Annotated in this window: 51 protein-coding genes and 1 riboswitch (1 of these 52 running past the window's edge); of the genes, 31 read left to right on the top strand and 20 right to left on the bottom strand. The window is 42.7% G+C overall.

Annotated elements, in window-relative coordinates; all coding sequences use genetic code 11:
• A protein-coding gene (locus ACN0V2_RS04285) for an EAL domain-containing protein (RefSeq protein ID WP_417549555.1) crosses the window boundary here: on the top strand, nt 1-554 show its 3' end. The gene continues 2,773 nt to the left of window position 1, outside the view; the window shows 554 of its 3,327 coding nt (coding positions 2,774-3,327); the start codon falls outside the window, past its left edge; it ends in the stop codon at nt 552-554.
• 62 nt (nt 555-616) lie between these two features.
• On the opposite strand, the gene ACN0V2_RS04280 is transcribed toward ACN0V2_RS04285, so the two are convergent.
• Nucleotides 617-835, bottom strand: coding sequence for a YgdI/YgdR family lipoprotein (locus ACN0V2_RS04280; protein WP_417549554.1), 219 nt, complete (start codon nt 833-835; stop codon nt 617-619).
• Between the two features lie 198 nt (nt 836-1,033).
• Here ACN0V2_RS04280 and ACN0V2_RS04275 point away from each other — a divergent pair, with 198 nt between their 5' ends.
• Entirely contained in the window at nt 1,034-2,317 is a 1,284-nt protein-coding gene (locus ACN0V2_RS04275; protein ID WP_417549553.1) for a diguanylate cyclase domain-containing protein, read from the top strand.
• Here ACN0V2_RS04275 and ACN0V2_RS04270 read toward each other — a convergent pair.
• Both ACN0V2_RS04270 and ACN0V2_RS04265 read right to left on the bottom strand, forming a co-directional pair.
• Nucleotides 2,314-5,088: an EAL domain-containing protein gene (locus ACN0V2_RS04270; RefSeq protein WP_417549617.1), complete on the bottom strand. Its 2,775-nt coding sequence runs from the start codon at nt 5,086-5,088 to the stop codon at nt 2,314-2,316. The genes ACN0V2_RS04275 and ACN0V2_RS04270 overlap by 4 nt on opposite strands.
• A gap of 462 nt (nt 5,089-5,550) precedes the next feature.
• On the bottom strand, nt 5,551-6,003 hold the full coding sequence (locus tag ACN0V2_RS04265) for an SRPBCC family protein (protein ID WP_417549552.1): 453 nt from the start codon (nt 6,001-6,003) through the stop codon (nt 5,551-5,553).
• 361 nt (nt 6,004-6,364) lie between these two features.
• On the opposite strand from ACN0V2_RS04265, the gene ACN0V2_RS04260 reads away from it, so the two are divergent.
• The 4 genes from ACN0V2_RS04260 to ACN0V2_RS04245 all read left to right on the top strand — a co-directional run bounded on the left by ACN0V2_RS04260 (nt 6,365) and on the right by ACN0V2_RS04245 (nt 13,461).
• Complete coding sequence (locus ACN0V2_RS04260; RefSeq protein ID WP_417549551.1) at nt 6,365-8,473, top strand: TonB-dependent receptor; 2,109 nt, start codon at nt 6,365-6,367, stop codon at nt 8,471-8,473.
• Between the two features lie 279 nt (nt 8,474-8,752).
• Nucleotides 8,753-11,998, top strand: a complete 3,246-nt coding sequence (locus tag ACN0V2_RS04255; protein WP_417549550.1) for a PAS domain S-box protein — start codon at nt 8,753-8,755, stop codon at nt 11,996-11,998.
• 210 nt (nt 11,999-12,208) lie between these two features.
• A complete protein-coding gene (locus ACN0V2_RS04250) occupies nt 12,209-12,544 on the top strand; it encodes a YegP family protein (protein WP_417549549.1) in 336 nt (111 codons plus the stop codon).
• A 332-nt stretch (nt 12,545-12,876) separates the two neighbouring features.
• Complete coding sequence (locus tag ACN0V2_RS04245) at nt 12,877-13,461, top strand: type 1 glutamine amidotransferase domain-containing protein (RefSeq protein WP_417549548.1); 585 nt, start codon at nt 12,877-12,879, stop codon at nt 13,459-13,461.
• Nucleotides 13,462-13,624: 163 nt separating this feature from the next.
• Here ACN0V2_RS04245 and ACN0V2_RS04240 read toward each other — a convergent pair whose 3' ends face one another.
• From ACN0V2_RS04240 to ACN0V2_RS04225, 4 genes are all read right to left on the bottom strand, one after another.
• Nucleotides 13,625-14,323, bottom strand: coding sequence for a class I SAM-dependent methyltransferase (locus tag ACN0V2_RS04240; RefSeq protein WP_417549547.1), 699 nt, complete (start codon nt 14,321-14,323; stop codon nt 13,625-13,627).
• Between the two features lie 152 nt (nt 14,324-14,475).
• Nucleotides 14,476-15,027, bottom strand: a complete 552-nt coding sequence (locus ACN0V2_RS04235; RefSeq protein WP_417549546.1) for a sugar O-acetyltransferase — start codon at nt 15,025-15,027, stop codon at nt 14,476-14,478.
• 176 nt (nt 15,028-15,203) lie between these two features.
• Complete coding sequence (locus ACN0V2_RS04230; protein ID WP_417549545.1) at nt 15,204-15,590, bottom strand: nuclear transport factor 2 family protein; 387 nt, start codon at nt 15,588-15,590, stop codon at nt 15,204-15,206.
• Nucleotides 15,591-15,931: 341 nt separating this feature from the next.
• Complete coding sequence (locus tag ACN0V2_RS04225) at nt 15,932-16,372, bottom strand: YqaA family protein (protein WP_417549544.1); 441 nt, start codon at nt 16,370-16,372, stop codon at nt 15,932-15,934.
• 251 nt (nt 16,373-16,623) lie between these two features.
• Here ACN0V2_RS04225 and ACN0V2_RS04220 point away from each other — a divergent pair, with 251 nt between their 5' ends.
• Both ACN0V2_RS04220 and ACN0V2_RS04215 read left to right on the top strand, forming a co-directional pair.
• On the top strand, nt 16,624-16,854 hold the full coding sequence (locus ACN0V2_RS04220) for a TA system antitoxin ParD family protein (protein WP_417549543.1): 231 nt from the start codon (nt 16,624-16,626) through the stop codon (nt 16,852-16,854).
• A complete protein-coding gene (locus ACN0V2_RS04215) occupies nt 16,829-17,119 on the top strand; it encodes a type II toxin-antitoxin system RelE/ParE family toxin (RefSeq protein WP_417549542.1) in 291 nt (96 codons plus the stop codon). The genes ACN0V2_RS04220 and ACN0V2_RS04215 overlap by 26 nt, the downstream gene beginning before the upstream one ends.
• Before the next feature lie 410 nt (nt 17,120-17,529).
• On the opposite strand, the gene ACN0V2_RS04210 is transcribed toward ACN0V2_RS04215, so the two are convergent.
• From ACN0V2_RS04210 to ACN0V2_RS04190, 5 genes are all read right to left on the bottom strand, one after another.
• Nucleotides 17,530-18,105, bottom strand: a complete 576-nt coding sequence (locus tag ACN0V2_RS04210; protein WP_417549541.1) for a DUF1415 domain-containing protein — start codon at nt 18,103-18,105, stop codon at nt 17,530-17,532.
• An 82-nt stretch (nt 18,106-18,187) separates the two neighbouring features.
• A complete protein-coding gene (gene hutG / locus ACN0V2_RS04205) occupies nt 18,188-18,991 on the bottom strand; it encodes an N-formylglutamate deformylase (RefSeq protein ID WP_417549540.1) in 804 nt (267 codons plus the stop codon).
• 180 nt (nt 18,992-19,171) lie between these two features.
• Nucleotides 19,172-21,298 (bottom strand): UvrD-helicase domain-containing protein, encoded by a 2,127-nt coding sequence (locus ACN0V2_RS04200; RefSeq protein WP_417549539.1) that lies wholly within the window; start codon nt 21,296-21,298, stop codon nt 19,172-19,174.
• Nucleotides 21,285-23,600, bottom strand: coding sequence for an AAA family ATPase (locus ACN0V2_RS04195; RefSeq protein ID WP_417549538.1), 2,316 nt, complete (start codon nt 23,598-23,600; stop codon nt 21,285-21,287). The genes ACN0V2_RS04200 and ACN0V2_RS04195 overlap by 14 nt, the downstream gene beginning before the upstream one ends.
• Nucleotides 23,601-23,798: 198 nt before the next feature.
• Nucleotides 23,799-24,353 (bottom strand): Smr/MutS family protein, encoded by a 555-nt coding sequence (locus ACN0V2_RS04190; protein WP_417549537.1) that lies wholly within the window; start codon nt 24,351-24,353, stop codon nt 23,799-23,801.
• 89 nt (nt 24,354-24,442) lie between these two features.
• A riboswitch (TPP riboswitch) is annotated at nt 24,443-24,547 on the top strand.
• Nucleotides 24,548-24,653: 106 nt separating this feature from the next.
• Between ACN0V2_RS04190 and thiC the strand changes: the two genes are divergently transcribed.
• The 5 genes from thiC to thiE are packed head-to-tail and all read left to right on the top strand — an operon-like array spanning nt 24,654 to nt 30,026.
• A complete protein-coding gene (gene thiC, locus ACN0V2_RS04185; protein WP_417549536.1) occupies nt 24,654-26,465 on the top strand; it encodes a phosphomethylpyrimidine synthase ThiC in 1,812 nt (603 codons plus the stop codon).
• A 21-nt stretch (nt 26,466-26,486) separates the two neighbouring features.
• Nucleotides 26,487-27,557, top strand: coding sequence for an NAD(P)/FAD-dependent oxidoreductase (locus ACN0V2_RS04180; RefSeq protein ID WP_417549535.1), 1,071 nt, complete (start codon nt 26,487-26,489; stop codon nt 27,555-27,557).
• Nucleotides 27,547-27,768, top strand: a complete 222-nt coding sequence (gene thiS, locus ACN0V2_RS04175) for a sulfur carrier protein ThiS (RefSeq protein ID WP_417549534.1) — start codon at nt 27,547-27,549, stop codon at nt 27,766-27,768. Before ACN0V2_RS04180 ends, thiS begins: the two co-directional genes overlap by 11 nt.
• 1 nt (nt 27,769) lies before the next feature.
• Nucleotides 27,770-28,567, top strand: a complete 798-nt coding sequence (locus ACN0V2_RS04170; RefSeq protein ID WP_417549533.1) for a thiazole synthase — start codon at nt 27,770-27,772, stop codon at nt 28,565-28,567.
• Nucleotides 28,560-30,026 (top strand): thiamine phosphate synthase, encoded by a 1,467-nt coding sequence (gene thiE, locus ACN0V2_RS04165; protein ID WP_417549532.1) that lies wholly within the window; start codon nt 28,560-28,562, stop codon nt 30,024-30,026. The genes ACN0V2_RS04170 and thiE overlap by 8 nt, the downstream gene beginning before the upstream one ends.
• On the opposite strand, the gene ACN0V2_RS04160 is transcribed toward thiE, so the two are convergent.
• Nucleotides 30,015-30,857, bottom strand: coding sequence for an OmpA family protein (locus ACN0V2_RS04160; RefSeq protein ID WP_417549531.1), 843 nt, complete (start codon nt 30,855-30,857; stop codon nt 30,015-30,017). The two genes, thiE and ACN0V2_RS04160, sit on opposite strands and share 12 nt — an antisense overlap.
• Entirely contained in the window at nt 30,857-31,372 is a 516-nt protein-coding gene (locus ACN0V2_RS04155) for an adenine phosphoribosyltransferase (protein ID WP_417549530.1), read from the bottom strand. Before ACN0V2_RS04155 ends, ACN0V2_RS04160 begins: the two co-directional genes overlap by 1 nt.
• 109 nt (nt 31,373-31,481) lie before the next feature.
• On the opposite strand from ACN0V2_RS04155, the gene ACN0V2_RS04150 reads away from it, so the two are divergent.
• The 8 genes from ACN0V2_RS04150 (at nt 31,482) to ACN0V2_RS04115 (ending at nt 41,669) form a co-directional block, all read left to right on the top strand.
• Entirely contained in the window at nt 31,482-32,123 is a 642-nt protein-coding gene (locus tag ACN0V2_RS04150; RefSeq protein WP_417549529.1) for an ABC-type transport auxiliary lipoprotein family protein, read from the top strand.
• Between the two features lie 150 nt (nt 32,124-32,273).
• Complete coding sequence (gene gyrA, locus ACN0V2_RS04145) at nt 32,274-34,859, top strand: DNA gyrase subunit A (protein ID WP_417549528.1); 2,586 nt, start codon at nt 32,274-32,276, stop codon at nt 34,857-34,859.
• 5 nt (nt 34,860-34,864) lie between these two features.
• On the top strand, nt 34,865-35,944 hold the full coding sequence (gene serC, locus ACN0V2_RS04140) for a 3-phosphoserine/phosphohydroxythreonine transaminase (RefSeq protein WP_417549527.1): 1,080 nt from the start codon (nt 34,865-34,867) through the stop codon (nt 35,942-35,944).
• Between the two features lie 2 nt (nt 35,945-35,946).
• The gene (gene pheA, locus ACN0V2_RS04135) at nt 35,947-37,035 is read left to right on the top strand and encodes a prephenate dehydratase (protein ID WP_417549526.1); all 1,089 of its coding nucleotides are present in this window, start codon (nt 35,947-35,949) and stop codon (nt 37,033-37,035) included.
• Complete coding sequence (gene ispH, locus ACN0V2_RS04130) at nt 37,036-37,998, top strand: 4-hydroxy-3-methylbut-2-enyl diphosphate reductase (protein ID WP_417549525.1); 963 nt, start codon at nt 37,036-37,038, stop codon at nt 37,996-37,998. It begins immediately after the preceding gene.
• 8 nt (nt 37,999-38,006) lie between these two features.
• Nucleotides 38,007-39,416, top strand: a complete 1,410-nt coding sequence (locus ACN0V2_RS04125; RefSeq protein ID WP_417549524.1) for an ABC transporter permease — start codon at nt 38,007-38,009, stop codon at nt 39,414-39,416.
• Entirely contained in the window at nt 39,413-41,452 is a 2,040-nt protein-coding gene (locus tag ACN0V2_RS04120) for a dipeptide ABC transporter ATP-binding protein (protein ID WP_417549523.1), read from the top strand. The genes ACN0V2_RS04125 and ACN0V2_RS04120 overlap by 4 nt, the downstream gene beginning before the upstream one ends.
• Nucleotides 41,424-41,669 carry a DUF1244 domain-containing protein gene (locus ACN0V2_RS04115; RefSeq protein WP_417549522.1) on the top strand — a complete coding sequence of 82 codons (246 nt, stop codon included), beginning with the start codon at nt 41,424-41,426 and terminating at the stop codon, nt 41,667-41,669. The genes ACN0V2_RS04120 and ACN0V2_RS04115 overlap by 29 nt, the downstream gene beginning before the upstream one ends.
• Nucleotides 41,670-41,691: 22 nt before the next feature.
• Here ACN0V2_RS04115 and ACN0V2_RS04110 read toward each other — a convergent pair whose 3' ends face one another.
• Nucleotides 41,692-41,931 carry a zf-HC2 domain-containing protein gene (locus tag ACN0V2_RS04110; RefSeq protein ID WP_417549521.1) on the bottom strand — a complete coding sequence of 80 codons (240 nt, stop codon included), beginning with the start codon at nt 41,929-41,931 and terminating at the stop codon, nt 41,692-41,694.
• 1 nt (nt 41,932) lies between these two features.
• Nucleotides 41,933-42,553, bottom strand: coding sequence for an RNA polymerase sigma factor (locus ACN0V2_RS04105; RefSeq protein ID WP_417549520.1), 621 nt, complete (start codon nt 42,551-42,553; stop codon nt 41,933-41,935).
• Between the two features lie 248 nt (nt 42,554-42,801).
• Between ACN0V2_RS04105 and ACN0V2_RS04100 the strand changes: the two genes are divergently transcribed.
• The 10 genes from ACN0V2_RS04100 (at nt 42,802) to ACN0V2_RS04055 (ending at nt 54,534) form a co-directional block, all read left to right on the top strand.
• On the top strand, nt 42,802-43,113 hold the full coding sequence (locus ACN0V2_RS04100) for a low-complexity protein (RefSeq protein ID WP_417549519.1): 312 nt from the start codon (nt 42,802-42,804) through the stop codon (nt 43,111-43,113).
• Nucleotides 43,114-43,187: 74 nt separating this feature from the next.
• Entirely contained in the window at nt 43,188-43,823 is a 636-nt protein-coding gene (locus ACN0V2_RS04095; protein ID WP_417549518.1) for a DoxX family protein, read from the top strand.
• A complete protein-coding gene (msrP, locus tag ACN0V2_RS04090; RefSeq protein ID WP_417549517.1) occupies nt 43,810-44,766 on the top strand; it encodes a protein-methionine-sulfoxide reductase catalytic subunit MsrP in 957 nt (318 codons plus the stop codon). Before ACN0V2_RS04095 ends, msrP begins: the two co-directional genes overlap by 14 nt.
• Nucleotides 44,767-44,774: 8 nt before the next feature.
• Nucleotides 44,775-45,368: a sulfite oxidase heme-binding subunit YedZ gene (locus ACN0V2_RS04085; RefSeq protein WP_417549516.1), complete on the top strand. Its 594-nt coding sequence runs from the start codon at nt 44,775-44,777 to the stop codon at nt 45,366-45,368.
• A 179-nt stretch (nt 45,369-45,547) separates the two neighbouring features.
• Nucleotides 45,548-48,202, top strand: a complete 2,655-nt coding sequence (aceE, locus tag ACN0V2_RS04080) for a pyruvate dehydrogenase (acetyl-transferring), homodimeric type (protein WP_417549515.1) — start codon at nt 45,548-45,550, stop codon at nt 48,200-48,202.
• 3 nt (nt 48,203-48,205) lie between these two features.
• Complete coding sequence (aceF, locus tag ACN0V2_RS04075) at nt 48,206-49,528, top strand: dihydrolipoyllysine-residue acetyltransferase (RefSeq protein WP_417549514.1); 1,323 nt, start codon at nt 48,206-48,208, stop codon at nt 49,526-49,528.
• The gene (gene lpdA, locus ACN0V2_RS04070) at nt 49,525-51,318 is read left to right on the top strand and encodes a dihydrolipoyl dehydrogenase (RefSeq protein ID WP_417549513.1); all 1,794 of its coding nucleotides are present in this window, start codon (nt 49,525-49,527) and stop codon (nt 51,316-51,318) included. Before aceF ends, lpdA begins: the two co-directional genes overlap by 4 nt.
• Before the next feature lie 106 nt (nt 51,319-51,424).
• A complete protein-coding gene (locus ACN0V2_RS04065; RefSeq protein WP_417549511.1) occupies nt 51,425-52,210 on the top strand; it encodes a DNA adenine methylase in 786 nt (261 codons plus the stop codon).
• A 50-nt stretch (nt 52,211-52,260) separates the two neighbouring features.
• Complete coding sequence (locus ACN0V2_RS04060; RefSeq protein WP_417549509.1) at nt 52,261-53,472, top strand: argininosuccinate synthase; 1,212 nt, start codon at nt 52,261-52,263, stop codon at nt 53,470-53,472.
• A 24-nt stretch (nt 53,473-53,496) separates the two neighbouring features.
• On the top strand, nt 53,497-54,534 hold the full coding sequence (locus tag ACN0V2_RS04055) for a GGDEF domain-containing protein (RefSeq protein ID WP_417549508.1): 1,038 nt from the start codon (nt 53,497-53,499) through the stop codon (nt 54,532-54,534).
• A 4-nt stretch (nt 54,535-54,538) separates the two neighbouring features.
• Here ACN0V2_RS04055 and ACN0V2_RS04050 read toward each other — a convergent pair whose 3' ends face one another.
• The 4 genes from ACN0V2_RS04050 to purB all read right to left on the bottom strand — a co-directional run.
• Nucleotides 54,539-55,141, bottom strand: coding sequence for a nitroreductase family protein (locus ACN0V2_RS04050; protein ID WP_417549507.1), 603 nt, complete (start codon nt 55,139-55,141; stop codon nt 54,539-54,541).
• A 16-nt stretch (nt 55,142-55,157) separates the two neighbouring features.
• Complete coding sequence (locus tag ACN0V2_RS04045) at nt 55,158-55,940, bottom strand: secretin N-terminal domain-containing protein (protein WP_417549506.1); 783 nt, start codon at nt 55,938-55,940, stop codon at nt 55,158-55,160.
• The gene (locus ACN0V2_RS04040) at nt 55,937-56,443 is read right to left on the bottom strand and encodes a hypothetical protein (protein WP_417549505.1); all 507 of its coding nucleotides are present in this window, start codon (nt 56,441-56,443) and stop codon (nt 55,937-55,939) included. The genes ACN0V2_RS04045 and ACN0V2_RS04040 overlap by 4 nt, the downstream gene beginning before the upstream one ends.
• A partial coding sequence (gene purB, locus ACN0V2_RS04035; RefSeq protein ID WP_417549504.1) for an adenylosuccinate lyase occupies nt 56,444-57,671 on the bottom strand: 1,228 nt, incomplete at its 5' end.

Raw genomic sequence — 57,671 nt, 5'->3', positions numbered from 1 at the left:
GTATTCAAGCAAAAAAATGGTTTGATGCTGGTAAAACGAATTTTAGAATGGCTGTCAATTTGTCACGTAGGCAATTGGACTATGCCGGTCTAGCCAACGATGTCAGACGGATCCTTGATGAAACACAATGCCCAGCTCATTTGCTTGAACTGGAAGTCACTGAATCTAGCGCCATGCAAAACCCCGAACAGGCGATTGTTATATTGAATTCTCTACATGAAATGGGAATTTGCCTTGCACTGGATGATTACGGAACAGGTTACTCAAGCCTGGCCTATTTAAAACGCTTCCCGTTTGATCGACTTAAGATTGATCGCTCATTTATTGATGGTATCCCAGCGGATGCTGATGATATGAGCATCGTACAGACAACCATCATTTTGTCTCGGCAATTGAGGCTTGGTGTTATCGCTGAAGGTGTGGAAACGCAAGCGCAATGCGATTTTCTTAAACAAAATGGGTGCGATGAAATCCAGGGTTATCTATTTGCCAAACCGATGTCGAGTGAAGATGTTGAAACACGTTTTGGTTTTAACGAATCCTCACCCGACTGAGTTAGTTTGATGTGAAATAATTTTATCTTAATTCGCAGAAGACGCCTTCCGCCAAACTGTTTTTAACGCTCTTTAATTTCACTTACATCATCAACCGGGATTTGATTCTTCCGGCCTTCTTCATCCTCATACTCAATCATGCCAGTTTCTTCATTAATTTCAGGCGTAGTCTCACTATCAATCAAACGACCATCATTCGTTGCGATGATGTGATCACTGGCGCACCCGGCCAAGCCGATAAATAAAATGCCAAATAAAATAGTAATAAATGATTGCTTCATGGGGACCTCATAGATATAAAAATAGGAAGTGCACAAATAAGACGATTAGAATTCTTTATGGTTGCATGGTTTTTTTCCTGACTTTCAGGTGAAAAAAAGGATCTCGATATGGATAAATTCCTAAATGAATTATGAAATTCACTCATATAGCCTTGCGTTAAAGCTTGTCAGATGCACGTGAACACGTAAGAATGTGTCATGGATAAACCTCTTCTAGACTCATTTAGCGAATATGTAGACTTGTTGCTCGATGCAATTTGTGCCGTCGATGAAGATAGCAAGATCATCTATGTTAGCAACGGGTCTCATCGCGTTTTTGGCTATCCCCCCGAAGAGTTAATCGGCAAAAGAATGCTGGAATTTCTGCATCCAGAAGATCACGATAAAACTCAGCAAAGTATCAATACCGTCATGCAAGACAAGCATGTATTGGATTTTGAGAACCGTTATATTCGTAAAGACGGACAAGTGGTACATCTGCTTTGGTCTACCAGTTGGTCAGACACTCATAAAATGCGTCTTGGCGTTGCCCGCGATATCACTCGCATTAAAGCCGCCGAGGCGATGCAAAATTCGCTGATTGCCATTTCAGATACCGCACATCGAACCAACGGTATCAAACAGATCTGCCAGCAAATTTTATTTCATCTCGATGCACATCTTGCGATTGCCACCTTCGGTATTGCCGTCTCCGCCCCCCATGATGAGCGATGGCAAACGGTTTTTGAAAGCGTTGGCGGTTGTATGACGATCCTGAAAAAAGAGTTGTTGTTTCGCATTGTTGGCGATGATGATATTGCGTTGGAAATGGTCGACGGTAAATTGATGCTGATGGTGCCTTTGATCTTTGAAGATGAGTCTGAGGGAATCATGGCGCTGGCGCTTATGGACGAAGACTATTCGCTGAATGAAAATGATCGAGCGTTATTAACGTTTACAGCTTTACAGTTCGCTACTGCGATTGAACGACATCAACGATTTGACCGGCTGCAACATTTAGCTTTGTATGATGCTTTGACTGGCCTACCCAATCGCGAACTGTTTCAGGATCGGGTTCAACGCTCATTATTAAGAGCCAAGCGTGAACAAAGCCACTTTGCTCTTATGTATTTGGATTTAGATAAATTCAAAGCGGCTAACGATACCTTTGGTCATGCAGCAGGCGATCATTTATTAAAAGAATCAGCACAGCGTATTACTAGTTGCGTGCGTGAAACCGACACAGTTGTTCGTTTTGGTGGCGATGAGTTTGTGGTGTTGCTGGATAGCATTGAAAGTCGGCAAGATGCATTTAATGTCGCCGAAAAAATCCGCTTGGAGTTGTGTGAGCCATATCAATGGCAAGAACATCTAATTGATCTGTCAGTAAGTATTGGTATTTCAATGTTTCCAGAACAAGGCGAGCAGATAACCCAACTTATCGCAGCCGCCGATGAGGCGATGTATAAAGCTAAAAAGCGCGGAAAAAATTGTATTTTTTAGCTCTTTAAACCGCTTTGAGAATGATGCTGTTGTTTAATCCATTTTTCTTCAAATTCGCTGATAGTAAGCGGGTATGAATAAAAGTAACCCTGAGCATAATCACAACCTAATACTTTTAATGCATTAGCCGTTTCTACATCCTCAACACCTTCAGCCAATGTCTTCATACCAAAGATTTGCGCCGTTGAAATAATGGTTTTGACGATAGCCATATTTTTATTGTCATTGAGCATATTACGGATATAAAACATATCGATTTTTAAAATGTCAGCCTCAATGTTTCGCAGGTAACTCAGGGATGAGTGCCCCATACCAAAGTCATCTATTGCCAGCACAAACTTTTCCAATTTAAGTTTTTTAATGATTTCGATCGCTGTTTCGGGATCGTGCATAATCCCGGTTTCGGTGAGTTCCAATTCAAAATCTTCAGGAGTCAGGCCGAATTCTTTTATCTTTGCAATAAATTCATCAATAAAAACCAAATTATCTATGCTCTTGGCAGAGATATTGACTGCCATCCTGATCCCCCGATCGGCAAACAATGCATAACCTTGTTTTTTCCATGAGAGCAGGGCATTACTGGTGCACTGTACGACTAAATTAGTGAGTTCATTTATTAGCCCACGTTCTTCGGCAATTGGAATAAAAACACCGGGAGGAACACTGCCGAGAGAGCTATCATCCCAGCGTAACAGTATTTCGGCACCGGTAAGTTGATGTGACTGGGCATTAACTTGTGGCTGAATTCTGATAGAAAAGCTGTCGGGATCAAATTTCAGTGAATACTCAATGCGTTTGGCAATAAGTGAACGTCGTTGAATCTCTTCACCTAGACGCACATTGAAAAAGTAGTTGGCTTGCAATTTCTCTTTGGCCATATCCAGTGCGATAGCAGCGCCCCTGGTAAGGGTTTCAATGGTGTCGGCATCCTGAGGATACAAAGCAATGCCCGTCCTGGTATTCACCATCACTTTTGAGTCAGCAATAGTAAATGGTGCTTTTAATGTATCCTGCAACCGCGCCACCATCACTGCAGCCGCATCAACTGAATTCACTACTGCAGCCAAGGCAAACACTTCGCCGTTGATTCGGGCAAGCGAATCAAACTCGCGGTCTATGGAGCGTTGGTCGATATCGCAATGTTTGGGATCGTCATTAAAAACATAACGAGCCAATGTATCGGCGCTTCGGATGGTACTGGCAATCCGCCGACCAACTGCGTGCAACAAAGCATCGCCAGCAACATAGCCAAGTGTTTCTTTCACATCTTCATGATTGACCAAATCCAGGTAAACAACTGCAATGGTGTAGTTGAAGCGTTTCGAGAGATCGAGTAGGTGCTTAACACGATCAGTAAACAGATTTTTGTTGGCAAGTCCTGTTAATTCATCAAAATAGGCCAATTGTTTAATTCTATTTTCTTTTGCCTTGATTTCGGTCAAGTCGCGCCACACCACTTGAATACAAGCTTCCCCATGAAAGATAACCGGGGTCAGTGTCACCTCGGTAGGCGTATTTTCTCCATGAATGGTGTTCTGTAGCCATTCAAATCGTTGATAGCCTTCGGTCAATGCTTTGGAGATATAGTGTTTAGCTAGCTTTATACTGGAACCTTCAGGTTGGTTTGCAGAAGAAATTTTTAAAGGAGATAGTCCTATCAAATCCTCTCGCGAAGACGCGCCATAGAGTTTTACGGCTGCATCATTACATTCAGTGATAACCATCTCTTTATTAATGATGCCAATAGCATCAGCTGACCTTTGCAATAAAATCGCAATCTGTTTTTCGTTTTGCAGATGCAGTTGGTCGTTTTCAAGTAACGTTTCAGTTAATTGGTCGCGAATTTTTCTGGCCTCATACAGGCTCTCAAGGGTTGCAAGGATGGGATTGAGACGCTCGATGATATTCTCGTGATAACCACCGTCTGCATTGGCAAGACCTATCATGCCGACAATGTTGCCATTATGATAAAAGGGAAGACCTAAATAGGAGTTCAGTATGGGATGGCCATCTGGAACACCACCCGAACGACTATCAGTGTTAGGTGAATTGGCAATTACTGGCTTGCCGGTGGTCATTACGCTGCCAAGCAAGTTATGGTGGTTATGAAACTCCAGACCATTTGCTTGATTGGATTCATACAAGGCCCGGGTTTCATCATTCCAAGCTATATTGGTTAGCGCTCGAAGTTTGAGATAAGGTGCGTCATTCTCGTCATGCAATACATCGCCAATCAAACCAAAAGCACTATTGGTGAATTCTATTAACTCATTTAGCAGTAACTCTAAAGCACTGTCATACGATGGATTTAGAATAAAGGCCTTTTGAATACGATCAATGGTTTGTTGCAATCTTAATTGGTCATCATATTTATCCGAAACCTCTTGTCTTGCAGCCTGAATCGACTCATGACTGGCATACATATACGCATCAAACGCCAGGGTAATATCCAGTAAGGCAACCTTATATAGAGCGTGGATGGAGGGTTCGATTAAGGCAGGGGTTTGAGCAAGAATTTTGGCGATGTAATGACTGGTCAGTTCGAGATAAACGGCGTAAGAACCGATATACCACTGCGTTGTTAAACCAACCCGTTCATGCGCGATACCAACGCGAATACGATCTTTTGCATATTCCAGATTGTATTCACCAGCGGTAAGTTTGCGAAAGTAGATTTTTTGGGTGGATTGTAGTCTGGCTCTTACGTCAGGATCTGCCAACAAATCCTGGGCAAAATCGAAGGACATCAAGTGATCGTAAAACGCGTTTATTAATTCTGTTTCTTATATTTGTAGCGGCTGATGCAAGGCACTAAGCAACTCTATGTCTTCTTGTCGCAATCGGATTAAATCCTTACGACTCTGAAAACTTATTTCGTCTAGCGCTAAATGTTTAAATATGGCTTCCATCGCATGCATCATCCTAAGCATCCATATCTTTAAGAATTGTTCTGCAGATTATAAGTTTCATCTATCTGACCAATTGATGACTAATTTAGTCAACTATTCTGCGAAGTTTTCAAAATACACCTTTTCACAAAAAATGCATCAGCTTTTTTAGTTTAATTTCATTCTTGCATGCTATGTAAATAAAATTTATTGAGGCATTTTAACGGCAGATTATGCTGGGCCTCATGTTACAGAGCCAACCAAACATAAACGCTCGTTCCCACAATCGGCGTGAGAACGAGCGTAGTCAATAAAATTTCCAGATTTATTTAAGTCGTTAACTATCTACTCAGGAATATTCACCTCAACCAGCTTAGCAAGTTGCTCAAGGGACTCTTGCCATCCCAGGTAACACATATCTGTTGGGATGACCGATGGAATTCCTTCTTGAACAATACGGATATCGGTTCCACAAATCACTGGTTTCAGGTCGATTGTAACTAGCATTTCACCGACAAGGTTTCTATCATCAAAACGATCGGTATGACGAATACGTTCATTAGCCACCAGCTCTACAAATTCGACGGTGAAGGTATGACTGTGTCCATTACCGAAGTTAGTAAAAGACATCCTATAACCGCCACCAACACGAACGTCAATTTCGTGGACCGTCCCAATGAATCCATATGGAGGAAGCCAATACTCTAAAGCGCTTTTATCGGTAAACGCTTTATAAATTCGCTCTGCTGGAGCTCGTAAAACTCGGTGTAATCGAACCGTACCTGTTTCATTCGTCATAACAATTTCCTTAATCAGTACTCGAAGAAGAACAGAGTTTCCAGCAAGAAGTTTGAAATTCTCTGTCACTGCTAAATGGTCGAATGGGAGCTAACAAAATCGACACATTAGCCCTCCGAAACCTTAGCCGAGTTATACATTTAGATTATTCAGAAACTAATCAGCTTTGATTAATTTATTAGTTATTCACCATATTTCAAGGGTTCAGAGAGACTCATTAATTCCGCAAACATTCATCCATTAAAACTTTGAAAACCTATAAGGCTATACAAGTTTGGCTAGCATACCTGTCTATACGTAATTGATAATGATTTAGATTACGCTTAACATGAGGGCTTTTTAATTTTGAATGGAGAAATTGATGCCACTGAAAAAGCTCTCACAACAAATGTTATTTCTGTTACCAACGCTATCCTTATCGCTCGGGGTAATGGCCGATGAAGAGGTTGTTAAATTGGACGAACTGACCATCACTTCAACTCGCTCTGACACACTGTTAAAAGATTCTCCCCAAGTTGTTACCGTTATCACTCAAGAAGAAATTCAGCAGCAAATGGAATTCTCCAGTGATACCTCTCAGGTACTCAGCAGTTTGCTGCCTTCCTTTTCTCCCAGCCGACAAAAATTGAGCAGCGCGGGGGAAACCTTTCGTGGTCGTTCTCCACTGTTCCTGATAGATGGCGTTCCACAGTCGAACCCTTTAAGAGATTCACAACGTGATGGCCATACCATTGATTTATCCATGGTGGAGCGTATTGAGGTGATTCATGGTGCGAGTGCGATTCACGGTTTGGGTGCCACCGGTGGCATTATCAATTTTATTACCAAGCGACCTACTGCCAATAAACTCAAACAACGTATGTCGGTTTCGACCACCATGCCGACCAATAAAATCGATGCTGAAACCATGGGCTATCGGGCTGATTACAGCTTGCTGGGAAGCCAGAATAATTGGGAATATAGTCTGGGTTTGAGTTATGAAACGCAAGGCCTGTATCTGGATGACGATGAGGATCCTATCGGCGTCGATAACACGCAGGGTGATCTGATGGATTCACGCAGTTACGATGTTTTTGCCAAATTGGGTTATTGGTTTGATGATAACCAGAATTTGGAATTTTCGATTAACCGTTTCCAACTGGAAGGGGACAATAATTACACCAGTGTCGATGGCAATTTAGCCAACGGTACGCCCACATCCTCCATCAATCTGACGCCAATGGGTAATGCGCCGAGAAACCGCGTTTTAACTACCAGCCTGACCTATAAAAATTTTGATCTGGCAGGTATGGAATTCACCGCTCAGGCTTATCGTCAGGAGTTTGAAGCGTTATTTGGTGTGACTGATTCAACCAGTTTTGTCGATCCTATTCTGGCACCGAATGGTTTTGATCAATCACAAAATGAATCTGATAAAAATGGTGCAAAATTTACCTTAATGAAAGACGGTTTATTGGATGACAAGCTCAAACTCACCACCGGTATCGATATCCTTGAAGACACCACCGAACAGCGTTTAATGCTGACGGATAGAAGTTATGTACCAGAGACACAATTCAAAAACTACGCGCCCTTTATTCAGGCACAATTCAAGCCCATGGAATCTGTGGTATTTAATACCGGTTTGCGTTATGAAAAAGCCAAGTTAAATGTAGATACTTATCAAACAGTAGCGAGTCGAAATGGCGTGACAGTCAATGGTGGCAGCCCAGAATTCAGTGAAACCTTGTTTAATATTGGTACGGTAGTCAGCCCAACTTCCTGGTTGAGCCTTTTTGCTAGCTATTCTGAAGGATTCGGCATGCCAGATGTCGGTCGTGTTTTACGTGGAATCAATACACCCGGACTGGATGTTGATAATTTCCTCGATTTAAAACCGATAGTGACGGAGAACAGTGAAATCGGCTTTCGTATTGACTGGCAGCCATTAGACTTTGAAATCAGCTATTACCAATCCGATTCCGATTTGGGTTCAAGACTACAACAAGTTGGCGATGACTTTTTCATCCAACGTGAAGAAACTGAAATCAGTGGTGTAGAAACTAAGTTGGGGTATCAGGTAAATAAAGCCAACTATCTCCGACTCAGTTATTCACATATTAATGGTCGCTCGGATAGTGATGGCGATGGTCAAGTAGACAGAGATCTGACGGGTGCCGATATTCCGCCTAATCGTCTGATTGCCAGCTGGTCAGCAAACTGGACGCCTAAATTAAGCTCTTTTATCCAAGCCAGTCATAACTTTGATCGCCGGTTTGATGAAAATCCAGAACTTGATTTTGACAGTTACACACTGGTCGATGCCTCGGTCGGTTATAAACTACCAGCAGGTAAACTTAATTTGGCGTTTGCAAACTTGTTGAATAAAGATTATTTCACCTATTACTCACAATCTGCACTAGCTAATCCAACTCGTTATTTTAAAGGCCGTGGCCGGACGGTGACATTGGGTTATTCACTGGATTTTTAAAAGCAGACTATTTACTGAGCTGTTAGATCAAAGAGAAGAGGGCGACGCCGACTGAATAATGTTGAGCTTCGTCCCTCAGCGCCAACCTACCATAAACTCTCATTCCCATGCCGTTGCGTGGGAATGAGCTTATTAAATTCTAATTTTAAGAAGATTTTTTGAGTTACTGTTTGATACGTTTTACTGCGTAGTAATAAATATTTTTCTTTAAATAATAATTGTTAAATTGGATTAGTTCTGTAGCATTGAACGTAACTATATGAATATTTTTTGGTGCGCATGGAAATTCCTAAACTTCCGAAGAATGAGCTCGATCGGCTTAAAACTCTCGAGAGTTACCAAATTTTAGATACTTCTTATGAAGAAGAATTCGATAATCTTACTAAGCTGGCAGCTGAAATTTGCGATACCCCAATCTCGTTAATCACCTTTTTAGATGAATCACGTCAGTGGTTTAAAAGCGCCTATGGCTTATCAGAAAAACAAACGCCACGTGATATTTCATTTTGTGGGCATGCCATACTTGATTCAGAGTTATTCGAAATCGAAGATGCTTTGCTGGACAATCGATTCAAAGATAATCCCTTAGTTACTGCTGATCCCAATATTCGGTTTTACGCAGGCATCCCTTTAGAAACCAGTAATGGTAGTAATTTAGGTACCTTATGTGTCATTGATTCACAACCTCGAAAGCTAAATTTAACCCAACGAAAATCGCTCTATAGAATTGCTAAACAAGTTGTTTCTTTGTTGGAGCATCGAAAAGCACTAATTGAAATTGCAACCTTATCCAAAGCATTAGAAGAGTCACACATATTTCACGATACGCTTCTAAACAGTGCAGACGAAACGATTATTTCAACTACAACGGACGGCATCATTACCACGTTTAATCGTGGAGCTGAAGAGATGTTAGGTTATGCCGCTGAAGAAGTAATCGGCCGATTTACTCCAGCCATCTTTCATGATGCTGATGAAGTTGAAAGTTATGCAAAAGAATTAAGTTTGCAAATTGGAAAAACTGTTGAACCAAGTTTTGAGGTATTTGTATTAAAAGCAAGATCTGAAGGTGTAGATAGTAGACGCTGGACCTATATCCATAAAGATGGCAGCAGAGTAACCGTTAACCTCTCTGTAACACCGATATTAGATTATGAAAATAAATTGGTGGGTTATCTCGGTATAGCACGAGATATGACCACAGCTATTGAGACACAAAACGCTCTAGTAGAGATCTCATCCATTATGGAACGAACTGGTGAGATTGCAAAAGTAGGTGGTTGGGAACTTAATTTACTTGATAATCAAATTAAATGGACTAAACAAGTTTTTAAAATTCATGAAATTGAAGCCTCAACGCCACCTCCTTTAGAAGATGCTATTTCTTTTTACCCTCTTGAAGCTAGGGCTGAAATAAAAGAAACCATAAACAAATGCATAGAGACAGGATTGCCTTGGGATATGGAGCTTCCATTTATTACTGCCAAGGGCAACCGCATATGGGTGCGTTCTCAAGGTGCTTTAAATACAAATAACGGACAAGCAGTAAGTTTAGTAGGTACATTTCAAGATATTACTGAACGTAAAAAAGCCGACATAGATTTAGAATGGCTTAATCGTGCATTACACATGTTGAGCAAAACCAACCAAGCATTGGCTCAAGTTAGCGATGAAAAGACGTTGATCATTGAGATCTGCCGTATTGCGGTTGAGATCGGTGGATATCAAATGGCTTGGGTCGGTTATGCCGAAAATGATGAATATAAAAAGGTCAGTCCACAAGCTTGCTATGGACACTCAAGTGAAGGCTACATAGAAGAGTTAGGCTTGAGTTGGTCTGAGGATGTGAAGGTTGGCAATGGGCCTGTTGGTAAATCCATCAGAACAGGTAAAGCAATAGTTGTTGAAGACATCTTATTGGACTCTTCGTTTCCAGTACATGAACTAGCAGCAAAGTATGGATATCGGAGCATAGTGGCGATACCACTTAAAAATAATCAAAATGTTTTCGGCATGCTGGCACTTTATTCTAATGAAGCCAGGAATTTTGCAACACAAGAATTAGCGCTGCTTCAGGAGCTTGTCGATAATTTAAGTTCAGGCATTAACAATATACAAATTCAAAAAGATTCTTCCCGTTTAAACGAGGCTATTGTAAAAGTAGCTTCTAGCATCACCACTATTGATAGTTCAGATTTTTTCAAAAAAATACTATCAAGCATAATGGATACCCTCAGAGCGGATGCAGGATACATTGCAAAACTTCTTCCTGAGAAACCTCTGAAAGGAAGCATGCTCGCGATATCGCGTGATAATAATTATGAAGATAATTTTGAGTTTGTCATTCCCGATAAAACGTCAAAAGCACTGTTTGAAGAAAGTGATTTGATCCTGGTGAGTCAAAATGCTCACAGTAGATTCCCACAATTGAGCATGATGCGATTTCACCCTTTTCAAGCATTTGCTGGTTTGCATCTGAGCGATATAAACGGAAATAATATCGGTCTTGTTTTTGTGTTTTTTAAAGAGTCGCTTGACAATAAATATTCCAAAGTAATCGAATCCATATTAAAAATTTTTGCAGCACGAATCACGAGTGAGCTTGAACGTCTAAATAATGATTTAATTATTCAAGAGCAAGCATCGATGCTCGAAAAAACCAGAGATGCCATAGTTGTTCGAGATATTAATCAAAAAATTACTTTCTGGAACAAAGGCGCTGAAGAGTTATATGGTTGGACGTCAGAGGAAGTGTTGAACCAACCTATTCAAAAAATCTTGAAACAGGACAGTGAAGTATTAAATGATGCTTTAAAAATATTATTTGAGACAGGTGAGTGGGTAGGGGAAATTACTGAGTATCATAAAAATGGGACTAAATTAATTGTCGAAGGACGTTGGACCCTGCTAATGGATAAAGAGGGGAAACCGAAGTCAATTTTTGCACTAAAGACTGACGTCACTCAACGTAAACGAGAAGAAGAACGAACGCTTGCATTAGCGTTTTATGACCCACTAACTGCATTACCAAATAGAAGGTTGCTCGTTGACAGGTTAAAAAAAGCCATAACTTCCAAAAAAAGAGAAAATCAGTTTGGAGCTATATTTTTCCTCGATTTAGATAATTTCAAAACATTAAATGACACACTTGGTCATGATGCGGGTGATCAGTTATTAAAAGAAGTTTCTGAAAAACTTACCCAGAGTGTAAGAGCAGGTGATACGGTTTCAAGACTTGGTGGCGATGAGTTCGTCATCTTGGTTGATAGTTTAACAACCGAAATAGACTCTGCAAAAGCAATTGCTTGCCAAATTGGCGATAAAATCTTAAAGGCATTAAACCGCCCATTTATTTTTAATGGCCATCAACATTTATGCACTCCAAGTATCGGGATTTCATTTTTTAATCAAGATAGTCACACCCCCGATGAAATATTGAAAAATGCTGACATTGCCATGTATAAATCTAAAACCACAGGTCGAAATAAACTGACCTTTTTTGATAAAGATGACGCCGTCAATTAGATAACAAATTTTAGATACAAGCTTAGTTTCGTTTTTAACGCTCATAATCTTTTTTCATCTCTCATCATATTGATACCCAATTTAAATCGAGTCTGACCCTTTTGATCCCTAAATACCCCATTTATGTGTTGCAACTCATTGATAAAAAGACTATTTTGGTTTTAACGACTTAGAGGCAGTATATTTTTTACCTAAGGTGGAGGAAATATCATGGCAGCAAAGTTCGAAATTTATGTAGATAAAGCGGGCGAACATCGCTTCAGACTCAAAGCCGGTAACGGTGAAATCATTTTGAGTAGCGAAGGTTACTCATCCAAATCAGCTTGCAATAATGGCATTGAATCAGTCAAAACAAATGCACCAGATGACAGCCGTTATGAAAAGAAAGAATCAGCTAGCGGCAAATTCTCTTTTTCGCTCAAAGCGGCTAACCATCAAGTTATAGGGACCAGCCAAAGTTACCAATCAGCATCTGGTCGAGATAATGGTATTGCATCCGTGATGAAAAACGCACCAGATGCCAGGGTAGAAGATCAAACGCAGTAATGAGCACAGGGCTTAAATACCCTTTTTTTGTAATGGCAAACTTGTTCCCACGCTCCTGCGTGGGAACGGAGTTACTCAATCAAGTTGAATGAACCTGGAAGCTTCTCACCGTAAATTTGTTCAGCACAAAAGCTGTAATTCTTACTGACGAACTTGTAAAAAGTTCACTTACTCAGTTATCAAAAAGTTGAATGGGATTTCAACAAACACGCCCAGTAGCCATCACCACGGTGTATTTCACCTCTGGCATTGTCCTTGCGTTATCCAAGTAGATAGCTTCAGCGCTTAAACTTAAATTCAGTTAGCGCTCAACTCATCAGGAGGTCTAAATAATGCAAAATTCATCAACAGAAAATAGAAAATCCCTTCAAGGCAAAACCATTGCGTTTCTTGTGACCGATGGCTTTGAACAGGTGGAGTTAACGACACCTTGGGAGCAAATCAAACTCGCTGGTGCTGAAACAGTATTGATAGCGTTGGAAGAGGGCAAAGTTCAGGGATTTAATCATCTTGATAAAGGTGATGCTTTTCAGGTGGACAAAAGTGTCTCAGATGCATCAGCCGAAGATTATGATGGCTTGGTTTTACCTGGCGGTGTTGCCAACCCCGATGCATTACGCACCGACGATAATGCAGTCGAATTTGTCCGAGCTTTTTTCACTGAACATAAGCCTGTGGCGGCAATCTGTCATGCCCCATGGACGTTAGTCGAAGCGGACGTTATTCACGGAAGAAAACTCACATCCTGGCCAAGCCTTCGCACCGATATTCAGAATGCGGGTGGTAACTGGGTAGACCAGGAAGTTGTAGTTGATCAAGGACTGGTAACCAGCCGGAAACCAGATGATCTAGACGCTTTCTGCAGTAAAGCCATTGAAGAATTCGCCGAGGGTAAACATCAACGCCAACGTGCGTAATCATTAGTACCAAATCAAGGGGGTTAGAGACGATTGCGAGGTAGATTATTTCTACTTATTAAAATCAAACGTCTCTGCCCCCGTTCTCCTTTAATTTTTTTGGGCTTCGTACCTCAGCGCCAATCTACTACCAACCTACTATTGGGTGTTGATGCTGTTTAAATCAAACAGTCTTAATACCGTACCAACCGCTAATCATAAACGCCTGAAAAAATCGTATCGGCACGTCAATCCCGGTTTGTTTTAGTAGGTGTTCAGTTTCTGTTGGTGAGATAACGGAAAGCATTTCGCGAAGTTGCATGGGCAGGTTTGCCAGTGATTCCGGGGTGGCTCCCATCATCGATTGCACGGCTTCCCAGTTTTTTAACATCAATGGAAATTCGGCTGAGTCCAAATCAAAGCTGATTTCAGTATTAATCAACATGCCATTCGTGCGTAATCGATTGTACATCGCCTGATAAAAATTCAATCGGTCTTCACGCTTCACGAAGTGGGCAACCAGAATACTTAATACCGCATAAAAGTTTTCGCCTTCAGGAACGTCATCAACGTATCCATGAATCAGTTCGCAGCGATCCTGCACGCCAGCTTCGGTGAGTCTTTCACGGCAGACATCCAGCATCCCGATAGACGGATCGACGCCAACAAAGGTCCATTGAGGAAATGATTTGGAAAGTGAAATTATCTCGGCACCTGTGCCAACACCCACACACAGAATACGTGACTGCTCTGGAGCATCTTTTAAGATCAGACGAATCAGAAAATGCATATTATCGGCAATCGGAGCCAACTGCCGGTTTCGCTCGTCATAAACGTTTGCACCATTGGTGAAATGCTCGATGACTGGAGAATTGGTGTTCATTAAGAAAAGCTCCTGCTAGATTTTGCTGAGAGATTTGTTTTGATCAGTTTTGAACGAGTTCAGAGTAAATAGGGTAGGGGTTAAGGAATTTCAATGGTCTCAACCCACTTTACTCATTATCTTCAAGTTGGCTGACAGATTGAATGACAGTACTAGATTTCTTTAAGCACCCTTGCTGGATTGCCACCAATTACCACGTTGTCTCCAAAACTTCTTGTCACGACAGCACCCGAGGCAACCACAACATTATTACCTAGAGTCACACCTGGATTGATCGTTGCGTGACCACCAATCCAGCAGTTATGTCCTATGGATATGGGGTTACCATACTCTAAACCGTTGTTTCTTTTAATCGGCTCTATGGGATGTGTTGCGGTATAAATCCCCACCTGAGGTCCTAAGAAACAATTATCACCGATTCTAACTTCAGCAACGTCTAGGATAACGCAGCCAAAGTTAGCATAAAAATTTTCGCCAACGTGTAAATTCACGCCGTAATCGCAGTTGAAAGGTGACTCAATATGAATCGAGTTACCGGTACTTCCTAATAACGATTTTATTATTTCAACTCTTTCAGCCACTTCACTAACGCTGGTTTTATTGAGCTTTTCAGTGAGCAAGCGAGCCTGCAGACGTAACTTCAAAAGCTCAGCGTCATTCGGGTCATATAACTCACCGGAGATCATTTTTTCTTTTTCTGTCATATGTTCAATGGTGTCTTTCCATTTTCGATTTCTTTAACGGTTCGAATAGACCAGCATTTCAATTGTTTCGAACCTTATTGATTTTGTTTTCAAGTTGACTGACCTCTTGGTAGAAATTGAAGGGCGAGCAGATTAATTTTAATTAATTAAATAAACCTGCTCCCTTAATTCATTTCTCATAAAAACATGGAGTTGCCATTTTTAGAAAATTCTGGGACGAGTTGGATTGCATCCCAATGTTCAATAATTTTCCCATTCTCATCAAACCGGAAAAAATCCATAGTGACGTATTCTGCACCTTCAGGCCACTGCTGATGTGTATGTAGGGCAACGAGGTCATCTTCTGCCACAGCCCGGATGAATTCAATTTGTTTATTGGGATATTGGTCAACCATTTCAGTGAAGTAGTCAATAAAAGACTGTTTGCCATCGCCTACTAAAGGATTGTGCTGAATGTAATCTCTTCCCACATACCGCTCTATGGCTTTAATGGGAGCGCCTTCGAAAGCAGTACGATAAAAATCGATAGCATTCTTTTTATTCGCCTCTATATTTTGTGGCAAGTCATGCTCCTTGGTAATTCGTAAAGAATTATTATCAATCAGGATAAGGCAGAAATCGATAAATAAGTGAAGTTTAACTTCAAGGACTCTGACGCCTTTGATGCATCAGTCACTATTGAGGTGGGGTTAATTAGTTTTCAAGTTGACTGACCCCTTGAAACCTTCTTCTGTCATATATTTAATGGTGTGGCCGTTTTGATTACTTTTTTAAGTAAGTTGACCCTTGGATTTTGAAATAGGGTAGGTTGACTTGAGTTTACGAAACCCAACAATCTCATAAATAATGAAGCGTGGAAGTTTAATTGAGTCTGCCCCTTTTGATCGTTAAGCACGGTATCAGTTCAATTTACGTTCAACACCATGTAACTAATGACAACATACCGCAGAAATTTACCCGCAGTAACCAGTATAAGAAACCACCTTAAGCGAACCCGTAAAACACCTGCCATAACGGTTAATGGGTCACCGATTATGGGAACCCAGGCAAAACACAACGCAAACATGCCGTATTTAACAAAGCGCTGTTCTGCTCGCACGAAATCATCTTCCGACATCCTTAACCACTTTTTTACCACAACCAAGCTACCCCAGTAACCTAGGGCATAGTTTGTGAGTGAACCCAAAACATTTCCTGCTGTGGCAATGATGACTAGCGTAGTGGGTGATAAACTACTCAGCAACAAAGCACTCAAAACAATTTCTGAGCTTAGCGGCAAAATCGTCGCGGCTAAAAATGCAGAGATAAAAAGACCAATATGTCCGAGTTCTAATAAATATTCCATGATGCTCAATGTCTGTAGCAAGGGAAAAAATTGCAATTAATGGTGTCAGATACCATTGATTGTTGTGAAGCGAATTTCAATCGACTCTGACCCCTTTAATCAAGTTTGCTGTTCCGATAATACTGAGTTTCAATGTTGTTCACTAGAAATGTGTCTACATGTTGCGTAACGCGACAAATTGTCGCATACTCTTGCCATAAATTATTCATCGTATTGATGAACCCAAAACATAGAGATGAAAGGTATTAAATATGGCTACTAGCGTAAGACTGGATGATGAGTTTGTTACTGAGGCCAGAGTTCATGCAGAAGCAGAAATCCGCTCCTTACCAAAACAAATAGAGTATTGGGCAAAAATTGGCCAAATCATGATCGACAACCCGGACTTGTCGTATGAATTTGTGCGTGAATCTTTACTGGCGACTGAAGAAGTTAAACAAGGATTAGTTAAACCTTATGTCCGAAGAACAAAACGAAATTGATGTTTATGAATCGCGACGATTTGAGAAAGCTATTAAAAAGCTGACAGAAGCGCAACTCAAAGTGGTTGAAGATGAGATAGAAAAAATCATTGAAGACCCTGAAATAGGGGAGCAGAAAAAAGGCGATTTAGCTTTTTTGAGAGTGCACAAATTCCAACTTGATAAACAACTGGCTCTTTTAGGTTACTCGTGGTTCGAAGACAGGCTTGAGATATACCTGCTTCAAATAGGGCTTGTTTATCTTTCATCTCCGCCTCTGTTGTGAGCTGAAAAAGCGTCAATCAAGGCACGAGGAGCGCCTTTTAGTTATTCTAAATAAGTGACGAGCAACGCAGAGTGGCGCTTTTTCAGTCACAACCCGAAGGGCTGGGACTATTTTTGCGCCCGCCAGCGTTGTCAATCACTTATGTAGGAAGGCTACACTGCGTGCTTTCCGCCTTGTCGGACACAAAAATAGCCTCCAGCAGTGGTGGATATGAAAGATAAACAAGCCCTAGGTTCTCACGAAAACTTTTATAAAAAGATGAAAGGGCAACGCAAACTAGATCAGAAACTGATTCAATCCTAGTAAATAAATGCCGGTGAAAAAGTATGTTCAATAGGAACAATTGATTTAATAATTTTGCTCTTTTTTTAAGTTGGCTGACTGCTTTATCCCTAAAGAACTGCTCCTCCCTACAGCTTAAATAGGCTCTCAAATAATGCCTGCAGCTTATTGTGTCCCAGACTATTCATTAGCGCCACGTTTCGTATTGGAACTTGATCGACATCAGGATATTCCACAATAGCTCGCTCAAGACTCGCCTCCCGAATAAGATGCAACAAGGGATAAGGTGAGCGATTTGTATAATTCTCTGCATCGTCCGGATTTGTTCCACCAAATTGGTAATCTGGGTGAAAGCTGGCGACTTGATAGGTACCTTCCAATCCCATTTCCAAAAGGAGATTATCGGCATTACTCAAAAACTGATTGTAGTCATAAAAGTCCTGCAATACATTTGGGTGTATCAGCAGCGTAGTTTCAACTGACGGCTCACTATTGAGCAGTTCCAGCTCGTCTTGCAGTGATATCAATAATTGTTCTTCCGTTATCGCTCTTGTGGTAGCAAAGCGCACCCGATTGTTCAGCATCTCATACTTAGCAAATGGGCAAAGATTCATTTCTATCACAAAAGAGTCAACCCACTGCCGTACCGATAGAACAATTTCCTCGTCATTTCGGAGCTCACTTGTTCGTGATAATTTCTTCATTCGTCTTTCATATATCGTTACCTAAAATCAAATACTCTGACCCCATTGATTCTTCGAGGAATGAGCTGACGTTTAACTGGGCTCAGTCCTGAGCCCAGTTCACCAGCTTAACAAACAGACCTTTCAGTTCTGACTGCAATGCAGCAGCCCGGTCAGCAGAATACGGAGCAGGAGCGTCACCTTGAACTTCGTGCATGTAGCTTTGCTGAGCTATTTCTAACTGCAAACCGTGAACCTGACTGGAAGGCTTGCCAAAATGACGGGTTATCCAGCCACCTTTAAATCGACCGTTATGCACGAAAGAAAAATTACCATCGGATAAATGCTTTTCGACCAGAAGGGCAAGGTCTGGCGCGCAGCTTCGCCCACTATTCGTACCTAGGTTCAAGTCGGGCAAAGTGCCGTCGAACAGTCGTGGACATTGTGAACGAATCGAGTGGGCGTCAAACAGAATGACAATGTCGTGATCCAGCAACAACCGGTCCAACTGGCCCCGAATAGCGGCATGGTAGGGTTCAAAATACTGCTTTTTACGACGTTCAATCTCTGCGTCGTCAAGAGGCGCTGAATACAGCGGCTGACCATCAAAACGGGTTGTTGGGCAAAGCTCTGTGGTGGCCTGTCCAGGGTACAATGACTGACCGGAAGGGTCCCGGTTTACATCGACCACGCAGCGGGAAATAGCAGTACGAACGGTGGATATTCCCATTGAGCTGACAAAATCGTACAACTGGTGCACATACCAGTCGGTATCTGTCAGGGCTTGTTCGGTCGAACAGGCAAGCTGTGATTGGATAGAATCGGGTATTTGCGTTCCAGTATGCGGTAAGCTCATCAGTACGGGGGCGCTGCCCTGATTGATTTCCAGCCATTCGGTTGTCATCATTGAAACTCCAAAATAAAACTTTGTGTTTTGGCCTTTCTCAGACCGTTAACCAAAGGAGGGAGAAAACCGTGCAACCAAATCGTGCATCAATGGGGTCAGACACCATTGATTGTTGCTTGGAGCGACTAGATGTGAAGTGAATTTCAATCGACTCTGACCCCATTGATCTCCATTGATCTATTACACAGAGCTTTGAACTCCATCTATTGGCCATGGTTTGCAGTCGCCAAAAATAGCATTAATGCCTTTCTCTATTTCCGAGATATCATCTAAATACAGTACTCTAAGATTTTTTATCGCTCGTGAGCAGGCAACGTAAAGTAAATTTTGGGTATTAATATGCTTTTCTTTTTCTTTGAAGTCAGAAAACAAACGTTCTCTTTCCTCAGCATTTTGTTGAATAGCATTAAAGTATTTTTTAAACTTATCTCTATTCTTAGAACCAAAGTTATGCTCTAGAATGATCGCAACGTTCATGTACTCCTCACCCTTAGTACCATGATACGTGTGATAGCTAATTTCATTAGTTTCTTTACCATCAATAAAGTTAACCCAGTTTATTAAAGATATGATTGGCAACGCTAAAACGGTATCGACTTTTTCTTTAGCACTATCTTCATCCTCCGAACCTTCATTCATAAGAGTGTTAATGCTGTTCATGAATGTTAATTTAAATACATCAGCAGAAGTCACTTTATCTTTTTCATAATTAACCCTATTAATCAATAGGTTAACCAACTCTCTTTTAACCTGGCTATTTTCAAGTCGGTCAATGATTAAATCGACCCACTCTTTTAATGACGCAAGTTTTTCTTTTTTCAATTCAAGGATAACCAAGCTGGCCTTGGAAAAGGTCATATTTTGGCTAGATGGTCCAAAAATATCGTAGTAGGAAACTAAACTCTTTTGTATATCTTGGTAGAGCTTTACAAAGTGGTAAATAGTTAAAACCGTTGGATGCAACTTTTCTAATTGTTGAGATAAAACTTGGGTATTTAGGTTGTCGTAAAAAATAACTGATCTTTGATACACTTCATAAACATCACCAAACCCATTGAAACTTGCCATGAGTTTGTTTGTTAACACCAAACAATTAATTTTAGTATCTTCATCATCTGTATCTCCTGACTCTCCAATGTCTTTGATAAGATCATTTTTATATTCGTCTAGGAATTGTTGAGCTGTCGTTAGTTTGTTCTCTGAGCTATTGTAGAAAAAGCGCACTGAGCCATTTTTTCGTTCCTCAGAGATAGGCACTTGAACTATTTCGTCAGCACGAATTTTATTGGCAACATCAATGATTTTCTGGTGTGAACGTCTGTTAAATACCTTATCGACATTAACCAACCTATCATGAATATCTACAATCTTTCGACCAACGCCATCATCATAAATGCACTGCGCAGTATCACCAAAATAGCCCACCATCCATTGTTTATTGTTGTTAATCGCATAATCATGAATAGTTTTAACAAACTTAACTACATTGCTATGTGTATCCTGATACTCGTCAATAAAGAAGTAGGGGTATCTATCAATAATAATGCGGCAAAGAGTGGGGTAAGTTTCAACGAGCTTTAATCCGAACTCAAGCAGGGTGTCATGGCTGAATTTCATGTAGTGAAGCCTATCTGAATTTACCTTGCTGTCGTAATTGACACGTTTTTCTTTTCCTGCAGCAATTCTTTCCAAACACTCTTCAAGTCTTTGGGTTTTATACAATAGCCCAACGACATGCTGGAAGTTTTGTACATTTCTTAAACAGCTTTTCAGAAAGTCTGGTTTGTCAATTTCAGTGTTATCTACATAAGAACTTTTAAAGGACGAAGCGTTTAGATTTTTAGATTGGTAGAAAAGCTCTTTAGTCTGCTTAGCAAAATCAATAAATTCTTGTTGCTGCTCACCAAGTTCAATAAAAAATTTTGCTTTATCGGAATTGAGCAAGTCTTGTTTGATTTGCGCTATAACCTCTTCTATTTTCTCTTTATGGCATATCAAAAGTTGAGGTTGAAAACTTTTGATTATTTCCCACAATCTTTCATGAATAGTTGAAACGTGTACTGTTTCCGAATTACCTAGTCGATTCTTTACTTCATTCACTGCCACGTTTGTATAGGTAATACATGCTATGTTTTGCGGGCTTTTCGTGGCTGCTATTTTATTGATGGTGACATATTTTAGCGTTTCTATCAGTGCATAGGTTTTGCCTGCACCAGCCCCCGCATTAAAACGAAAGCTTTTGAAATCATCAATATGATTAATGATAATTTCATGAGCCTCTAACTCTTTAACCTCATTCGGAGTCATCAGCTGCTGTCTCCGTACTTTCAGTTTCTATATCAACCGCTACCTTGGCTTCACTTGATGGTGGTGTATTAATAGTTTGTAGTGTAAGCGCAAGCCACGCTAAACCATCTTGTAGGTAGTTTGGTAATTGAGGTATGACGTCACCATCTTTTGCTGAAAGTAAGCTAAATAGAAGCTTATTAGAGAAATCACTTTTACTGTCTGAGAGTTTTTTCTGTAACTTATATGAGTGACGGATTAAGTTTTCTCGTGACTCTCCACCATGTTCTCTTAATATTTCTTGATAGATTCTTGGCTTACATTCATTAAGCACTGCATTAATGGCATCATTTTGATAGTTGGTTAAGATTAATGCCTCTTCTAAGCTCGTGGCATGTTGCCCATTTATTGGGTCTTTTTGGAATACTACATAAAGGTTATCATCCTTAAAGAACTCAATATCATCAAGTTTATCCGCTTCATCTGGTATTTTACTTCTCAGATGTTGGTTAAACTCTTTGAGGGTTGTATTAGTTGTTCTACGCGCATCAAGCTTAGTAATTTGAGCAAAACTTGGCTCGACACCTGGTACATAATGTGCGACACCATCTTTAGCCCGCTGGCCACATACTTCACAAGATTCTCTTTCATCGTGCTTTTTGTTATTTTCACACTTTTCACGTTTGATATCTAAATCGGTCACAATCAAGCTAGGAACGCTGAGTTTTTTCGCTAATGGCAGATATAATTTTCCGTGAGCACCATTTATATTAAACACGGAGATATAATAATTACTGAGTTGTGGGTGGGTTTCCAAGTAGTAATTTAGCAAGGTCTCTTCTGTAATACCTTCAACAAAAATAATCGCATCAGAGAAGAATAATTCTGAGACTTTATATTTTATGTGCTTTTTTATGAAATTGAGCTTATTGCTAGCATCAGGATCTTCATTAGAAACTACAGCTTCATCTGTCAGATTTATGGCTTTAGTGCATTTGTTAATTGAGGTTAAGTAGTTAAGATTATTAAAAGTATTACTGCTGTGAATCTTACTATTAACGATATGAGAAGAGTGAGTTGTAATCGCTATTTGACACTGTAGTATTTTTGTACCTTTTGATGACGTATTTGCGATCTCTAGTGCCTTTGTTACTGCTTTGTCAATATGTTTAATGAAGAATTCCTGCATATGAGGATGCATAAACGTTTCAGGTTCTTCAATAAAGAGTAAATTAATCTGACTGTAATGGCTTTTGTCTTCATAGCTATCCACAAAATGAATAATTTCACCAATAATGTTTAGTAGATTAATATAGCCAAGGCCAAATTGGTCTCCGGGAATATAATCATCTCCATCCATGAAGTTATATTTGATCAGTCCTTTCATAATGGCGTCATAAGTAACATTGCCAGACAAATTCAGATCAATTTTTTCTGTACTTTCCATTTCACTCAAGACTTGAGAAATATCTGCGCTTTTAGCTCCCACATTGTCAAATATCAGATTATTAATCGACTCAATACTTTTTTCCAAACTCGAACGAGAGATATCGTCATTAGAAAATTGGTAAGCAACTATCTTGTTAAAAACATCCCGTAGCACACTCTCTTCAAGTTTACGATTAGCTTTGATTTCTTTAATGTTTATCAGTTTCTTGAGTGAGAATTTCTCTGTTGGATAGCCAAGATGATCCATGAATACAATTTGATAAATATTACCGTCCGTTTTACTTACACCAGATACTTTTGAAAGTAATGAGTAAAACTTTTCAAACTGCTGTTTATTTCCTAATTTATTTCCATTTGTATCAGTAGCGCTAAAAACCTCGTTAACTTTTTCTTTAAATTTAGGTTCTTCTGCTAGTACTACCTTAATCACGATGCGTACGTTAACTGGCTCCCCATTATCCACTTCACTAATCGACATAAAAGAAGCAAGATGAGTCATCAAATCTTCATCACTAAAGTTCACTTTAACCATCAAGTTGAATTCTAAATTAGGTGTCTCTAAACATTCAAAATTTGTACTGCTATCCGCTTCAAAAGCTTGTTTATACTGAACGAATAACTCATTTAAGTAAGAGAGGTTAAAGTCTGATGCTGATGGTTGTTCATTGTGACATAGCATCCTTAATGCATTGACGACTGTAGTCTTACCTGCATTATTCTTACCGATTATTAAAGTTGTTGAAGGAGCAATTACAGACTTTGTTTGCTTCTCTTCAGTACTTATAGCAATAACTTTAGGCTTTACGAAGCATACCGTATTGTCAGTAGAGCGAAATTTTCTATAATTTTTTATGGTTAGACTTTCTAAATGCACGGGTTGACTTCCTTTAATTGGTTAAAGCTTCCTGAAATCTAACAACACGTTAATGAGGCCCGTTGGCCGCATAAAAGTTTATGTCGAGCTGTCATCTAATAATGACTTCGGCAGACCCGGATTATCTAAATGGCTGAATAATCTATAAATAATAAAATTAGGTAAATTTAATTACAATTTAAAAGGCCATTTATAAACTCACCTTTCAAACTGCCGTTTCAACAAAACATATAAAGCTCCAGTCCCACCATCTTCAATCGTTGCACTGCAAAAGGCCAATACGGAATCACTTTGCCTGAGCCAGTGATTGAGTTTGCTTTTTAATACCGGTTTGTTATCGCGTGATCCCCAGCCTTTGCCATGAATGATTCGTACGCAGCGAATCTTTTCTTGCTGACATTGTTCGAGAAAATGGGAGAGGGTGGGTTCGGCTTTGGCTAGGGTGAGGCCGTGTAAATCGAGTTCGGCTTCCAGATGTACTTTGCCGTTTTTGAGTTTGGTGAATTGGCGGTTTTGAATGCCGTCACCGCGGTATTCGAGATATTCTTCGTTACCTACGGTTTCTGGAGCAAACAGGCTGGAAAACTCGCTGGTGTCATGGGTGAGTTCGGCTGCGGAGGGCTTCCTGACCTTTGGCGGCGGTGGTGGTTTTCGATGCACTAAACGGTCGTGTTTGATGGGCTCGGCGTCGCTCATTTCATTGCGAAACAAGGAAAACTCGTCGTCATCATTTTTATTTTTGTTATCTGCCATGGCCGATGTTGCCTGATTTGATGCCGTTTGATGTGACCCATTGTGCCAGATGATGCTTGTGTAAAAAATCATTTTTAGTTTAGGATGATTTCCACTTGTCGGGGTGCCACTCTGAATTTTCAGAAATGGCTGAGATGAAACCCGTTGAACCTGAAGAGGCTAGAACCTCCGTAGGAAACAAGCCGGAATGCCGGTACGTCTGATTGTCTGACTGTAGCCGCCGTGTATCTCCATCACCTTGTTCGCGAAAGCGCAACGTCTTCATTTCCCCGACTTTTTTATTCAAAAAGGGGAAATCAGATGTCAGCAGCCAATCCAAAAGTCATTGATATTAAAGACCGTAGTGGCATTACTACTCAGCCATTACCCGGTTCTGAAAAAATCTATTTAACCGGTAGCCGTGACGATATCCGGGTGCCATTTCGTCAAATCTCCCTGACCGATACACCTAACCGTGATCCCAAATTGCCGGGTGTGCCGAATGCGCCGGTGATGGTTTATGACACGTCCGGTATTTACACCGATCCCACTGAAACCATCGATCTGGAAAAAGGCTTAACGCCGATTCGTCAGCAATGGATTGAAGAGCGTGACGATACTGAAGTGTTACCGGCGTTCAGTTCAAACTTTACCCGTGATCAGGATGGTCTGGAATTTGATATTCCACTGTTCACCAATCGTCGTCTGCCACGCAAAGCCAAGCCGGGTAAAAACGTCAGCCAGATGCACTATGCACGTCAGGGCTTGATCACACCGGAAATGGAATATATTGCCATTCGTGAAAGCATGGGTCGTGCCGCGCTGCAAGCCAAAGGCGAATTGCCAGCCGATAAACCGAATCACATCACCCCGGAATTTGTGCGTAAAGAAGTCGCTGAAGGTCGGGCGATTATTCCAGCCAATATCAATCACCCTGAAGCCGAGCCGATGATTATTGGTCGTAACTTTCTGGTCAAAATCAACGCCAATATCGGTAACTCTGCCACCACGTCCTCGATTGAAGAAGAAGTCGAAAAAATGGTCTGGAGTACCCGTTGGGGTGGCGACACGGTAATGGATTTGTCGACTGGTAAACATATTCACCAGACCCGTGAATGGATTTTGCGTAATTCACCGGTGCCAATCGGCACCGTGCCGTTGTATCAGGCACTCGAAAAGGTCAACGGCGTAGCCGAAGATCTGACCTGGGAAGTGTTTCGTGACACGTTGATTGAACAGGCCGAGCAGGGCGTCAGCTATTTTACGATTCATGCCGGTATCCGTCTGGCACATATTCCACTGACCGTAAATCGTACTACCGGTATCGTGTCGCGTGGCGGTTCGATTATGGCGGCCTGGTGTCTGGCGCATCATGAAGAAAGCTTTTTGTATACGCACTTTGAAGATATCTGCGAAATCATGAAAGCCTATGATGTGTCATTCTCGCTGGGTGATGGTTTACGTCCGGGTTCACAGGCGGATGCCAACGATGAAGCCCAGTTTGCCGAACTGCGTACCTTGGGTGAATTAACCCATATTGCCTGGAAACATGATGTACAGGTAATGATTGAAGGGCCGGGTCATGTGCCGATGCACAAGATCAAAGAAAACATGGATCTGCAATTGGAAGTCTGCCATGAAGCGCCTTTCTATACCTTAGGGCCGTTGGTCACCGATATTGCACCAGGTTATGACCATATTACCTCGGGCATTGGTGCAGCGATGATTGGCTGGTTTGGTACGGCAATGCTGTGTTACGTAACGCCTAAAGAACATCTGGGGTTGCCGAATAAAGATGATGTTAAAGTCGGCATTATTACTTACAAAATCGCTGCCCATGCAGCTGATTTGGCCAAAGGTCATCCGGGTGCTCATGAACGTGATGATGCGATTTCCAAAGCACGTTTTGAATTCCGTTGGGAAGATCAATTCAATCTTGGTTTGGATCCTGATACCGCGCGAGCTTTCCATGATGAAACCCTGCCGAAACCGAGTGCCAAAGTGGCACATTTCTGTTCTATGTGTGGACCGAAATTCTGCTCAATGAAGATTTCACATGATGTGAAAGAAGCCTTTGCCGAGAAGTCGGAAGAGTTTAAGGCCGGTGGCAGCAAAATCTATCATCAGGTTTGATTGGACCGGATCTCGATCCCTATGAAGCATTATCTGATTATCGGCAGCGGACTGATTGGACGCCTGACAAGCTGGCGTCTGATTCAGACCGGTCATGCCGTGACGATCCTGTCATCAGACGATAAAGCCGGTACTGACAGTGCCGGTTTTATTGCGGCTTCGATGATCGCGCCGTTTACCGAAGCGGTGACAGCAGATCGATCAATTCGTGATCTGGGCATTCAAAGTCAGGCGCTGTGGGATAAATGGCTGGATGAATTTGATAAGCGAGTGTTTTATCCGAAAACCGGAACACTGGTGGTGGCACATGAAGGCGATAAAGCCGAACTGGCACGTTATCAGCGTCGTGCAGCACATATTCTGGATACGACTGATTACCAGCAGATTGATGCACAGCAGTTGCAAAACCTATCATCTGAACTGGCCGAAAACTTTCAGTCAGCATTGTATTTTCCGGAAGAGAGTTGTCTGGATAATCGCCAGTTTTATCAACAGGTCGGTGAGTTTCTAACCGAACACGCCAACTGGCAAACCATTGAACCGATTGAAACGTTAACTAACGCCACATTGGAACAGCTGTGCCAGCAAACGCTTGAGCATTCGCTGGATAAATTTACCTCGGTAATTGATTGTAGAGGCAATGGCAGCAAAGCGGATTTGAAAGAGCTGCGTGGGGTTCGCGGTGAAGTACTGCGTGTCTATGCACCGGAAGTGAATCTGCAACAGTGCGTAAGATTAATGCATCCCCGTTATCCGCTGTATCTGGCACCTCGACCGGACCAGCAATATGTGATTGGTGCAACGGTAATTGAATCCGAAGATCGGTCGCCGGTCAGTGTCCGAAGTGCAATGGAATTGCTATCCGCGCTTTACAGTATTCATAAAGGGTTTGCCGAAGCCCGGGTATTGGAAATGCGGGCGCATTGCCGACCAGCATTACATGATCATTTACCGACCATTCGGCAGCAGGAGTGGGGTTATCAAATCAACGGAATGTATCGGCATGGTTATTTGCTGGGTCCGGTGATGGTCGATCAATTACTGACAAAATTATCAGAACAAACAGATTCGGGAGTGCGTTATGCAAGCTGAGTCGATTCAACCTGTTTCACTTATTTTGAATGAACTGCCAATAGAAACTACAAACACAAATTTACAGGCTTTTCTGGCTGAACATGGTTGGACAGAAGGCCGGTTTGTGGTGGTGATTAACGACAATATTATCGCCAAATCGGCACATCCAACCTATCAATTATCAGCTGGCGATCGCATTGATGTGCTGTCGCCGATCAGTGGAGGCTGACATGCAGGCATCTGACTGGACCGTTTACGGGCAAACCCTTAGTAGTCGTTTATTTATCGGTACGGCGCTTTATCCTTCACCGCAGGTTATGTGTGATGCCATTAAAGCATCAGGTTCTCAGGTGATTACTGTATCTCTGCGTCGGCAAAGTGCCGGGCAGGCCAATAGCGGTCAGCAATTCTGGAATATGATTGAAGCGCTGGGTTGTCATTTATTACCCAATACCGCGGGTTGTTACAGTGCGGCTGAAGCAATTAAAACAGCCCATATGGCCCGTGAGTTATTTGAAACCGACTGGATCAAACTGGAAGTGTTGGGTGACAGTTTTAATCTGCAACCGGATCCGTTTGCTTTATTGGAAGCCACCAAAACCCTGATTGCCGAAGGTTTTAAAGTGTTCCCTTATTGCACCGATGATTTGGTGTTGTGCCAGAAACTGGCGGATGCCGGTTGTGAAGTTTTAATGCCCTGGGGTGCACCAATCGGCACTGGTCAGGGGTTACTGAATCCGTATGCGTTGAGAACATTACGAGAACGACTGCCGGAAATCACTTTATTAGTTGATGCGGGCATCGGCAAACCCTCTGATGCGGTGCAGGCCATGGAACTGGGTTATGACGGCATTCTGTTAAATACCGCTGTTGCCGAAGCGCTGGAACCGGCACTTATGGCCGAAGCCTTTAAACAATCCATCAATGCCGGACGTCTGGCGTTTGAAGCGGGCATTATGCCAAAACGTGATTCCGCCAAGCCCAGTACACCGACTTTAGATCAACCTATCTGGCAGCAACATGGCTGAACAAAACCAAACCGCAATATTATTAATAGGTGGACTGGATCCACAAGGCTGTGCAGGACTGACGGCGGATATTCAAACTGTCAGTCACCATGGTTTTCATCCGGTGCCATTGGTGACTTGTGTGACCGAGCAGACTCAAAATGGTATGCGGGCGCTGAATCCGTTAACTGCTGAGAAATTTCTTAAACAATACGAGAATTGCATTGCTGACTTTGAGATTAAGGCGATCAAAATTGGCCTGATCCCCAATTTGGAAATTGCCAAAGCGATTGAAAGAATTCTGACAATTCATGATGTGCCGGTGGTGATGGACCCGGTTATGGCTGCAACCAGTGGTGGGCAACAGGCAGCGCCGCAAGTACTTGAATTTGTTCGCAAGGCCTTATTTCCCAAAGTAACCTTGTTGACCCCGAATCTACCGGAAATTCAGTACATAACTGATAACCCTAATTGGTCAGCGGAAAAACAGGTTAGACATTTAATTGGGGAAGGTCTGTCAGCTTGTCTGGTGAAGGGCGGACATGGCGATCAAAGTTTTGTTTCGGATTATCTTGCTAATGCGTTTGGCCATTTCTATTGCTATCAACCACGGTTGAATAAAAATGTTCGCGGAACCGGCTGTGTGCTGGCATCGAGCTTGGCATGTTATCTGGCACAAGGTGAGGATATACGTGATGCGGTGATTTTATCGCGTAGTTACATCAATCGTGGTATTCGGGAATCACAGTCGCTAGGCCCTTATCAGTTGTTTTCTCACCAACGGAAACCCGTTGAACTTCGCGATATCCCACGGCTGAGTTACACGCCGGATCTGATTGGCAAAAGTTTTAGTTTTCCGGAATGTCCGGAACGCTTGGGAATCTACCCGGTGGTAGATAGTGCCGATTGGGTGAATCGTTTATTGACCATAGGTATCAAGACCATCCAGTTACGCTTAAAACAAACGGATAATGCTTTTCTCAAGGCAGAGATTGCCAGCGCGGTGGATATCTCTCATCAACATAGTGATATTCAGTTTTTTGTGAACGATCACTGGCGTATGGCGATTGATAGCGGCGCTTATGGAGTACATCTGGGGCAAGAAGATTTGCACGATGCCGATTTACTGGAAATCGAAAATGCCGGATTGCGATTGGGGATTTCAACCCATTCCTATTGGGAACTGGCCAGAGCCTTAGCGGTAAACCCTAGTTATATTGCATTAGGTCCCATTTTCGAAACAGACAGCAAACAGATGCCGTGGCAACCACAAGGGTTTGATCGGTTAGCTGAGTGGATACGCTTATTAGATGGGCATACGCCGCTGGTTGCCATTGGCGGGATTGATCTGCCACGAGCCAAAGAATTACATAAAACCGGTGTGGGTTCGGTGGCGATGATTTCTGCAATAACCAAGGCAACTGATTATCAACAAGTCACGCGTGAGTTACTAGCTCTATGGGGTTGTTCAGCGAATTAAACGTAATTCCGTACGACGATTTTTAGCGCGGCCATCAGGTGTTTTATTGCTCGCAATAGGCTTGTTATCACGGTAAGAATGGCTCTCGATAATGGCTTCATCGATTTCAGCTTGCTCTATCAAAAAGGTTTTGACCACTTGTGCTCGATTGTCTGATAGCTCGGTATTCAGTTCTCTGCGACCAAAGCTATCTGTGTGAGACTCAATGATAATACGCGAGATACTGTCATCCACTTTCAGGTATTCGGCCAAACGTTTCATCCGTTGTGAAGCGCTGTTATCGAGAATGGCTTTTTCCGATTCAAAATACACATTGAATTGCTGTAAATCGTTAAAGCTATCCGGGTGCATTTTGTCTGAACATTCCTGAAATTCGCGCATAGCTGGCAGGAACTGCACATTGGATAAAATCACGCTGACTGGTTGAATGCTGCTTTGCGAGGCATATTGCAATTGAACGAACTGACCTTGTTGCAATGCCGCTAAGGCTTTTCTTGCCGCATTGCCTTCCACCTTAAATTCTCGCTGACCATAGGTGACGGGTAGTGTCATTAATTTTTGGCTGAATTCATCGAATTGCCAAGGCGTATTAGTGATCATCAGTTCGGCGGTTTCTTGAGAAGCGGGATGATCTGTTGTTGAAATCAAAAGCTGCAGCGGCTCACCATTTTCACGATGAAAAATGGTTTCACCAAAATCAGTGACTTCATGACGTAACGTGCATGAAAGCGGGGAGTCTTCAGTTTGCCATTTTGCTTCGTGTACAGCAGATTGATAAACCGTGTCAGCGACAGCGGGGGAGGCAAATAATATAAACAGTAAAAACTTCATCAGTACTGGATCACGCTATGAACACTGGTGTTGGGGAGCATCGAACGACCATTCAAAGCGGTAATTTCAAGTAAAAACGCACAGGCAACAACATTTCCGCCCAATAACTGAATCAACTCACAACTCGCTTTAGCGGTTCCGCCAGTGGCGAGGACATCGTCAACAATAAGAATGTTGTCTTCTTCTGCTACGGCATCTGCATGAATTTCCAGACTGGTTTCACCGTATTCTAATTGGTATTCGACTTTGTGTGTGGTGTGAGGAAGTTTGCCTGGTTTGCGCAGGGGAATGAAACCAACCCCTAACATTGATGCCGCTAAAGAGCCAAAAATAAATCCTCGGGCTTCCATCCCAGCGACGGCAGTTATATTGCTATTTCGATAAGGGAAGATGAGTAATTCGACGGCTTGACGCAGTAAGACTGGGTCTTGCATTAATGGAGTGATGTCTTTGAATAAAATACCAGGTTCGGGAAAATCTGCGATATCGCGGATCTTGTTTTTTATCTCGTCCATCTGACGCCTAAATTATTTGAGAAGGGATGGTCACCACCAGTATTATAACGACACCAATTACAAGATCTGTAATGCAATTTTCCAGAAATCTTTAGGAGTACAACATTTCGTGATTCACAGATGGCAGAGAGCGTTAGTTTTTGTTCTGTTCAGTTTTTTGACCGGTTGTTTCGGTTTTGGCGGTGGGGATAAAGCGGCGGAAAATCTAGAGCCGCGTTTTTATATTGTTGATGTTGACCGGGGCAATGTCGCCGCGGAATTTGCCAGCAATCGCGTATTACGGATCAAACCAATCCGCATTGCACCGCATTATCGCACCGAGAATATTGTGTTTCGCATTGGTGAAAATGAGTATCAACCACAGACAGGCCATTTATTGCTAACGGATCCACAAGTGATGTTCACTTCTCAATTGCAACGCTGGCTATCTAAAAGTGGTTTATTCAGTGATGTTATTACCGATGAATCACAACCAGCCGATTTAGTACTGGAAGCTGCTGTGACCAAATTTTATGGTGATGACCGATCTGAGTATCCGCCGCAAGCTGTTCTAGAAATGCAGTTCTTTATGAGTCCAGGTGACGCAGACCGCAGCAAGATGTTGTTTCAAACTGGTTTCCGCGTCGATGCTTCCATTGATCAAACCACACCGCAAACCGTTGTAACCGGCTGGCAAAATGCACTCGAAGAAATTCTCGCGACTTTGGAGCAGGATTTAAGCGATTATTTTAATAAAGCTGGTACACCCTAGCAGTATCTTATAAACGTGCAGGAAATCGCTCAGAGTGGTAGCATTACTCCTTTGTTACGATTAGCTTCTGTTCGAGTTTTCTCAGCAATTTTTTTTGCCTGAAACTTCAACAAGCTAGGCTTGCTTTTGTTCATTTTGGAAGAATATTAAATGTCTGAGATTGCTCTGGAACTGGACTCGATCAGTATCGAAGATGAAATGAAACAGTCCTACCTCGATTACGCAATGAGCGTTATCGTAGGACGCGCCTTACCGGATGTCCGGGACGGCCTGAAACCTGTTCACCGTCGTGTTTTATATGCCATGCGTGAATTAGGCAATAGCTGGAACAGCCCATACAAAAAATCTGCTCGTATCGTCGGTGACGTTATCGGTAAATATCACCCACATGGTGATACTGCGGTATATGACACGATGGTACGTATGGCTCAGCCATTCTCAATGCGTTACATGCTGGTTGATGGTCAAGGTAACTTTGGTTCAGTTGATGGTGATCCGCCTGCCGCGATGCGTTACACCGAAGTGCGTATGGCAAAAATCGCTCATGAGATGCTTGCCGATCTGGACAAAGAAACAGTCGATTTCACAGCTAACTATGATGAATCCGAGTCAGAACCATCAGTTCTTCCAACGCGATTCCCAGCATTATTAGTAAATGGTTCATCCGGTATTGCCGTGGGTATGGCGACCAATATTCCACCGCATAATCTGACTGAAATTCTTAATGCCTGTATCGCAATTATCGATGATCCGAGTGTCACTACTCGTGATCTGATGGAATTTGTGCCGGGTCCTGACTTTCCAACTGCCGGTATTATCAATGGTGCTAACGGTATTGCTGAAGCATACGAAACCGGCCGTGGCCGTGTTTACATGCGTGCTCGCGCCGAAATCGAAACCAATGAAGCGACTGGACAGCAAAGTATCATCGTTCATGAATTGCCATATCAAGTAAACAAAGCCCGTTTGCTGGAAAAAATTGCCGAACTGGTTAAAGAGAAAAAAATCGAAGGTATTTCTGCTCTGCGTGATGAGTCGGATAAGGACGGTATGCGCATGGTAGTGGTCATCAAACGTGGTGACGTACCAGAAGTGATTCTGAATAACCTGTATCAGCAAACCCAGTTACAAACAGTGTTTGGTATCAATATGGTGGCGATCGTTGATGGTCAACCACGTACATTGGGCCTGAAACCAATCCTTGAAGCTTTTATTCGTCATCGCCGTGAAGTGGTTACCCGTCGTTCGATTTATGAACTACGTAAAGCGCGTGAACGTGCTCATATATTGGAAGGTTTGGCGACAGCCCTGGCCAACATCGATGAAGTTATTGAGCTAATTAAAGCGTCACCAAGCCCGTCTGAAGCCAGAGAAGCATTGTTGGCTCAAGGCTGGCGTAGTGAAATGATTCTGGAAATGCTCGGCGCGGCCGGTGCACAAGCTTCACGTCCAGAAGATTTAGCGGCCCAGTTCGGCCTGGTTGACGGTCAATATTATTTATCTCCAGTGCAAGCTCAAGCCATTTTGGATATGCGTCTGCATAGATTGACTGGCTTGGAACAAGACAAAATCCTGCAGGAATACCGCGAAGTTCTCGATGCAATCCGCGACTTGCTGGCTATCCTGAGTGACCCTGACAATCTGATGGCTGTTATCCGTGGTGAGTTGGTAGCGATTAATGATGAATACGGTGATAACCGTCGTACCGAAATTCTGGATACACATCTTGATTTAACCTTAGAAGATCTGATCACTGAAGAAGAAATGGTGGTTACGCTATCGCATGCGGGCTACGCCAAAACGCAACAGTTAGATACCTATCAAGCGCAACGTCGTGGTGGTAAGGGCAAAGCAGCAACCTCAATGAAAGATGAAGATTTCATTGAACATCTGTTTATAGCCAACACCCATGACACTTTATTGTGCTTCTCCAGCGCCGGTAAGGTTTACTGGAAGAAAGTCTATGAATTACCACAAGGCGGTCGTACTGCACGTGGTAAACCAATTGTGAACTTATTGCCGTTAGATGAAGGCGAACGCATTAATGCGGTATTGCCGATTCGTGAGTTTGAAGCTGATAAATTTATCTTTATGGCAACTGCTAGCGGTACTGTTAAGAAAACACCTTTAGTGGATTATTCACGTCCAAGAGCCAACGGTATTATTGCCGTCGATCTGAAAGACGATGACAAACTGGTTGGCGTAGCGTTAACCGATGGCGAATCTGATGTCATGTTGTTCAGCAGCAACGGTAAAGTTATTCGTTTCCCTGAAACTGATGTCCGTTCTATGGGCCGTGTTTCACGTGGTGTTCGTGGTATGCGTTTAGCGGATGGTGAACAGATTATTTCGTTGATCATTGCTCAACAGGAAGGTGCGATTTTGACGGCAACCGAATTTGGTTACGGCAAACGTACTAACCTCGAAGAATATCGTGTACAAGGTCGTGGCGGTCAGGGCATTATCTCGATTCAGACTTCAGCGCGTAACGGCCAAGTAGTTGGTGCGGTACAAGTGTGTGAAGAAGATCAAATCATGTTGATTACCAACGGCGGTACGCTGGTTCGTACACCAGTTAAACATGTCTCATTAGTAGGACGTAATACGCAGGGTGTGCGTCTGATTAATCTGAGTAATGATGAGAAACTGGTAGGTTTAGAACGCGTCATTGAAGACGAAAACGAAGAAGTTGATATTGACGACTTGCCACATACCGATGATTTAACAGAAGAATAAGCAATTTGAGAGCCTATAATTTTAGTGCCGGCCCAGCTATGCTGCCGGACGATGTAATGCTGACTGCACAACAGGAAATGTTGGATTGGCGTGGTACTGGTATGTCGGTGATGGAAATGAGTCACCGTGGTCCGGAATACACTTCAATTGCAGAGCAGGCTGAAGCCGATTTGCGTGATTTGATGGGTATTTCGGATGACTATGCCGTGCTGTTTTTGCAGGGCGGTGCGTCCAGCCAGTTTTCGATGATTCCTATGAATTTGCTGCATGGACACACCCATGCAGATTATTTGAATACCGGTGCCTGGTCTGAAAAAGCCATTACAGAAGCACAGCGTTATACGAATGTAAATGTTGTGGCGGATGCCAAGCCATCACATTACCGTACGATTCCTGATATAGCTGATTGGCAGTTATCCGATAATCCTGCTTATGTGCATTACACACCGAATGAAACGATTCATGGCTTGGAGTTTGCTGAAATTCCCGAAGTAGGGGATGCGACGTTAGTTGCCGATATGTCTTCTACCATTTTATCTCGCCCATGTGATGTCAATCGATTTGGGTTGATTTATGCTGGTGCACAGAAAAATATTGGGCCTGCAGGTTTATGTATTGTTATCGTTCGTAAAGATTTAATGGGTAAAACCTTGCCGGGTACACCGGTGATGTTTGATTACAAAATCCATGCAGATAACGGTTCAATGTATAACACGCCAGCCACTTATAGTTGGTACCTGGCTGGGCTGGTGTTTCAGTGGTTGAAACAACAGGGCGGTTTGCAGGGAATGGCGGAAATCAATCAACGCAAAGCAGCTAAACTGTATGCTGCGATTGATGGCAGTGATTTTTATGCTAACCCAGTGGATGTGCGTTACCGTTCATGGATGAATATTCCATTTACCTTAGCGAACAGCGACTTGGATAAACAGTTTCTCGCCGATGCCGCCAAAGAAGGCTTATTAACACTTAAAGGCCATCGGGATTTGGGTGGAATGCGAGCAAGCATATACAATGCAATGCCGGAAGCCGGTGTAGATAAATTGATCTGGTTTATGTCTGAATTTGAGCGCAGGTTTGGTTAAACATGTCCGAGAAACAAGCACTTCAAGCCGTTCGTGAACAGATTGATAAAGTCGACAAGCAATTACAGAATTTATTAAACGAACGGACTGCGCTTGCGCATCAGGTTGCTGAAATTAAACAGCAATCAGGCGAACAAGCCGATTTTTATCGGCCTGAACGTGAAGCAATGATTTTACGTCAGGTAATGGAGCGTAATACTGGCCCATTATCCGATAAAGAAATGGCAAGATTATTCCGGGAAATCATGTCTGCGTGTCTGGCAGCAGAAAAACCATTAACAATCGCTTATCTTGGACCGGAAGGCTCGTTTACTCAGGCTGCCGCTTTAAAACATTTCGGTGGTTCCGCCGAGCTTCATCCAGTGAGCACGATTGCCAACGTTTTCAGTGCCGTTGAAACGGAATATGCTTGTTACGGTGTGGTGCCGGTGGAAAATTCTACTGAAGGCATGGTCAATCATACGCTAGATAGATTTGTCAGTTCGCCGCTTAAAATTAACGGCGAAGTGACCTTGCCTATACATCACTATTTGTTGAGCAATGCGTCGCAATTGTCTGATGTTAAAAAGGTTTATGCGCATCCACAAGCACTTGCACAATGTCGTCAATGGTTAGGCGATCAATTATCACATGCAGAATTATTTCCATTAGACAGTAACTCGGAAGCCGCCAAACGAGTGGCCCAAATGGATGAAAGTTGTGCGGCGATTGCCGCTAGCACAGCAGCCGAAATTTATGGATTGAAAGTTCTGGCCAACAACATTGAAGATGAAGCGGGAAACACTACGCGGTTTCTGGTGATAGGCCGTCAGCATGTCGGTCCATCAGGTGTTGATAAGACGGCATTACTGGTTTCAACCAAAAATAAACCTGGTGCGTTACAAAACTTACTTAAACCTTTGGCTGACAAAGGCATTAGTATGAGTAGAATTGAATCAAGACCATCACGTAAAGGCATCTGGGAATACGTGTTTTTTATTGATATTGATGGTCATTGTCAGGATCCGACCGTTGCCAGCGCATTAAATGAACTGGAGTCGGAATCTTCCGTTTTCCGTGTTTTAGGTTCTTATCCAAAGGCTGTGTTGTAAATGACCAAATTGGTATTAGCCAATCCAAGAGGTTTTTGTGCCGGAGTAGACCGCGCTATTGAAATCGTTGAGCGTGCGTTGGAACTGTTCGGCGCGCCGATCTATGTTCGCCATGAAGTAGTTCACAATCGCACAGTGGTTGAAGATCTGCGTAATAAAGGTGCGATTTTCATAGAAGAATTATCAGATGTGCCAGATAACAGCACATTGATTTTCAGTGCGCACGGCGTTTCAAAAGCAGTACAAGAGGAAGGCAAATTACGTGGTCTGAAAGTGTTTGATGCAACGTGTCCGTTGGTGACCAAAGTTCACCTTGAAGTAGCCAAACATGAAAAAGTCGCTCGTGAATGTATTCTAATTGGACACGCTGGCCATCCAGAGGTGGAAGGCACAATGGGCCAATACACTTCTGATCCAACAGCAATGTATTTGGTTGAATCACCGGAAGATGTGGCTAAATTAACGGTGAATGATCCTGATAATTTGTCATTTGTGACCCAGACAACCTTATCGGTTGACGATACCAAACTGGTTATTGATGCATTGCGTGAACGTTTTCCAAACATCATCGGACCGGGCAAGGATGACATTTGTTATGCCACACAGAATCGCCAGGATGCGGTAAAAAAATTGGCTGAAAGTTGTGATTTAGTGTTGGTTGTGGGGTCAGTGAATAGCTCAAACTCTAATCGACTCAAAGAGTTAGCAACTAAACTTGGTACAGAAGCTTATCTTATCGATAATGCTGATGAAATTAATGCTGACTGGTTAAAAGACAAACAAAATATTGGCTTGACGGCGGGTGCTTCAGCGCCGGAAACACTAGTTCAAGCTGTGGTTGAAAAACTGAAAATATTGGGAGTTGATGCTGTCACTGAAGATAAAGGTCAGATTGAAAACATAGCTTTCTCTTTACCCAAAGCGCTTAAAGTGGATATCTCCAGCCTCAGAAAATCAACATAAGGACAGCCATGCCCTTTCTGCCGGTATTTTTGTGGACCGACATTCTGATTTTTCTACTGCTAGCTGTTATCACAGCAGGCATATTTTACCTTCGTAGCAAACCGCATTTACGCGCTCCTTGGATAATGGTGATGCAACGTAAACGTGGCGTTATCTCCGTTATTATTCTATTAACCTACGTCAGTATTGGCTTTTTAGATTCATTACATTTTCGAACAGCTATAGCGACACAAGATAATAAACAACAGCATTATTCAACTGAAGTGCTTAGCGTGCTTGATTGGCTAGTCACACCCATCCGCACTCAAGTAGAAAAAACTTATTCCGCACCGTTTGCTACCCATTTATTTGTCAAAGAAATGCAAGTTGTTCAGAGTGGGCAATTGGAATACAGCTACCCACCATTACGTTATTCAGGACAACATTTACAGAGTGAAAATGAAAAATGGGGTGATGTGGCTAATATTGTGGCAAACAGCACTATTACAGCAGTTTTGTTCACAGTATTGCTGATTGCTTTTTATATCTTTTATAGAAAAATTCGTTATCAATATAACGCTTTCGCTGAAGCAAAACGTTTGATGCGTGGTGAATCCGAATATCCCATTCGTACCTTTTATTTGATGATTTTTCTGCTTAGCTGGCTGGGCATCACGTTAGTGATGCTCAGTCAGTATTATCATGTGTTTGGTACCGATAAAGTTGGACAAAGCGTTTTGTATCAAGCGTTGAAAAGTATTCGAACCGGTCTGGCGATTGGCACATTGACTACATTAGTTATGTTGCCTATGGCTATTTTCTTGGGTATCAGTGCTGGCTATTTTAGAGGCTGGATTGATGATGTTATTCAGTACATTTACACCACCTTAAATTCTATTCCCGGTGTGTTGTTAATCGCGGCAGCGGTTTTAATGCTGCAGGTATATATGAACACACATCCAGAAAATTTTGCCACTATCGCTGAGCGGGCTGATATACGTTTACTCTTTTTATGTTTGATTCTTGGTGTGACCAGCTGGACAGGTTTATGTCGAATCCTGCGAGGTGAGACACTGAAATTACGTGAAGCTGAATATGTTCTGGCTGCCCGTTCGCTAGGGGTAAGCAGTTTTAGTATTCTGCATCGACATATCCTGCCAAATCTGATGCATATCGTGTTAATTACCGTCGTGCTTGATTTTAGTGGCTTGGTGTTAGCTGAAGCCGTGCTTTCTTATGTTGGGGTAGGAGTCGATCCTTCCATGATCAGCTGGGGCAATATGATCAATAGTGCCAGACTAGAGATGGCACGCGAGCCGGTGGTCTGGTGGTCATTAACTGCTGCCTTTATTTCGATGTTTATGTTGGTATTGGCGGCGAATTTATTTGCCGATGTGGTGCGTGATGCATTTGATCCAAGAATGCAGGCTGCACGATGAAAACACCGACATTATTGGAAGTTAATGGACTTAAAACCTGGTTTTCCAGCAAAGACCAGCCCTTTAGAGCGGTTGATGGTATCGACTTTTCTATTCGACAAGGCGAGACATTTGCCTTATTGGGAGAATCCGGCTGTGGTAAATCCATTAGCGCCTTGTCTTTATTACGCTTGAATCCTTACCCGGCCAGTAAAATTGTGGCAGGCGAAATCAAGCTAAATGGATTGGATTTACTGAAACTTTCTGAAGCCGAGATGGAACGAGTTCGAGGCAGACGCGTTGCCATGATTTTTCAAGAGCCTCAAAGCTCATTGAATCCGGTATTAACAATCGGTCAGCAAATTGGCGAAACCTTACGCTGGCATTTCAAATTATCAACACAAGATATTCAGCAACGTAGTGTGAGCTTATTAGATTCTGTTGGTATTCCAGACCCAGAAAGACGTTTGAAAGAATACCCACATCAAATGTCTGGCGGCATGAAGCAACGCGTGATGATCGCCATGGCATTGGCCGGTGAACCAGAATTATTGATTGCTGATGAACCCACCACCGCATTGGATGTGACCATTCAGGCCCAGATACTGGATTTACTCAAACAAATTCAGCGTGATACGGGCATGGCAATTTTACTGATTACCCATGATTTAGGTGTGGCAGCACAAATGGCTGATCAGGTTGCTGTAATGTATGCCGGGCAAATAGTTGAACAGGCTGATCGTGAAACCTTCTTTGCCAATCCTCAACATCCCTATGCCCAAAAGTTATTTGAAGCTTTACCCAGTGAGCAAAAAAGAGATCAGCGCTTAACTGTAATCAAAGGCAGTGTACCTCCGTTAAATCAGAACTTTATCGGTTGCAGATTTGCCGATCGTTGTGATTATGCATGGGACCACTGTCATCAACATGAACCGTTATGGATTGCTACTAATGATACTGGGGTGCGTTGTCATTTATACGATTCCTCAGTGCCATCATCGCAAACAAAAGCGGTTAAATCGCGCCATGCTTCACATTTGTCTGATGTGGTTCCCTCACAGATCCATGCACTTGATGTCAGAGGGTTAAAGGTTCATTTTCCCATTCGTAAGGGTATCTTTCAGCGACAAGTAGGACAGGTTAAAGCGGTAGATGGGGTAAACCTCACATTGCATAACGCTGAAACGCTAGCTTTAGTCGGAGAGTCAGGTTGTGGTAAAACCACCGTCGGTAAAGGTATTTTACAGCTGGTGAAGGTGACCGCAGGTGAAGTGCGTTTTCAGGGGAAAGTTTTAAATCGACTCTCTCAACATGAATTAAAACCTTATCGCGGTCAGTTACAGATCATTTTTCAGGATCCGTTTTCGTCGATGAATCCTCGGATGACGGTTGAGCAGATTATTGAAGAAGCGATAAGTGCAACCAAGTTTCGAAAAGATCCAGCGGCCATGTCTAAATACGTCGATTCATTACTTGAACGCGTTGGTCTGAGAGCCGATATTCGTCATCGTTATCCACATGAATTTTCCGGTGGACAACGCCAACGGATTTGTATTGCTCGCGCCTTAGCAACGGAACCTGAAGTTATTGTTTGTGATGAACCCACCAGTGCTTTAGACGTATCGGTTCAAGCGCAAATTCTTAACTTACTACGTGATATTCAGCACGAATTTGGCCTGTCATATTTATTTATTACCCATAATATCGGTGTAGTGGATTATTTGGCGCATCGTGTTGCTGTGATGTATCTGGGTAGAATAGTGGAGCAAGGAACCCGTCAGCAGGTATTAGACTCAGCTAAACATCCTTACACGCAGGCTTTACTTGCAGCCGTACCCGAGATTGGTAAGCAGCAGCTGCAAGTGGCTGTTAAAGGTGAATTGCCTTCGCCAGCCAATCCACCCAAAGGATGTCATTTTCATCAACGCTGTCCGCAGGTGATGCCAATCTGTCATGAGCATTATCCACCGACTACGTTATTGGAAAATGGCCATCAGGTTAATTGTTTTTTATATGAAGAGAATGACAATGGACAAACAAACACAAACAGAACTTGAAGCTGCCGCATTTCGCCGCTTAATCGCGCATCTGCAGGAACGTAAGGATGTGCAGAATATTGATTTGATGAATTTAGCTGGGTTTTGTCGTAACTGCCTGTCTAAATGGTATCTGGCTGCTGCAGAACAGCAGGGTGTTGAAATGGACTACGATGCTGCGCGTGAGCATGTCTACGGTATGTCTTATGATGAGTGGAAACAGAAGTATCAGAAATAAAAGTCTGTGAACGCTGGCGTGATTATTTGCTCGCGTTATCTCTCAATTGTGCTGCTAAATCCTTGACGGCTTGATCAATCATCACAGTATGTTTCCTTGGCATTAGTCGAAGACTGCTTATAGTGGTTCTGAGTTGCCTAATATAATGTCGACAATTGTGGCAAAGAAATAAATGTAGTTTAAAAGCCATGCGTTGCCGCATGGACAAGTTTTTGTCCAGGTAGTCACTTGCCATTGCTTCGATGTCACGGCATTTGAGCATGTTAATTATTTTCCTGATAGTGTTGAATTTGTTGATGGATCGCAGACCGTGCACGATGCAACAACACTCTAGCATTAGACGCAGAGATGCCCAGAATGTTACAAATTTCCGGCATTGTCTCGTCTTGCAAATCGTATAACGTCAATATAGCTTGTTGCTGTGGTGGCAGTTGTTCAAAGGCCTGATGAATAATTTCACTTAGCTGATGATTAGCAACGATGGCTTCAGGTGTATCAATATCCCATTGTGAAATATGCTCTCGCCAATGGCCGGTGTGATCAAAACGTTCATCTGACTCACTTTGTTGCCAATTTTCATCCAATGAAACCTGCCGTTTTTCTCTACGCAATCTAGTTTTGGCGGCATTGGCGGTGATCTGTATCAACCATGTTTGCAAGCTGCTGCGACCTGCAAATTCTCCCAATGAACGTATGGCTGATAGCCAGGCATCCTGCACAATTTCTTCAGCAAATGCTTCACCGATAATCGCTTTGGCAATGGTCAACATTCGTTGATGATGCAAGGCTACGGTCATTTCAAATGCAGAGGATTTGCCAGCAAGCATGCCTTCAATTAATTGTTCATCAGACAGTATTTTCTGCGGCTCCGCTAATTTGCTCATGCTGGTAAATAAATCCTGCATTTGGTGATATGAATTCCAAGATGAGTGCATCGCGCTCATTTTTTCAAACACATTAATAATGGATGTGACTTTGGCATACAAGAAAAAATATTGCTATGGCAAGCAAAATCGGTGGATCGAGACAATTTAACAATTGTTTGTAACAAATTAATGCCTCGTCAGTCTATCTTAGCAAGCTGGTTCTGATGGACTGGTTGACTACGAGACTAAATATAAGGATTTTCAACATGGCTATGAACAAAAAAACTTCAATTGCATTGGCTGCAAGCGCAGCAATGACCGCAGGTCTAGCTTTATCACCTATGGTTGCTGCCGATACCGCTAATCCATTCCAATCTTCTGAATTAACGAATGGTTATATGCAATTGGCAAAACATCACGAAGAAGGCAAATGTGGTGAAGCTAAGTGTGGCGACGAAATGAAAGATAAAGAAGCCAAATGCGGTGAAGATATGAAAGGTGCTGAAGGCAAATGTGGCGAAGAAAGCAAAAAAGAAGGTGAAGGTAAGTGTGGCGAAGCCAAATGTGGCAATAAATAAGTTATCAGCCATTTAGTAGGTATAACAAAAAAACAGGGGCTTATGCCCCTGTTTTTCCTCAAAGGGACATCGTTATGATTCAGTGGGTCATAAAATTACAGCGGATTTTGCACATTACACTTAACGTGGATTTTTTAGCCCCTTTGTTATTGAGAGCTTACTTGATACCGGTTTTCTGGGTAGCTGCCAATAACAAGTGGAATCCATTTAATTCTGAGAGTTCATTACAAAACACCATTGATTGGTTTGCCAATCCTGATTGGGGATTGGGTTTGCCATTTCCCGAATTACTGGCCTATATGGCTTGGGGTGCTGAATATTTCGGTGCCATTTTATTGTTAGTCGGGTTGGCAGTGCGTTGGATCAGTATTCCATTAATGGTCACCATGCTGGTTGCTGCGTTCAGTGTGCATTGGAAAAATGGCTGGCAGGCTATTCATGATCCGATGAGTGCGTTTGCTGCTGAAAATGCAGTTGAAGCAATAGAGCGACTGGATCGTGCCAAATCCATTTTGCAAGAACATGGAAATTATAGTTGGCTAACGGAACATGGCAGCTTTGTTGTACTCAATAATGGTATTGAGTTTGCCGCAACCTATTTTGTGATGTTGCTGGCATTGTTTTTTATTGGAGCGGGTCGATACATCAGTGTCGATTACTGGTTAGCTAAACGTTATATGCCAAATGAGGTGAATCATGTGGATTCGTAAAAAACATTCTTGGGACATTCCTGAATCCGAAGTCACTGATTATCAGGTCTATTTGAATCGTCGACAATTTATCAACGGTGCCGCTGGTTTGGCAGCAGCAACTGCGATGCCTTTGAGTTTTGCTGCTAAAGCACCGACCGGTGAAGCCTTTGCTGATTTAGCAAAAAGTGACTTTTCCACAGAAGAAAAGCTTACTACGTACGAATCTATCACTACCTACAATAATTTTTATGAATTTGGCACAAGCAAGGAATCACCTTCTGCTTTAGCGGCCGACTTCCCCGATCGCAGCGAACCTTGGATGGTCACCATTGATGGTGAGTGTGACAAACCTGGGCAGTATGACTATAACGAATTGATAAAAACCCAGAACCTTGAAGAGCGGATTTACCGTTTACGTTGTGTCGAAGGTTGGTCAATGGTCATCCCTTGGGTTGGTTTTCCTTTAGCTGATCTTTTAAAACAAGCTCAACCCAACTCCAAAGCCAAGTTTGTCGAATTCACAACGTTATTTGATCCCGAACAAATGCCGGGCCAGCGTCGTCAAGTGCTGCAGTGGCCTTATCTTGAAGGCCTGCGAATGGATGAAGCGATGCATCCATTAACGCTAATGGCTGTTGGGTTATATGGACGCGAGATGCCTGGGCAGAATGGCGCACCGATTCGTTTGGTTGTGCCTTGGAAATATGGTTTTAAAAGTATCAAATCGATTGTGCGAATTCGCTTTGTTGAAAAAATGCCGTTAACGGCTTGGGTACAAGCCAATGCCGGGGAATATGGTTTTTATTCTAATGTGAACCCTGACGTCAATCATCCACGCTGGAGCCAAAGTCGAGAAAGACGCATTGGCGAGTTCCTCAAACGTGAAACGCTCATGTTTAATGGCTATGGTGAAGAAGTGGCCGAGTTATATACCGGTATGGATTTGAAACGCTATTTTTGATGGCAAAAATGATTACAAAGTTAAAAGTGCTGGTCTTCGGTATTTGTTTATTACCGCTTATATGGCTTAGCTATGCCTTGCTAACCGATCAATTGGGTGCCAATCCAATTGAGGCCATAACCCGTGAGACTGGGGTATGGGCATTACGTTTTATCATCGTGACATTGTTGATATCACCATTACGCAAACTAACAGGAAGGAATGAATTTATCCGCTTCAGGCGGATGCTTGGCTTGTTTGCCTTTTTTTATGCCAGTGTGCACATGCTTTTGTATCTTGGACTGGATCAGTTTTTTGATGTGCAGGAAATCTGGTTGGATATTATCAAACGTCCCTTTATAACCATTGGTTTTATCAGCTTTATCCTGCTTATTCCGTTAACAATTACCTCCACCGATAAAATGATAAAACGCCTTGGCGGGCGTCGCTGGAAAAAACTGCACTACTTAATTTATCTGATTGTCGTGCTTTCTTGTTTGCATTTTTATATGCTGGTCAAGCAAGATAAAACAGAGCCGTTAATTTATCTGTTGATTGTTTTGCTGTTACTGGGATTTAGGGTGCTTGGCCAGCGTCGGCGTCATCAAGTAGCGGGTTCCTAAAGCCAAATTATTTGGCATTTACGGCTTTTTATCCGTAATAAATATTTCCACAAGGTTTTGATTTTCTTGCCAGAATGGCGCTGTATCAGGCTTTTGTCGTTGTGCCAGAGTGCCAATTAAACAAAAACTGTTACAATGTGCGGCTGTAATTTATCGCGTTGAGATTTAAGAAGGTATATATGACTGATTTTGTCGATCACGATCCACAAGAAACGCAAGAATGGTTGGACGCTCTCGAGTCTGTGCTTGAAGCGGCCGGTGACGAAAAAGCCCATTACATTATTGAAAAACTCATTGATAAGGCCCGCCGCAGCGGTGTAAACCTGCCTTACAGTGCTAATACCGCATACGTAAATACCATTCCGGTGGATCAACAGGAACGCATTCCTGGTGATCAGGCAATGGAGCAGAAGCTCAGATCGTATATCCGTTGGAACGCGATGGCGATGGTGGTCAAAGCCAATATGAAACCCGGCGCTGTCGGTGGACATATTGCCAGCTTCTCATCAGCGGCAACGCTTTATGATGTCGGTTTCAATCACTTCTATAGAGGTGATGATCATGAAGAAGGCGCCGATATGGTGTTTGTTCAAGGACACTCATCACCAGGTATTTATGCCCGCTCTTTTCTCGAAGGTCGACTGACCGAAGAACAATTAGATAACTTCCGTTTTGAAGTGGATGGAAAAGGTCTTTCATCTTACCCACATCCATGGTTGATGCCAGATTACTGGCAGTTCCCAACAGTTTCCATGGGCCTTGGTCCAATTCTGTCTATCTACCAAGCTCGTTTCATGAAGTACATGCATCATCGTGAAATTGCCAAAACAGCTGGTCGTCATGTATGGGCTTATCTTGGTGATGGGGAGATGGATGAACCAGAATCATTAGGCGCGATCAGCTTGGCCGGTCGTGAAAAACTCGACAACCTGATTTTTGTCGTGAACTGCAATCTACAACGACTTGATGGTCCGGTGCGTGGTAACGGCAAAATTATTCAAGAACTAGAAGCTTTGTTCCGTGGAGCTGGCTGGAATGTATTAAAAGTTATCTGGGGCAGCGGTTGGGATCAACTGTTGGCACGGGATACAGACGGCTGGTTGCTGAAACGCATGGAAGAGGTGGTTGACGGCGAATACCAGAATTACAAAGCCAAAGATGGCGCTTATGTGCGTAAGCATTTCTTTGGTAAATATCCAGAATTACTGGATATGGTTTCAGATATGACGGATGAAGATATCTGGCACTTGAGCCGTGGTGGCCATGATCCACGTAAGATTTATGCTGCTTATAAACAAGCAGTAGATCATGTCGGCCAACCTACGGTGATCCTGGCAAAAACAGTTAAAGGTTATGGACTGGGCCTGGCGGGTGAAGGTCAGAACACCACGCATCAACAGAAGAAAATGGAACTGGAGCATATGAAACGCTTCCGTGATCGTTTCAATATTCCTGTTCCAGACGATGAAATCGAAGAAATTCCTTACATCAAACTTGATGATGACAGTGCAGAGAAAAAATACCTGCTGGAACGTCGTAAGGAATTAGGCGGTTTTATTCCAAAACGTAATCACAATGCACCTGCACTGGAAATTCCTCCGCTCAGCATTTTTGATGCAGTACTTAAAGACAGTGGTGATCGTGAGTTATCCACCACAATGGCTTTTGTACGTGTATTAACGGCTTTAATCCGTGACAAAAAAATCGGCAAAAATATTGTGCCAATCGTACCGGATGAAGCACGTACCTTTGGGATGGAAGGCTTGTTCCGTTCTATCGGTATCTATTCTTCATCTGGTCAGAAGTACGAACCAGAAGATTCGGGCAAAGTCATGTGGTATCGCGAAGATACTAAAGGCCAGATCCTCGAAGAAGGCATTAATGAAGCTGGTGCTATGTCAGAGTGGATTTCTGCAGCCACGGCTTACTCCAATTACAACGTTAATATGGTGCCGTTCTACATCTATTACTCGATGTTCGGTTTCCAACGTGTAGGTGATTTGTGCTGGTTAGCTGGTGATATTCAGGCCAAAGGCTTCCTCCTTGGTGGTACCGCAGGTCGCACAACATTAAACGGTGAAGGTCTGCAACATCAGGATGGACACAGTCTGATTTTGGCCAACACTATTCCAAATTGCCTGAGCTACGATCCAACCTATGCCTATGAGATGGCGGTTATCGTGCATGAAGGTATGCACCGGATGTATGAGAGACAGGAAAGCGTGTTTTATTACATCACCGCGATGAATGAAAACTATACTCATCCGGCAATGCCTGAAGGTGTGGAAGAGGGCATCATTAAAGGTCTGTATCAGCTTAAAGCGGGTGGCAAACACAAAGTTAAAGCGCAACTAATCGGCAGTGGCACGATCCTGCGTGAAGTGGAAGCGGCTGCTGAAATGCTTGAGAAAGACTGGAATGTCTCTGCCAATGTGTGGAGTGCGACCAGTGTGAATGAGCTGGTGCGTGACGGTATGGATGTGGATCGTTTTAACCGTCTGCATCCAACTGCTGAGAAGAAAACCAGCTATATTTCACAATGCCTTGATGATCAAGATGGCGTTGTGGTTGCTTCAACAGATTATATGCGTCTGTATGCAGAACAATTACGTCCCTGGATCAAACAACGTTATGTTGTCCTTGGTACTGATGGTTTTGGTCGCAGTGATACCCGTGAGAGATTGCGTAGCTTCTTTGAAGTGGATCGTTATCATGTGGTTGTTGCGACGCTCAGTGCGCTGGCTGATGAAGGCAGTATTAAATACGATGTGGTCGCAAAAGCTATCAAGCAATACAACATTGATGCTGACGCAACAAATCCAGTGAAGGTTTAAAACATGGCAGATTTAATCGAATTAAAAGTCCCTGATATTGGTGATTTTGATAGCGTTGAAATCATCGAAGTTTTAGTTGCTGAAGGCGATTCAATCAGTGCTGATCAGGAAGTCATCACCATTGAGTCTGATAAAGCGATGATGGAAATTCCATCATCGTTAGCTGGCACTATCAAAGAAATGAAAGTTAAAGTTGGTGATAAAGTCCGTGAAGGCACTGTTATCGCGATGATTGAATCCAATGATTCAGCCGCAAGCACTGAAAAAGCTGAAAAACCAGCTGAAAAATCAAATGAAAGCAAACCGGCAGAGAAAGAAATACCGGCCGCAGAGAGTAAACCAGCACCGACTCCTACGGTTGCTAACCCAGAACCGGAAAGAACTGAAACATTGCCTTATGCACCGGATACCGGTTCAGCTAAGAAACCTTCTCATGCATCACCTTCAGTAAGACAGTTTGCTCGTGAATTAGGTGTTCCTTTGGCTGCGGTCGTCGGTAGTGGTCAAAAAGGCCGTATTACCAAAGAAGACGTTCAGAATTTTGTTAAACAAGTAATGAATGAACCGGCACCAAAAGCGGCGGAAGGCGCAGGAATCCCATCTGTTCCGGTCATTAATTTTGAGCAGTTTGGCGAAATCGAAAGCAAAGAATTATCTAGAATCAAGAAAATTTCCGGTAAACATTTACACGCTTGCTGGTTGAATATTCCACATGTGACGCAGTTTGATGAAGCTGATATCACCGAATTGGAGGAATTCCGCCAAGAAAACAAAGAAATGGCTGCCAAGAAAGGTGTCGGCTTGACACCGTTGGTATTTATCATGAAAGCCGTTGTCGCTTGTTTGAAACAGTATCCAGAATTTAATGCTTCGTTAAGCGAAGACAAACAAAGCCTGATTTACAAAAAGTATTACAACATCGGTGTGGCCGTTGATACGCCAAATGGTTTGATGGTGCCAGTGATTCGTGACGTTGATAAAAAAGGCTTTTTGGAACTGGCCGGTGAACTGGGTGAAATCAGTTCCCGAGCACGTGAAGGCACGTTAACAGCTAAAGATTTACAGGGTGGAACCTTCTCAATATCCAGCCTGGGTGGTATCGGTGGTCAATTCTTTACCCCGATTGTGAATGCTCCTGAAGTCGCAATTCTTGGCGTCAGCAAACACCAGATGAAACCTGTTTGGAACGGAAAAGAGTTTGAACCACGACTAATGTTGCCATTGTCGATTTCGTATGACCATCGAGTGATAGATGGTGCTGCCGGCGCACGCTTTACGGTGATGCTGAATAATATGTTGTCGGATATCAGAAAGGTATTGTTATGAGTTTGATTGAAGTCAAGGTACCGGATATCGGTGATTTTGATGCAGTTGAAATTATTGAAATCCTTGTTGCCGAAGGCGATTCAATTAGTGAAAATCAAGACATTATCACGCTTGAATCAGACAAAGCTGCTATGGAGATTCCTAGCTCCAATGCCGGGACTATCAAGTCTTTGAAAGTTAAAGTTGGTGATAAAGTCGCCCAAGGTGATGTGATTCTGACGTTGGAAAGTGAAGCTGGTTCTGCAGATGAAGAAAAACCAGCAGAAACCAAAACTGAAGCTGCTAAACCTGCAGAGACGCAACCAGAAAAACCTGCTGAAAAATCCTATGCAGCTCCCGTTGCTAAAAAAGACATCCCAACCGATGCTGATATGCATGCAGAAGTGGTCGTTTTAGGATCGGGCCCAGGTGGTTACACAGCTGCATTTCGTGCAGCGGATTTAGGTAAAGAAGTCATTCTTATTGAACGTCATCAGCGTATTGGTGGCGTATGTTTGAATGTCGGTTGTATCCCTTCAAAAGCTTTATTGCATACCGCCCACGTAATTAATGAAGCGAAACATATTGCTGATAACGGTGTGACATTTGGTGCACCAAAAATCGATATTCGTAAAGTCGCCGATTGGAAAGAGAGCATTGTTTCAAAACTGACCGGTGGTTTATCAGCATTAGCTAAGCAGCGTAAAGTCACAGTGGTTCATGGCGAAGCTCAATTTTCCAGTACTAATTTAATGCAGATCAAAACAGCGGATGGCGATAAAACCATCAGTTTTGAAAATTGTATTATTGCGGCGGGTTCGCGCGTAACCAAAATTCCGGTTTTCCCCAATGATGATCCACGAATGATGGATTCAACTGATGCATTGGAATTGGAAGATATTCCAAAAACACTGCTAGTCATTGGTGGCGGCATTATCGGCCTGGAAATGGCGACGGTATACAACGCGCTGGGTTCTGAAATCAGTGTGGTGGAATTGCAGGATAGTTTGATTCCAGGTGCTGATAAGGATCTGGTCAAACCATTACATAACCATATTCAGAAACAATACAAAGCGATTTACCTGAAAACCAAAGTCAGCAAAATCGAAGCATTAAAATCCGGTCTTAAAGTTACCTTTGAGGGTGATAATGCGCCGGAACCACAAACTTATGACAAGATCTTGGTTGCAGTAGGCCGTTCTCCAAATGGTAAATTGATTAATGCAGAAGCGGCGGGCGTAACCGTCAATGATTATGGCTTTATTGAAGTCAATCAGCAGATGCAGACCAATGTGCCGCATATCTATGCAATTGGTGACATTGTCGGCCAACCGATGTTGGCCCATAAAGCGACTCATGAAGGCAAAGTGGCTGCAGAGCATATTGCTGGTAAAAAAGTAGCCTTTGATCCGATGACAATTCCTTCGGTGGCTTATACCGATCCTGAAGTTGCCTGGATGGGACTTAGCGAAGATGAAGCGAAAAAGCAGGGGATTGAATACGTTAAAGGTGCTTTCCCTTGGGCTGCCAGTGGTCGCAGCTTAAGTGTTGATCGTGATGAAGGTTTGACCAAAGCTTTGTTTGATAAAGAAACTGGCCGTTTACTTGGTGCCGGTATTGTCGGACCCAATGCGGGTGAATTAATTGCTGAAGCGGTATTGGCACTTGAAATGGGCGCTGATGCTGAAGATATCGGCCTGAGCATTCATCCTCATCCAACATTATCAGAGACCTTTGCCTTCGCTGCAGAAATGGCTGAAGGAAATATCACGGATTTAATGCCGCCTCGTAAAACATTACACAGTAAATAAGTTAATGTCAGCTGTTCAGAGCAACCTTGTTGTTCTGGGCAGCTTTATCCCTAATCAGTGATGAACTGCCTTTCATGTCGCGGATCCAGCCAGTGATAACTCAGCCATGACCAGAGATAACTCTGTGCTTAAACCGCCTTTAAAATGGGCCGGTGGCAAACGCTGGTTAATTCCCAAGCTATTAACTTTATGGAAGAAATTTCCTGAACATCGTCTGGTAGAGCCATTTTGTGGAGGATTGTCAGTTGCTTTAGGATTAAATCCGCAACACGCCTTATTAAATGATTTAAATCCGGCACTAATTAATTTTTACCGACAATTACAACAAGGTTTGACCATCGATTTGCCATTGGCCAATGATGAACAACTTTATTATCAATACCGTAAACAATTCAATGAAATCGCTGCCCATAATGACGTCGAGCGTGCTCAATTATTTTATTATTTGAATCGTACTGGCTATAACGGCTTATGCCGATTCAATAAGAGTGGCGGTTATAACGTGCCATTCGGACGTTATAAAACCATCAATTACGTCAGTGACTTTGCGTCATACCAATCGGTTTTAAGCCAGTGGGAATTCAGTAACACCGATTTTGCTAATCTTACTCTTCAGCAGAATGATTTTATTTATGCTGATCCGCCTTATGATGTGCCGTTTCGACAATATTCCCAGCAAGGTTTTGATTGGGAAGATCAGGTAAGGTTGGCTGAATGGCTGACAAAACACGATGGTCCAGTTGTATTGTCTAACCAAGCTACGGATAACATTAAAACACTTTATCGAGATCTGGGCTTCCGTTTGAAATACCTTGATGCACCTCGCACCATTAGCTGCAAAGGTGATAAACGTCAATCGGCAAGAGAAGTGCTTGCTTTACGCGGATTTTGATACAATAACGCACCAATTTTTAATTTCTTCGATACAGGATTTCTTCCCCCATGTCTGACATCAAAAAAGTCGTATTAGCCTATTCAGGTGGCCTTGATACATCAGTTATTCTCAAATGGCTGCAAGACAAATATCAATGTGAAGTTGTCACTTTTACAGCTGATTTAGGCCAGGGTGAAGAGGTTGAACCAGCACGTGCTAAAGCTCAATCTTTAGGTATTAAAGAAATTTATATTGAAGATTTGCGTGAAGAATTCGCTCGCGATTATGTGTTTCCAATGTTCCGTGCCAATGCCATTTACGAAGGTGAATACCTGTTAGGTACCTCAATTGCACGTCCATTAATTGCTAAACGTCTTGTCGAAATCGCGGCTCAAACTGGTGCTGAAGCGGTATCGCATGGCGCAACTGGTAAGGGTAATGATCAGGTTCGTTTTGAACTGGGTGCTTATGGTTTAAATCCAAACATTAAAGTGATTGCCCCTTGGCGTGAATGGGATTTGTTATCCCGTCAAAAACTATTGGATTATGCTGAACTGCACGGTATTCCAGTTGAAATGAAACAAGGCAAGAAATCACCTTATTCAATGGATGCCAACTTGCTGCATATTTCTTATGAAGGCGGCATTCTGGAAGATCCATGGGCAGAAGCTGAAGAAACCATGTGGCGTTGGTCTGTCTCACCTGAAAATGCTCCCGATAAAGCAACTTACCTTGAACTCAGTTATGAAAAAGGCGATATCGTTGCCATTAATGGCGAACGAATGACGCCTGCTCAGGTTATGACTTATCTGAATAAAGTTGCTGGTGAGAATGGCGTTGGACGACTAGATATTGTTGAAAACCGTTATGTAGGTATGAAGTCGCGTGGTTGTTATGAAACTCCTGCCGGTACCGTAATGTTGCGTGCGCATCGTGCGATTGAGTCACTCACATTGGATCGTGAAGTCGCCCATTTGAAAGACGAATTAATGCCACGTTATGCCAGCATGATTTACAACGGTTATTGGTGGGCACCAGAACGATTGATGATGCAGACAATGATAGATGCATCACAGCATAGCGTGAACGGTGATGTCAGAATCAAACTGTACAAAGGTAATGTCACAGTGGTTGGAAGACAGTCTGCAACGGATAGTTTGTTTGATGAATCAATTGCCACATTTGAAGATGATGCAGGTGCGTATAACCAGAAAGATGCAGAAGGCTTTATCAAGCTGAATGCCCTAAGATTAAAAATAGCAGGGAAGAAGAAAAAATAGGCATAGGACTTTGCCGGAGTAATTATGAAATACAGCGAAAATGAAGAGCGTACAGCAGAATGGATGCGATTGGCGCTCTCGAAAATGAAACAATATGAAATTGCTCCAACGCCGACGAATTATGCCTTATGGTTTGAGTATGTTTCTGGCACCAATCTCAGTTTAATTGAAGCTGTAGATAACGAAATTTTATTGACTGGAAAACTGACAGCCCAACAATGCAGACTTTTGCATGAGCAGTTTTTTGATGATGATAAAGACCGTGCAGCAATGTTTGAAATGCGTCATGAATTAGCGCGTTTACTTAAACAGGTATTGAACTACGTATATACCGGAGTGACAACAACTGATCGTAGCAATAGTCATTTACAAAGCATGTTAAGCCGTTTGCAACCGGATCTAAACCGTCAGCAACTGCATACACTTATTGAAGAGGTACTCATTGAAACTCGGTTGGCTGTTTCATCGGGGGAATTACTTAATGAACAGTTAAATGGCGCAATGACCGAAGTTGCCTCATTGAAGAAAGAATTAAGTGATTCACGTCGAGAAGCAATAACAGATAGTTTGACTGGCTTAGCTAATCGTAAACATTTTGATGATCTCATTAATAAAATGACTCACGATGCTGATACCAACGGCATGGATGTGTCAGTCATTTTCACCGATGTTGATATGTTCAGTGTCATCAATGAAAAACATGGGCAATTGGTGGGTGATCAAGTGTTAAGGGTGATTGCCGAGCTGATGAAAAAATCGTTGAAAGGTCGTGATTTAGTTGCACGATATGGTGGTGAAGAATTTGCAGTAATTTTGCCAAATACCAGTATGCAAAACGCACGTAACCTTGCCGAAACCATACGCCAGGATTTGGCCAGCAAACGTATTCAACGTAAAGATACTCACGAGCCGCTTGGCATCATTACTATGTCATTTGGCGTGGCGCGATATGTGTCGGGCGAGGGGGTTGATAGTTTTATGCAACGCGTTGATCGAGCCGTTTATTTAGCAAAACGCAGCGGACGCAACAATGTGTGTGATGCGCCGCCGCCGATTATCTGATTAATTAAAAGCTATCGGTAAAAAACACTTCTTCGAGTGGTAATTGGCCCGCTCGAGGACGTGCATCTTCCAGCTTTTTGCCCACAGTAATCATCATCACGATAATGTGATCGTGGGGTAAATTGATGATGCGTGCGACTTTATCAAAGTCAAAACCATCCATTGGGCAAGTGTCATAGCCCATGCCTTTTGCCATCAACATAATGTTCATTGCTGCAATACTAGCCGAGCGGACACATTCATCGCGTTGACCTTGATGATGATTTGTATAGTAATTTTCAATCGCGGGTAGAATGGCATTTTGTGCAGCAAGTGGCGCATGTTGCCAATATCGGGCAGGCTGTTTTTCCCATGCATTCAAATCAGCACAAAGCACCAATAATAAAGACGAATCTACTACCTGAGCCTGTCCCCAAGCAGCTTCCAGAATTTGCTGGCGTTTTTCAGCATCTTTTACCCGGACAAAGCGCCAGTGCTGAATATTGAATGCTGTAGGCGAAAGGATGGCATGTTCCATCAATTCGTTGACTTCGGCTTCGGTCATTTGATGTGCTGGGTCATAATGTTTGACCGAGCGACGAGTTTGAATCGCTTCTTTAATATCCATTGTTAGGGAAAGTTACTCAGTTAAGTTCAATTTTTAGATACAGCCATTGTTGTTGATCTTGATGGCTGCGATACGTTTTAGCATTTTGTTGCTGGCGTTGTTGTTCACCTATTTGGCCAATTAGGATCCATTGATTTACCGGTCCCGTGACAGTGGTCAGCAGACTAGTTGTGGTGATGTCTCCATTACGGTGCATTTTGGAAAATAAAGGCAATATATCAACCCGGGCTTGTTGATTGCCGAGGATATTCACTCTTGCCTGAAAGCCGTTGTCCAATTGAATGTACTGTGTTGTTTCCTGAACAGCAATACCACCATGAGGGTAAAAAATAAGTTGTTGCTGGTTGTTGGCGACTGCCTGACCCATTTGGATATCAATAGGCTGACCTGCAATACCCCGTGCCTGATATTGCTGATCCCGCTCACGGCTATTTTTGGTTGACCAGCGATTAATTTCAACGGATGAATTTTTCGGGTTGTCTAAATCAATATTTAAGCGATCTTCAGCTGAACGTTCATCGTTAAGTTGTTGTTGGCTTCGTAGCACTGTGACAGTAAGGCTCTGCTGTCTGATATCAAGCTGTTTGACCAGTTGTTCAATTTCTTGAAAGCTTTGTGACGAACTTTTGATAATCAGCAGGTTATCGTGACCATTGATAGTGGTGTAGTTATCGACCATTGGTTCAATCATTGGCAATATTTCTGCTGCAATACGGTGCTGCAACTCAATGGTTCGGATTTGATCGGCATAAGCTGGTAGCGCCAACACTAAAAATGCTATCGAACAGATAATTTTCATAAGTGTAACCGCCTTGTTGCCACATCTTCAGTGCTGTGATTCCAGCATTCTTCAAACTGTTGTTTGAGTTCACGTACAGTCAAAGGATCATGCAGATTTGCCTGTCCCTGATAGCGCTGATTATTAAGACAACGTAAATAGCCAGATTCATCCACCAGCATCACAATATTTTTTGGTCGTTGGTGTTTATCCGACAAAATATGCACACTGATCGAACTGGTGAGTTTGGCTATCAACGGTAATAGTCGGTGCGAATTAATGATGCTGCTTTGAGATTCATCAATCAAAAATCTAATCTGTGTCCGGCGACTACTTATACAGAGCTGTTTGATGCAATCAATAATCTCTAGGTTATCGAGCAAGACTGAATCAAGCTGACTACCAACAAAACAAATTTCGCGTTTGGCTGATTCCACTAATGCCAAGGCAGCCGCAGCTGCCTCGTGTTTACCATCAAACGCTATGATTTGATTAGTTTCGGAATTAGTGGATTGGTCTGTCATTTAGCAGTTTTTTGCTTGTTCAATTGCATTGCCGATATAGCTAGCAGGAGTCATATCTTTCAAAGAAAATTTAGCGGCATCCGGCAGATCTAGCGTATCAATAAATTCATGCATGATTTGTTTATTTACGCGTTGGCCACGAGTTAATTCTTTGAGTTTTTCATACGGGTTTTCAATACCATAGCGACGCATTACGGTTTGAATTGGCTCAGCCAATAACTCCCAATTGGCATCCAAATCGGCAGCCATTGCTTCTGGAGCGGCTTCGAGTTTGCTGATACCTTTCAGTGCAGAGCTGTAAGCCAATAAAGAGTGAGCAAAGCCTACGCCGATATTACGTAATACGGTTGAATCCGTCAGATCTCGTTGCCAGCGGGAAATAGGCAGTTTCATCGCCATATGATCGAAGGTCGCGTTGGCAATACCCAAGTTACCTTCAGCATTTTCAAAATCAATCGGATTCACTTTGTGTGGCATGGTTGAAGAACCAATTTCACCTTTAACAGTTCTTTGTTTGAAATAGCCAATCGAAATGTAGCTCCAGACATCACGACAGAAATCAATCAGCACAGTATTAAAACGAATCATTGCCTGGAATAATTCGGCCACATAATCATGTGGTTCAATCTGAGTGGTGTATTTGTTCCAACGCAGGCCCAGTCCGGTGACAAACGCGTTGGCCATCATTGGCCAGTCGATATTCGGGTAGGCAGCATAATGGGCATTGTAGTTACCTACAGCGCCGTTCATTTTTCCGTATAACAATACCGCTGCTACATGGGTGCGTTGGAGTTCCAAACGTTTCACCACATTGGCAAGCTCTTTACCCAATGTAGTTGGAGAGGCCGGTTGGCCATGAGTACGTGACATCATCGGCGTTTCAGCTTGTTCCAAAGCCAGTTTTTTCAATGCACCAATTAACGTGTCCATTTCAGGCAAGATCACCTGTTCGCGGGCATTTTTAAGCATAATGCCGTAGGCGGTGTTATTAATATCTTCAGAGGTGCAGGCAAAATGCACAAACTCATTTACCGCATCAAGTTCTGCGTTATTTTTGAATTTACGCTTGATAAAGTATTCAACCGCTTTAACGTCATGATTGGTTTCACGCTCGATGGCTTTAATTTCAGCAGCATCTTCAACTGAAAAATTGTTCATTAAATCATTAAGAAACTGTTCAGCTGTTTCGCTTAATTTTGGGACTTCCTGGATATCGGCATTCGCACCA

The organism is Methylophaga sp. (genome assembly GCF_048266885.1).
Lineage (GTDB): Bacteria > Pseudomonadota > Gammaproteobacteria > Nitrosococcales > Methylophagaceae > Methylophaga.
This window is presented reverse-complemented; position numbering and strand designations above follow the sequence as displayed.

What these genes read in the sequence shown, in the direction of transcription:
- pheA (WP_417549526.1), top strand. Translation starts at nt 35,947, where the DNA reads ATGTCCGAGAAACAAGCACTTCAAGCCGTTCGTGAACAGATTGATAAA.
- ACN0V2_RS04120 (WP_417549523.1), top strand. Translation starts at nt 39,413, where the DNA reads ATGAAAACACCGACATTATTGGAAGTTAATGGACTTAAAACCTGGTTT.
- ACN0V2_RS04110 (WP_417549521.1), bottom strand. Translation starts at nt 41,931, where the DNA reads ATGCTCAAATGCCGTGACATCGAAGCAATGGCAAGTGACTACCTGGAC.
- lpdA (WP_417549513.1), top strand. Translation starts at nt 49,525, where the DNA reads ATGAGTTTGATTGAAGTCAAGGTACCGGATATCGGTGATTTTGATGCA.
- ACN0V2_RS04210 (WP_417549541.1), bottom strand. Translation starts at nt 18,105, where the DNA reads ATGAAGAAATTATCACGAACAAGTGAGCTCCGAAATGACGAGGAAATT.
- thiE (WP_417549532.1), top strand. Translation starts at nt 28,560, where the DNA reads ATGGCTGAACAAAACCAAACCGCAATATTATTAATAGGTGGACTGGAT.
- ACN0V2_RS04105 (WP_417549520.1), bottom strand. Translation starts at nt 42,553, where the DNA reads ATGAGCAAATTAGCGGAGCCGCAGAAAATACTGTCTGATGAACAATTA.
- ACN0V2_RS04125 (WP_417549524.1), top strand. Translation starts at nt 38,007, where the DNA reads ATGCCCTTTCTGCCGGTATTTTTGTGGACCGACATTCTGATTTTTCTA.
- ACN0V2_RS04245 (WP_417549548.1), top strand. Translation starts at nt 12,877, where the DNA reads ATGCAAAATTCATCAACAGAAAATAGAAAATCCCTTCAAGGCAAAACC.
- ACN0V2_RS04160 (WP_417549531.1), bottom strand. Translation starts at nt 30,857, where the DNA reads ATGAAGTTTTTACTGTTTATATTATTTGCCTCCCCCGCTGTCGCTGAC.
- ACN0V2_RS04255 (WP_417549550.1), top strand. Translation starts at nt 8,753, where the DNA reads ATGGAAATTCCTAAACTTCCGAAGAATGAGCTCGATCGGCTTAAAACT.
- ACN0V2_RS04265 (WP_417549552.1), bottom strand. Translation starts at nt 6,003, where the DNA reads ATGACGAATGAAACAGGTACGGTTCGATTACACCGAGTTTTACGAGCT.
- ACN0V2_RS04260 (WP_417549551.1), top strand. Translation starts at nt 6,365, where the DNA reads ATGCCACTGAAAAAGCTCTCACAACAAATGTTATTTCTGTTACCAACG.
- ACN0V2_RS04235 (WP_417549546.1), bottom strand. Translation starts at nt 15,027, where the DNA reads ATGACAGAAAAAGAAAAAATGATCTCCGGTGAGTTATATGACCCGAAT.
- ACN0V2_RS04155 (WP_417549530.1), bottom strand. Translation starts at nt 31,372, where the DNA reads ATGGACGAGATAAAAAACAAGATCCGCGATATCGCAGATTTTCCCGAA.
- ACN0V2_RS04180 (WP_417549535.1), top strand. Translation starts at nt 26,487, where the DNA reads ATGAAGCATTATCTGATTATCGGCAGCGGACTGATTGGACGCCTGACA.
- ACN0V2_RS04225 (WP_417549544.1), bottom strand. Translation starts at nt 16,372, where the DNA reads ATGGAATATTTATTAGAACTCGGACATATTGGTCTTTTTATCTCTGCA.
- ACN0V2_RS04280 (WP_417549554.1), bottom strand. Translation starts at nt 835, where the DNA reads ATGAAGCAATCATTTATTACTATTTTATTTGGCATTTTATTTATCGGC.
- ACN0V2_RS04060 (WP_417549509.1), top strand. Translation starts at nt 52,261, where the DNA reads ATGTCTGACATCAAAAAAGTCGTATTAGCCTATTCAGGTGGCCTTGAT.
- aceF (WP_417549514.1), top strand. Translation starts at nt 48,206, where the DNA reads ATGGCAGATTTAATCGAATTAAAAGTCCCTGATATTGGTGATTTTGAT.
- ACN0V2_RS04240 (WP_417549547.1), bottom strand. Translation starts at nt 14,323, where the DNA reads ATGAACACCAATTCTCCAGTCATCGAGCATTTCACCAATGGTGCAAAC.
- ACN0V2_RS04250 (WP_417549549.1), top strand. Translation starts at nt 12,209, where the DNA reads ATGGCAGCAAAGTTCGAAATTTATGTAGATAAAGCGGGCGAACATCGC.
- ACN0V2_RS04215 (WP_417549542.1), top strand. Translation starts at nt 16,829, where the DNA reads ATGTCCGAAGAACAAAACGAAATTGATGTTTATGAATCGCGACGATTT.
- ACN0V2_RS04055 (WP_417549508.1), top strand. Translation starts at nt 53,497, where the DNA reads ATGAAATACAGCGAAAATGAAGAGCGTACAGCAGAATGGATGCGATTG.
- ACN0V2_RS04170 (WP_417549533.1), top strand. Translation starts at nt 27,770, where the DNA reads ATGCAGGCATCTGACTGGACCGTTTACGGGCAAACCCTTAGTAGTCGT.
- ACN0V2_RS04065 (WP_417549511.1), top strand. Translation starts at nt 51,425, where the DNA reads ATGACCAGAGATAACTCTGTGCTTAAACCGCCTTTAAAATGGGCCGGT.
- gyrA (WP_417549528.1), top strand. Translation starts at nt 32,274, where the DNA reads ATGTCTGAGATTGCTCTGGAACTGGACTCGATCAGTATCGAAGATGAA.
- ACN0V2_RS04040 (WP_417549505.1), bottom strand. Translation starts at nt 56,443, where the DNA reads ATGACAGACCAATCCACTAATTCCGAAACTAATCAAATCATAGCGTTT.
- ACN0V2_RS04115 (WP_417549522.1), top strand. Translation starts at nt 41,424, where the DNA reads ATGGACAAACAAACACAAACAGAACTTGAAGCTGCCGCATTTCGCCGC.
- hutG (WP_417549540.1), bottom strand. Translation starts at nt 18,991, where the DNA reads ATGATGACAACCGAATGGCTGGAAATCAATCAGGGCAGCGCCCCCGTA.
- ACN0V2_RS04190 (WP_417549537.1), bottom strand. Translation starts at nt 24,353, where the DNA reads ATGGCAGATAACAAAAATAAAAATGATGACGACGAGTTTTCCTTGTTT.
- ACN0V2_RS04275 (WP_417549553.1), top strand. Translation starts at nt 1,034, where the DNA reads ATGGATAAACCTCTTCTAGACTCATTTAGCGAATATGTAGACTTGTTG.
- thiS (WP_417549534.1), top strand. Translation starts at nt 27,547, where the DNA reads ATGCAAGCTGAGTCGATTCAACCTGTTTCACTTATTTTGAATGAACTG.
- thiC (WP_417549536.1), top strand. Translation starts at nt 24,654, where the DNA reads ATGTCAGCAGCCAATCCAAAAGTCATTGATATTAAAGACCGTAGTGGC.
- msrP (WP_417549517.1), top strand. Translation starts at nt 43,810, where the DNA reads ATGTGGATTCGTAAAAAACATTCTTGGGACATTCCTGAATCCGAAGTC.
- ACN0V2_RS04045 (WP_417549506.1), bottom strand. Translation starts at nt 55,940, where the DNA reads ATGAAAATTATCTGTTCGATAGCATTTTTAGTGTTGGCGCTACCAGCT.
- ACN0V2_RS04095 (WP_417549518.1), top strand. Translation starts at nt 43,188, where the DNA reads ATGATTCAGTGGGTCATAAAATTACAGCGGATTTTGCACATTACACTT.
- ACN0V2_RS04085 (WP_417549516.1), top strand. Translation starts at nt 44,775, where the DNA reads ATGATTACAAAGTTAAAAGTGCTGGTCTTCGGTATTTGTTTATTACCG.
- ispH (WP_417549525.1), top strand. Translation starts at nt 37,036, where the DNA reads ATGACCAAATTGGTATTAGCCAATCCAAGAGGTTTTTGTGCCGGAGTA.
- ACN0V2_RS04050 (WP_417549507.1), bottom strand. Translation starts at nt 55,141, where the DNA reads ATGGATATTAAAGAAGCGATTCAAACTCGTCGCTCGGTCAAACATTAT.
- ACN0V2_RS04220 (WP_417549543.1), top strand. Translation starts at nt 16,624, where the DNA reads ATGGCTACTAGCGTAAGACTGGATGATGAGTTTGTTACTGAGGCCAGA.
- ACN0V2_RS04100 (WP_417549519.1), top strand. Translation starts at nt 42,802, where the DNA reads ATGGCTATGAACAAAAAAACTTCAATTGCATTGGCTGCAAGCGCAGCA.
- aceE (WP_417549515.1), top strand. Translation starts at nt 45,548, where the DNA reads ATGACTGATTTTGTCGATCACGATCCACAAGAAACGCAAGAATGGTTG.
- ACN0V2_RS04200 (WP_417549539.1), bottom strand. Translation starts at nt 21,298, where the DNA reads ATGACTCCGAATGAGGTTAAAGAGTTAGAGGCTCATGAAATTATCATT.